We start from the raw sequence: 54421 nt of genomic DNA on the forward strand, positions 1-54421 counted from the left end.
ATGCTCACCTGGGAGGTGGTCGCGCGCTATTTCTTCACCCGGCCCACGATCTGGGCGGCGGAGCTGAGCCAGCTCTGCCTGATCTGGGGGGTGCTGCTGTCGATGGCCTGGGCGCTGGAGGCGCGCCGGCACATCGCCGTGGACGCGCTGGTCGCCAACATCCCCGCCGCCGCGCGCCGCTGGACGGAGGCCGTCGCGATGCTCTGCGTCGCCGCCTTCTCGGGCGTCACCACCTGGTACGGCTGGGAGATCTTCTGGGACAGTTTCGTGCGCGGGCGGACCACCGGCTCGATGCTGGACCTGCCGACCTGGGTGGCCGAGCTCTCGGTCCCGCTGGGCTTCGCGATGCTGTTCCTCCAGGCGCTGGCCGAGATCGCGAAGGCCTTCCGCACCGACTGGGCGACCCATGCCGAGGGGCTGCACGAATGACCGTGATCCTGATCCTGGCGGCGCTGTTCGCGCTGCTGCTGATCCGCGTGCCGGTGGCCTTCGCGCTGGGGGGCATGGGGCTGGCGCTGCTGCTGATCGGCGGGTTCTCGCCGCTGATGGCGCCGCAGGCGGCGCTGTCGACGCTCGACGGATTCATCCTGCTGGCGGTGCCGCTGTTCCTCTTGATGTCCAACGTGCTGCTGAAGGGGGGCGTGGGCGCCGACCTCTTCGGCGCGGTCCACGCCTGGGTGGGCCACTGGCCCGGCGGGCTGGCGGTGGCGACGATCCTCAGCTGCGGGATCTTCGCGGCGATCTCCGGATCGTCCGTGGCGACCGCGGCCACCATCGGCACGGTGGCCATTCCGGAGATGATCTCGCGCGGCTACGACCGCCGTTTTGTCTACGGGCTGCTGGCGGCGGGGGGCACGCTGGGGATCCTGATCCCGCCCTCGATCCCGATGATCGTCTACGGCTTCATCACCGAGGAATCGGTCATCGCCCTGTTCCTCGCCGGCGTGGGCCCGGGGATCCTGCTGGTCGTGCTCTTCATCGTCTACGCGATGCTCCACGCCCGCTTCTTCGGCGGCCAGCGCCCCGAGCCCGCCGCCACCTGGGAGGAGCGCCGCCGCGCCACGCTGCGGGCCGCGCCCTCGCTCGCGCTCTCGGCCCTGATCATCGGCGGCATCTACTCGGGCGCCTTCACGCCCACCGAGGCCGCGGCCATCGGCTTCGCCGCCGCCCTGCTGATCACCGCCGGCATCCTGCGCTCGCTGACCTGGAAAGGCCTGCGCGAGGCGATCTTCGAGTCCATGGCCACCACCACCGCCATCCTGCTGATCATCGCCGGCGCCAAGATCTTCGGAAAGGCGATCACCCTCTACCGGGTGCCGCAGGACATTTCGGCCTTCATCTCCGAGACGATCCACACCCCGCTCGCCTACATCGTCGTGGTCGCCGCGATCCTCCTGCTGATGGGGCTGGTGTTCGAGGCCCTCTCGATGGTCCTGATCATGACGCCGGTGCTGCTTCCTGCGGCGCTCTCGATGGGCTTCGATCCGATCTGGTTCGGGGTGTTCATGGTGATCATGGTGGAATGCGCCCTGATCACGCCGCCCGTCGGCCTGAACCTCTACGTGATCCAGGCGGTGGCGCGCACGTCGCTCGCCGAGGTCTCGCGCGGGGTGATCCCGTTCCTGGTGATCATGTTGCTGACGGTCGCGATCCTCTACATGGTCCCCGACCTCGCCATCTACATCCCGTTCAAGCTCTAGAGGCCGCCATGACCCCTCCCGACCGACTGCGCGCCCTGCTGGACCAGGAGCGCCTCCTGGTCATGCCCTGCTGCTTCGATCCGCTGTCCGCCAAGCTGATCGAGCAGGCGGGGTTCCCGCTGACCTTCATGTCGGGCTTCGCCGCCTCGGCGGCCCGGATCGGCGAGCCCGACCTCGGCCTGATGAGCTACGCCGAGGTCGCCGACCAGGCCCGCGCCATCGCCGACGCGGTCTCGATCCCGCTGATCGGGGACGGCGACACCGGCTACGGCAACGCGATGAACGTGCGCCGCACGGTGCGCGGCTTCGCGCGGGCCGGCTGCGCGGCGGTGATGATCGAGGACCAGAAGGCCCCCAAGCGCTGCGGCCACACGCCCGGCAAGGAGGTGGTGGACCGCGAGGAGGCCTTCGACCGCATCCGCGCCGCCGCCGATGCCCGCGCGTCCGACGACATCCTGATCCTCGCCCGCACCGACGCGCGCCACGAGCACGGGCTGGCCGAGGCCATCGACCGCGCCCACCGCTTCCACGAGCTCGGGGCCGACATCCTCTTCGTCGAGGCCCCGAAGACCGCGTCCGAGATGCGCACGATCTGCGCCGAGCTCCCCGGCCCGAAGATGGCCAACATCGTCGAGGGCGGAGAGACCCCGGCCCTCTCCCACGCGGAACTCCAGGACATCGGCTTCTCGATCGCCGCCTATCCCCTGACCCTGCTGGCCGCCGCCATGCAGGCGATGACGCGGGCGCTGGGCCAGCTCGCCTGCGACGCTCCGCGCGACGGGCTGATGGATTTCGCGGAGCTGCGCCGCCGCATCGGCTTCGACGCCTATTACGAGGAGTCGGAGACGTACCGCTCCTCCGCCCGCGCCCGCTGAGGGCCGGTCAGGGACAGTCGGCGGAGGCCAGCGCCTCCGCCGCCGGATCCGTCCAGCGCACCAGCAGCCGGCGGGGCAGGGCCTGCGCTTTCGGCCCGCGGGCGCGGTAGCCGGGGGTCAGGATCTCCAGCTCGCGGTAGGCCTCGCGCCGGTCCGTCGGCAGCGGATAGCGCGGATCGGCGCCGTTCGAGGCGAACACCCCGGGGTTGGAGAAATCCGAGGACACCAGCCGCCACACCGCCTCCGCCGTCGCCCAGACCACCTCGGCCGAGGTCTCGGCCCCGGCGCGCCGGCAGATCCGCGTCTCCGGCCCCAGCGCCTCGCGCAGCCCCGCGAGCAGGGCCTCGGCGTCGCCCGGCGCGATCTCCCGCCGGCGCTTTTCGAACAGCACCTGCCGCAGGCCGTCCCGGTCGAGCTGGAAGATCGCCCGGAACCGCATCCCCGCCAGCTCCACGTCCGGCGCCACGAGCGCGCCCTGCAGGCCGCCGCCGAACTCCAGCCCGGTCTCGACCGCCTCCGGCATGATCTCGCGCAGCGCGGGGGCGTCCATTCCCCAGCGCGCCTCCGCCCAGTCCGCCGACGCCGCTCCGGGCGCCCAGATCATCGCTGCCAACGCAAGCCACCGCATCCCCCGCAGATGGCCCGCGCCCCCGCCCGCCGCAAGCGCCATGGCGCCCCGCCGGCCCCGGGCCGGGAGCGCCTGTTCTCCGGAGCCGTCCGTCGCGGATGCCGATCAGAGCGACTCGCCCGTGGGGGTCAAGGATCGCGAAGCGACCCGCGCTTGCGCGGGCTTGTCCTTGACCCCCACGGGCGAGTCGCTCAGGCATCAGACGCGATGGACGGCTCCGGAGAACAGGCGCGGCCTTGTTCTTGGGTGAGTTCCCGAGCCCCCCTTCCGGCCCCCAGCGGCCGCCCGCGCGCAGCGCGCCCGCCGAGCGAGCCCCGCCCCGGGCGCAGCCGTCCCCGATTCCGTGAGGCCGCACTGGCGCGACCCCGCCCCTCGCCCTTATGTAGACGGCAGAGGCCCTCCGCCCCGCGCGGGCCCCCCTCCGCCCCCGAACCCCCGGGAGGACGCCATGTCCGTCGCAGATCACGACCGCATCCCCGAAATCGCCCTCGACTGGATCGCCCAGGGCAAGCGCGCCGCCATCGCCACCGTGGTGCAGACCTGGGGCTCGGCGCCCCGCCCGGCCGGCTCCCAGCTCGCGATCTCCGCCGACGGCGAGATCATGGGCTCCGTCTCCGGCGGCTGCGTCGAGGGCGCGGTGATGGTCGAGGCGATGGACGCGCTCGAGGACGGGACCTGCCGGATGCTGGAATTCGGCGTCTCCGACGACGAGGCCTTCGCCGTCGGCCTCGCCTGCGGCGGCACCATCCGGGTGATGGTCGAGCCGATCGGCGTCGGCCAGGGCCCCTCGGTCGCCGAGCTCGAGGCGCTGGCGCAGGCCCGCGCCGCCCGCCGCGCCGTCGCCTGGGCGGTGAAGCCCGAAAGCTGGGAGCGCGCTCTGCCCGACGGGACCGGCGAGGGCCCGCTGCAGGCCGAGGCCGCGAGCCGCCTGCGCACCGACCGCTCGGGCATGTCCGAGGACGGCTGGTTCCTGGGCGTGCACAACCCGCCCCTGCGCCTGGTCGTGGTGGGGGCCGTGCATATCGCCCAGGCGCTGATGCCGATGGCGAAGGTCGCGGGCTACGACGCCACGCTGGTCGACCCGCGCGACGCCTTCGGCTCCCAGGCGCGGTTCCCGGGCGAGACGATCCTGCATGACTGGCCCGACGAGGCGCTGGAGAAGATCGGGCTCGACGCGCGCACCGCCGTGATCACCCTGACCCACGATCCCAAGCTGGACGACCCGGCGATCGCCCGGGCGATCCGCTCGCCGATCTTCTACCTGGGCTGCCTGGGGTCGAAGAAGACCCACGCCAAGCGCGTGGCGCGGCTGGAGGCGGAGGGATTCTCGGCGGACGAAATCGCCCGCATCGACAGCCCGCTCGGGGCCGACATCGGCTCGGCCACCCCGGCCGAGATCGCGATCTCGGCGCTCGCCCAGATGACCGAGCGGCTGCGCCGCCCCGACACCCGCCCCGGCGCCAGGGTCCCCGCCGCCGCGCGGGACGCGGCCTGAGGCGGTCCGTGATCCGGCCGCGGGAGATCCGGGCATGAGGTTCGGCCCCCTCCCGCTGGCGGAGGCCGAGGGCGCCGTGCTCGCCCATTCCCTGACCGCCGCCGGCCGGCGGCTGAAGAAGGGCTGCGCGCTGACGGCCGGGGACCTCGCGGCCCTGCGCGAGGCCGGGTTCGCGACCGTCACCGCCGCCCGGCTCGGGCCCGAGGACCTTTCCGAGGACCAGGCGGCCGCGACGCTCGCCGCGGCCCTCGCGCCCGATCCGCTGGCGCTGGGCGTCAGCCGGGGCGCACCGTTCACGGGGCGGGCGAACCTGCACGCGCTCTCGACCGGGGTGCTGCGCGTCGACCGGGCGCGGATCGACGCGGCCAACGCGGTGGACGAGGCGATCACCGTCTCGACGCTGGCCGACTGGTCCCGGGTCTCGCCGCGCACCATGGTGGCGACGGTGAAGATCATCCCCTACGCCGCCCCGCGCGAGGCGGTGGCGCGCGCCGCCGCGATCCTGTCCGGCGGGGGCCTGTCGGGTGGGGGCCCGGCCCTGCGCAGCCATCCCGTGCGCCTGCGCCGGGCGAGCCTGGCGCTGACCCACGTGCCGGGCATGAAGCCCCGCCTGCTCGACAAGGGGGCCGAGGCGCTGGCCGCGCGTCTCGCCGCGCTGGGCATGTCGGTGGCCGACGAGGCGCGCACCCCTCACGAGATCGAGGCGCTGGCCGCGGCCCTGCGCGCGGCGCGCGGCGAGATGATCCTGGTGCTCGGCGGCTCGGCCCCCTCCGACCGGCGCGACGTGGCGCCGGCGGCGGTGGAGGCGGCGGGCGGCCGGCTGATCCGCTTCGGGATGCCGGTGGACCCGGGCAACCTGATGTTCCTGGGCGATCTCGACGGCCGCCCGGTGCTGGGGATGCCCGGCTCCAGCCGCTCGCCCGCGCTCTCGGGCACCGACTGGGTGCTGGAGCGGCTGGCCTGCGGGCTGGAGGTCACGGCGGCCGACATCGCCGGCATGGGCGTGGGGGGCCTGCTGAAGGAGATCCCGTCGCGCCCGCAGCCCCGCGCCGGCGGGGCGGGGGCCGCGGAAAAACCCTTCGTCACGGCGCTGCTGCTGGCGGCGGGCGCGTCCTCGCGCATGCAGGGGCGCGACAAGCTGCTGGAGGAGGTGGGGGGCGAGCCGGTGCTGCGCCGCTCCGCCCGGGCGCTGGTCGCGAGCGGCGCCGACGAGGTGATCGCCGTGCTGCGCCCCGGCGACGAGGCCCGGCGCGCGGCGCTCTCGGGCCTCGCGGTGACGCTGGTCGAGAACCCCGAGGCGGCCGAGGGCATGGCCGCCTCGATCCGCCGGGGCCTGTCGGCGGCGGACCCCGAGGCGGACGCGGTTCTGCTGGCGCTCGCCGACATGCCCGAGGTCGCCTCCGCCCATGCCGACGCCCTGATCGAGGCCTTCGACCCGGCCCGCGGCGCGGCGATCTGCCGGGCGGCGGACGCGGAAGGGCGGCCGGGCCACCCGGTGCTGTTCGGACGGCGGTTCTTCGAGAGCCTGTCGCGGCTGACCGGCGACGAGGGGGCGCGGGACATCCTGCGGACCAACGCGGACTTCGTGCGGCTGGTGAAGACCGAGGGGCGCGGGGCGCGGCTCGACCTCGACACGCCCGAGGCCTGGGCGGCCTGGCGGGCGGAGCAGACCGGGTAGGGCGCGCTCCGCAGGCGCTCTGCGGGCGGGCCTGGCTCCGTCGCGAAGGCGGGCGCGCGGGCGCCCGGAGGTCCGGGCGCGGCAGCCTCCGGCGGGCTCCCGACTCACCAAAGAACAGGCCCCGCGCCTGATCTTCGGACCCGTCTCTCGCCGATGGATGCCTGAGCGACTCGCCCGAAGGGGTCAAGGACAAGCCGTGCAAGCGCGGTCGCTGCGCGATCCTTGACCCCTTCGCACGAGTCGCTCTTTCCGGCATCCGCGAGAGACGGCTCCGAAGAACAGGCGCTTTGCGGGGGCCGGCGGGCGTCGCGCCGGGGCGCCGGGGGCGGGCGTCGCCGCGGGGCGGGTCAGGTGGGGGGCGGGTCAGGCGGGCTTGATGTCGAGGACGGGGGTGCCGTCGACGCAGTCGAGGCCGCGCACGATCAGGGTCGCGCCCTCGATGCGCACCAGCGCGACCTCGGAGGCGGCGATCGGGTTGGGGCGCATCGGGGAGCGCAGGGCGAAGGTTCCGCGGACCGGACCCTCGCCCCGGCGGCGCTGGGTGGCGAGGTCGCGGCGCGCGCGGTGCATCCAGTAGAGGATCAGGAGGCGCGGCTTCTCCGCCACGCCCTCGAGCAGGGGCGCCCAGCGGGGGTCCAGCTCGATCCGGCACTCGGGGCCCGTCTCGCGGTCGCCGCCCTTAGGGCAGTCGGAGGGCTCGGCCCAGGGGGTGCGGATGCGGCCGAGGAAGAAGACGCCGGCGTCGGGCGTCTCGGGCGGGGCGACCGTGGTCTCGCCGGGGCGGAGGGCGCCGAAGGGGAGGGGGGCGGCCGGGTCGGTCATCGGGCGGGCTCCTGGTGGGCGGCGTGCGCCTCTCCTCCCACGTCCTCGGGGGCGATGGCCACCGTCTTGACGATGGCGTGGACCGGCAGGCCGGGGGCGAGGGCCAGCGCCTCGGCCGAGCGGCGGGTGACGCGGGCCAGCACCGTGCCGGCGCGCGTGCGCACCGAGACGATGGTCCCGGGGCCCTGGCCGTCGTGGATCGCCTCGACCGTGCCGGGGAGGATGTTGAGGGCGGAGATGGCGCGCGGCGGCTCCAGCGAGAGCATCACTTCGGAGGCCGCCATGCGCACGCGGACGGTGGCGCCGACCGGCTGGAGGACCTTCGGCAGGAACAGGCGGTCGCCGGCGGCGTCCAGTTCGCTCAGGCCGTCGGCGTGGTGGGCGGCGACGCGCGCCTCGAGCACCGCGCCCACCCCGCGCACGCCGGTGGGGGCGACGGAGGGATCGCCCAGCACCTCCGCCGCCGGGCCCTGGCGGATCACGCGGCCCGCCTGCAGGGCGACGACGGTGGTGGCGAGCCGCGCCACCTCGGCGGCGGAGTGGGAGACGTAGAGGACCGGGGCCGCGGCCTCGTCGCGCAGCCGCTCGAAATAGGGGAGGATCTCGGCCTTGCGGGCCTCGTCGAGGGCCGCCAGGGGCTCGTCGGCGAGGATCAGGCGGGGGGAGGCCAGAAGGGCCCGGCCGATGGCGACGCGCTGTTTTTCGCCGCCCGAGAGGGCGCCGGGGCGACGCTCCAGCAGGGGGCCGAGGCCGAGCATCTCGACCACCCTGTCGATCTCGGCGCGCGGGACCTTGCGGGGCGCGAACCAGCGGCCGTAGAGCAGGTTGCGGCGCACGGAGAGATGCGGGAACAGCCGCCCCTCCTGGAAGACGTAGCCCAGCCGGCGGCGATGGGGGGGCAGGTTCACCCCGGCGGCGGCGTCGAACAGGGCGCGCCCGTCGACCTCGATGCGCCCGGCGTCGGGGGCGAAGAGGCCGGCCACCGCGTTCACGATCGTGCTCTTGCCCGAGCCGGAGCGGCCGAAGAGGACGGTGATCCCCGGCGGCGCCTCGAACGCGGCGTCGAGCGCGAAGGCGCCGAAGCGGTGGCGGATCGCGACCGAGAGCATCAGGCGCCCCGCACCCGGGCCGCGACCCGCACCGCCACCAGCTCGGACACCAGCAGCGCGCCCATGGCGACCGCCACCGAGACGCCGGCGAGCGCCAGGGCCTGGGACTCGCCGCCCGGGGTCTGCAGGAAGGCGTAGATGGCGCTGGGCAGGGTGCGCGTCTCGCCGGGGATGTTGGAGACGAAGGTGATCGTGGCGCCGAACTCGCCCATCGCCTTGGCGAAGGCCAGCACCGCGCCCGCCACGATTCCGGGCAGGATCAGCGGCAGGGTGACGGTGGCGAAGACCCAGGGGCGCGAGGCGCCCAGCGTGCCCGCGGCCTGCTCCAGCTTCGGATCGACCGCATCGATCGACAGGCGGATGGCGCGGACCATCAGCGGAAAGGCCATGACGGCGGCGGCCAGCGCCGCGCCCGTCCAGCGGAAGGCGAGGACGACGCCGACCTCGGCCAGCAGGCTCCCCACCGGACCGCGGGTTCCGAACACCATCAGCAGCAGCCAGCCGGTCACCACCGGCGGCAGCACGAGGGGCAGGTGCACCAGCCCGTTCAGCAGCCCCCGCCCCGGAAACCGCCAGCGGGCCAGCGCGTGGGCCGCGAGCAGGGCGAAGGGCAGCGAGCCCGCCGTCGCCCAGGCCGAGACCTTCAGCGACAGCGACAGCGCCTCCAGCGCCTCGGGGCCGGGGAGCCAGCTCACCGCCCGCTCAGCCGTCCGCGCCGGGGGCGCGGGGGGCGGGGATCACCGCGAACCCCTGCCGTTCGAAGGCGGCGCGGGCGCGGGGGCCCTGCAGGAAGGCCAGGAAGCCGGCGGCGGTCTCTCCGGCGCCGGTCAGCAGCGCGGCGGGGTAGACGATGGGCGGATGCGAGTCCTCGGGGAAGGTCGCGACCACCGAGACGTCGGGCTCCGCGGCCGCGTCGGTGGCGTAGACGACGCCCAGCGGCGCCTCGCCGGCCGCGACCAGCGCCAGGGCGGCGCGCACGTTGTCGGTCTGGGCGACGCGGGGCGCGACCGCCTCCCACAGGCCCAGGCTCTCCAGCGCGGCCTTGCCGTAGATGCCGGCGGGCACCGCCTCGACCAGGGCCATGGCGAGGCGGTCCTCGCCGAGGATGCCGGCGAGGTCGAGTCCGGGAGCGAGCGCGAGGGGGGCCGCGTCCGGCCCGTGGGCGACCAGCACCAGGGCGTTGCGCAACAGGTCCACGCGGGCGCCCGCGGCGAGCAGGCCGTCGGCCTCCAGCCGGTCCATCCACTCGGAGTTGGCCGAGACGAACACCTCCGCCGGCGCGCCCTGCTGGATCTGGCGGGCCAGCGCCGAGGAGCCGGCGAGCGAGATCCTCGCCTCGTCCCCCGTCTCCTCCGCGAAGGCCGCCGCGATCTCGTCCATGGCGTTCTTCAGGCTGGCGGCGGCGAAGACGGTGACCTCGCCTGCCCGCGCGGCGGGGGCGAGGGCGGCGGCCAGCGCCAGCCCGGCGCCGAAGGCGAGCGCGGCGAAAGGGGGGCGGAGAGACGGCATGGCGGGATCCGGATCGGGGGCGATATGGTTCACGGGGAATATCGAGCCCGCAGCGCGCGGGCGCAAGCGTTATGTTCCTTCGGGAATATCCCTCATCAGAGCCTGCAGCCGCCCGACGTGGGGGGCGCCGGCGCGCTCGGCCTCGGCCTCCAGGGCGCGGTATTCGGCCAGCACCGCCCGGCCGGCCTCGGTCACCGCCGCCCCGCCGCCCCGGGCCCCCCCGCGGGAGCGGAGCACCAGCGGCTCTCGGAACATGGCGTTCAGCGTTTCGACGAGCTGCCAGGCGCGCTTGTAGCTCATGCCCATCTCGCGCCCCGCGGCGGCGATCGAACCGGTGGCGGCGATGCGCTCCAGCAGCTCGGCCTTGCCGGGGCCGATCATCTCCTCGGGGCCGAACACGATGCGGATGCGATAGCGGGGCGGCTCTGACATGGGGCGGAGGATGGACCGGCGGGGCAGGGGGGACAAGGCGCTCCGCCCTCGCCGCCGCGCTCTTGCTCTCGGGCGCGCCAGCGGCGATGGATGGGCCCCAGACGCCGCCCGCGCCCGCGGGACGGCGCGCCAGGACGCCGGCCCGCGACCCCCGCGAGGCCCGGAACCCACCGGAGGAGCCCCCCATGCCCGACCTGCCCGACACCATGCGCGTCGTGGAGATCTCCGAGTTCGGCGGACCCGAGGTCCTCAAGCCCGGAACCCGTCCCGTGCCCACGCCCGGCGCCGGCGAGATCCTGATCAAGGTCGCCGCCTCGGGCGTGAACCGCCCCGACGCGCTGCAGCGGATGGGCAACTACCCGGTGCCGCCGGGCGCCTCGGACCTGCCGGGGCTGGAGGCCGCGGGCACGGTCGCGGCGGTGGGCGAGGGCGTCGGCCGCTGGAAGGTCGGCGACAAGGTCTGCGCGCTGCTGCCGGGCGGCGGCTACGCCGAATACGCCGTGACCCCCGCCGACCACGCCCTGCCGGTCCCCGAGGGCCTGTCGATGGAGGCCGCGGCCTGCCTGCCCGAGACGGTGTTCACCGTCTGGATCAACGCCTTCCGCCGGGTGGGCCTGAAGGGGGGCGAGACCTTCCTGGTGCACGGCGGCAGCTCGGGCATCGGCTCGACCGCGATCCAGCTCGCCGCCGCCCGCGGGGTGCGCGTGTTCACCACCGTCGGCAACGCGGAGAAGGCCGAGTTCTGCCGCGGGCTGGGCGCGGAGGCCGCGATCAACTACCGCGAGCAGGACTTCGTCGAGGAGGTCAAGGCGCTGACCGACGGCCGCGGCGTGGACGTGATCCTGGACATGGTGGGCGGCGACTACATCAACCGGGACATCAAGGCGCTGGCCGACGACGGCCGGCTGAGCTTCATCGCCTTCCTGGGCGGGCCCAAGGCCGAGGTGAACTTCGCCCAGGTGATGATCCGCCGCCTGACGATCACCGGCTCGACGCTGCGCCCCCGCTCGATCGCCTTCAAGGCCGAGACGGCGCGCGAGATCGAGGCCGAGGTCTGGCCGCTGGTCGAGGCCGGCCGCCTCGCCCCGGTGATCCACGCCCGCTTCCCGCTGGAGGAGGCCGCGAAGGCCCACGCGCTGATGGAGAGCTCGGCCCACATGGGCAAGATCGTCCTGACGCTCTGAGGCGGACGGCGCGGCGGGACCTCCGCAAGGGGGCCCCGCCGCGGGGTCGTCCCGGCCGGGGCCGTCGCGCGGCGTTCAGCTTTCGGGCGGGTGCAGCGCCTCGATGGCGTCGCGGAGCAGGTCCGAGGGTTCGTGGAGGTCCATCGCATCGGCCTCGCGCTGGGCCCAGATCAGAACGCGGATCAGGGCCAACCTTCGGCGGGCGCGTTCTTCGTCGGTTTCGCCGAGGGCGGCGTCAGGCTGGCGGGGCGTGCGGCTCAAACGGGATCCCGTGGCGTCTGCGGAACCGGACCGGCGGTTGAAACGCGATCCGGACCCTCGATGTGCAACCGATCAACGGCCCGGCGACGTAACGTCACGCCATCGAAGCCCCATTAGAGTTTCCACATCGTTGGTTGAATCGCAACCCACTGTGAACAGCCTGAAGCTGCGACAGGCGCGGCCGATGCGCGGGGCGCGCCCGGTTCCGCCCACGCGCCGCATCGCGGGGGACGATGCGGGGGGCCTTTCCTCCGCGTCCCAAAGCGACTATATCACGGCCGCCTCCCTATCAGAACAGGGTCGGCCGCCGGGAAACCGGATGCGGCCGGGTTCTTCGGAACCGAGGATGACGTCTTGCCGGGAGAGGACCCGAGACCGATGAGCGATTCGCTGCCGCTGATGCCGAAAGCCACCGCCGTCTGGCTGGTGGACAACACGACCCTGACCTTCACCCAGATCGCCTCTTTCTGCGGCCTGCACGAGCTCGAGGTCAACGGCATCGCCGACGGCGAGGTCGCCCAGGGCATGAAGGGCTTCGATCCGGTCGCCAACAACCAGCTCGAGCAGTCGGAGATCGACCGCTGCGAGAAGGACCCGACCCTGCGCCTGCGCCTGAAGCGCACCCAGGCGATGGAGGGCGAGGCCCGCCGCAAGGGCCCCCGCTACACGCCGCTCTCCAAGCGCCAGGAGCGTCCGGCCGCCATCGCCTGGCTGGTGCGCTACCACCCGGAGCTGTCGGACGGCCAGATCTCGAAGCTGGTAGGCACCACCAAGCCGACGATCCTGTCGATCCGCAACCGCACCCACTGGAACGCCCAGAACATCCAGCCGGTCGACCCGGTCGCCGTCGGCCTGTGCTCGCAGTCCGAGCTCGACGAGGCCGTGCGCCGCGCCGCCGAGCGCAAGCGCCGCGAGCGCGAGGAAGTCATGTCCCACGAGGAGCGGATGTCCCTGCTCTCGACGGACGAGAGCCTCGCCGCCCGGCCCGAGCCGCGGATGCCCTCCAACATCTCCGGCCTCGAGAACTTCTCGCTGGTCGACTCGCGCGACGACGAGGACGACCGCCGCGTCGACCCGCGCGAGACGCTGGACCCCGACGCGCTGTTCAACCTGCCCGGCGGGTCGGACGACGACGAGGACGAGGACGACCAGCCCCGCTGATCGCCCCTCCGCCTTCCGCGGACCCGAACGCCCGGCCCCACGGCCGGGCGTTTCGCGTTTGGGGGTCCGCCTCAGCCCTCGCGACCAGGGGCCGGCTCCAGGAAGGTCGACGCTCCGCTGCTGACCCAGCCGAGCAGCAGGTCGCGGCCGCAGGGCAGGGAATGGGCCATCAGGCGGCCCGGCGCCGGATCGGGGAGGCCGAGCCAGGCGCAGAACGCCTCGAAATCTTCGAGCCGCCGATGGCGCGGCGAGAAGGACTGCACCAGCATCGCCGCCGCGTCGGCGCCGCGCCGCTGCGCCTCCAGGATCGCGGCGGCGCTGCGGTGCAGTAGCTGGTATCGCAGCGCAAGCGGCGGGGCGGCGGCGCCGAGCAGAGCGAGGATCGCCGCCAGCCGCGCGCCGCGGCCAGGAGAGCGGTCGGGCGTCCAGGCGGCGAGCGTCGGGCCGAAGGATTCCTCCACCTTCGCCTCGACGGCCGTCGCGATGCGGCGCGGGCCGATGTCGATCATGGCGAACACGTCGCACTGGCTGGCGCCGCCGCGGCCGGGGAGGGGAACCTTGAACTCGGGTTCGGCCGTCGCCAACCGCGCCTCGGGCCCCAGCAAAGCCGCGACCTCCGGCGGCAGGCCCGACGGAGCGCTCTGCGCCGCCTCCCAGCTGCGCGCCGCCGCCATCGCCGAAAAGCCGGGCCGCCACTGGGTCTTGGGGTTGGCGAGCAGGGCCTTCCAGCACTCCGGTCCTTGGCTCGGCCGGCGCGCGCCGTCGCGGGTGATGAAGATGCGGGTCATCGCTCCAGTCTGGACCGGGGAGCGGCCTCTGACAATTCAGGTTCCGGGGGCCGCTCTCGCAAAGAGAAAGGGCCGCGCCCGGAAGGCGCGGCCCTTTGCGGGTCTCGGCGGAACAGCGCCGCTCAGTGCAGCTTGGCGCCCACGGTGGCGATGCCCTCGTCGGTGAGCCTGGCGCGGGCCTCGGCGGACATCGAGTCCTTGAGGACCTCGGAGGTCGCGGCGACGGCGACGCGGACCGCCTCGTTGCGCACGGCGCGCACGGCGTTGTCCTCGGCGGCGCCGATCTGCTCCTCGGCGGACTTCAGGCGGCGGGCGATCGAGACCTCGAGGTCCTTCTTCGCCTGCTTGGCGGCCTCTTCGGCCTCGGTGCGGGCGTGGGCGACGATGTCGGCGACCTGGCCCTCGACCTCCTTCTGCTTGCGCTCGTAGGAGGCCAGCAGCGACTGGGCTTCCTCGCGCAGGCGGCGGGCCTCGTCGAGCTCCTCCTTGATGCGCACCGCGCGCTTGTCCAGCGCGGCGGCGAGCTTCTTGTGCACGCCGGCGTACCACAGCACGCCGATGAACAGGACGAAGGCGACGAAGACGACGAAGTTGGAGTTATGCCACATGGGTTCAGCCCTCCACGCGCTTGGAGACGGCGGCGGTCAGCGCCGACGGGTCGGCGGCGCCCGGCGCCACGGCCTCGGCCAGCGCCACGGCGACCTCGCGGGCCACTTCCTGCACGGCGGCGGAAGCCTCGGCGCGGATCTCGGCGATGCGGGTCTCGGACTCGGCGGTCTTGGCGGCGATCTCGGCGTCGGCCTTCTCGATCGCGGCGTCGATCTCCTTCTGGATCTCGGCCTTGGTCGCGTCGGCGATGGCCTGCGCCTCGGCGCGGGCGTCGCTCAGCGCCTTCTGCCAGGCGGCCTCGGCCTCCTCGGCGCGGCGCTTGTAGTCGGCGGCGCGGTCCAGGTCGTCCTCGACCGCGTCGTGACGCTCCTCGATGATGCCGCCGATGCGGGGCAGCACCACGCGGTTGAACATCAGGTACATGACGACCAGCGCCACCAGCAGCCAGAAGACCTGCGAGGGGAAGGCGTCGAAATTGACCTGGGGAAGACCGCCCGCGGCTTCTTCGGTGGCGTGAACGCCAGCACGAAGCTCCTCGGCGGCTTCGTGGACCGTCTCGGTCGCGGCCTGGGCGGCGCTGAAGAACAGGGCCATGCTCGTCTCCTGGGCTCGGCGGCCGGCCCGGGGGAGGCGCGGGAGAGCGCGGTCCGGGGGCGCGAGGCGGCGAAAATCTCGGTCAGGCGGGGCGGTGCGATCCCGGTTCGAGAGGAACCTGCGCGGGCCCGGCGCCAGTCAGGGGAGCGGGGCGCCCGCGAGGGCGCCCCGTCCGATCTCGTTCGTTCCGGGGATCAGACCGCGAACAGCAGCAGCAGCGCCACCAGGAACGAGAAGATGCCCAGCGCCTCGGCGAAGGCCATGCCGACGAACAGCATCGCCTGCTGCTCGCCCGCGGCCGCCGGGTTGCGCAGCGCGCCGGCGAGGTAGTTGCCGGCCACGTTGCCGACGCCGAGACCGGCGCCGCCGAGGCCGATCGTGGCCAGGCCCGCGCCGATGTACTGACCCATGCTTGCGATATCGCCTTCCATGTTCCTGGCTCCTTCGTGGGTTGGAAGTCGTGAATGGTCGACCGGGGGCGACGACCGCCGCCCGGCCGGTCGGATCTCAGTGCAGGTGCAGCGCGTCCTTGAGGTACACGCAGGTGAGGATCGTGAAGATATACGCCTGCACGCAGGCCACGAGCAGCTCCAGGGCGAAGATGCCGGTCATGGCCGCGATGGGAACGACGCCGAGGATGCCCAGCGCCGGGACGAAGGCCGCGAAGACCTTCAGCACCGCGTGGCCCGCCATCATGTTGCCCGCAAGACGGACGGAATGGCTGAGGGGCCGCACGAAGTAGGAGATCAGCTCGATCAGGAACAGCACGCAGCGCAGCGCCACGGTGGGCGCGCTGCTGACCCAGAACAGCGAGATGAAGTGGAGGCCGTGGCGCATGAAGCCGATCACGGTGACCGAGATGAACACGATCAGCGCCAGCACGCCGGTGACGGCGATGTGGGCGGTCGGCGTGAACGAGGCCGGGATCAGGCCGGCGACGTTCGCGATCAGGATGAACATGAAGACGGTGAAGATGTAGGGGAAGAACTTCGCCCCGTCCTCGCCGAGGATGTCCGCCACCATCTTGCGCACGAACATGTAGAGGCTCTCGGCCACCGACTGCATGCGGCCGGGCACCAGCGTCGCGTTGCGGGTGGGCAGCGCCAGCAGCAGGAAGGCGAACAGCACGCCGACCGCCAGCCAGAGCGTCTGGTTGGTGACGGTGAACAGGCCCAGGCTCTCGTCGCCGAACAGCGGCTTGACGATGAACTGGTCCATGGGATGGGCGTTGATGCCGCCCGAGCTCGCGCCGTGTTCCGCTCCGCCTGCCACGTTCAGCGTCCCTCGTCCTGTGGCGCGCGCGCGCCGTCAGCTTCGTCTGCGCCCTGGCCGCCCTGCGCGGCCCGGGCCTGGTTCTTCGACTGCAGCTCCTTGGCGGACTGCAGCATGACCTTGACCCCCGAGGCGAACCCCGCGAGGACGAAAACGACCATGAACAGGGGGCCCGTGCCGAACAGCTCGTCGAGCCCCCATCCGATCGCCAGTCCCACCGCGATGCCCGCGGTCAGGTCGATGACCATGCGCCACGCGAACTCGGCCCCATGCCACCGTGCGTGGGTCTCACGACGAGGCCGCGTCTCGGCCGTGCGCCGATCGCGGATCGCCTTGAGTCTCGCATCGATGTCCGAGAGGCTGGCCCCCTTCGGGTCGTGATCCGTCACGTCCGTCCCCAGTCGTGGCTGTTCGGCGGCATCGCCGCGCCTCGCCGTCGTCCGGGTCCGGTGGATCCGGTCAAACCCTCAGCGGCCCCTCCTGCCGGTCCGTCGCGGCCCCTTGGCCAGTCGGGCGGACACTAGAAAGGGGGGGGTGGAGTGTCAAGCTGGGTGAATCGACCCCCGGATGGGGTCAGGTATTTGCAATTCATGAAGAAATTCGCTGATGCGACCGCACGGCGCAGCGCCCCGGCGCCCCCGGCGTCGCCCCCGGCCCGCCCGCCGCGGGATTCGCGCCCGCGCGCGCGCCGCGCGGGGAGGGCGGGCCCCGCCCCTGCCCCCGCCCCTGCCGACGCCGCGCCGGCGCCCACCTGCGGCCCGCCGACCCGCCCCGGAGGGGCTTCGCGACGCGGAGGCGGGCGGCGGGAGAGCGCCGCCTGCGTCGCCGCGGGAGGCGAGGGGCGCCTGCGCCCGGAGGGCGGCTGCGGGCGGCGAGGTCGGGGCGCCGGGCGCACACTATATAGACGCGCCCGCCGCGGCGTTGCGTGCGGGCGCGATCCGGACGCTCAGGAGACGCCCGGCGGCTCCTGGACCGGGAGCGGGGCGCGGCGGCCGCAGAGGCGGATGCGCGGCGCGACGGCGGGGGAGAGCGGCGCGGCCGCGTCGGGCGCGCGCTCGCACGGTGGCGGGACCGAGGCGGCCTCGAAGGCGGCGGGGGCCACGTGGCCGGCCCCTCCCAGGGCGGCGCGCAGGGCGCCGCGGCGGCTGACGAAGGCGTGGAACATGGTCGTTCCTCCGGCGCATTGGCGGTCGGGCCGGGCGGCGACCGTCGCCTCCCTCAGCCTGTCACGCACGAAGCCCCCCGGCTCCGTCGCACCCTGCGCGGCGAAGCGGGCGATTCCGCGGCCGGGCGGCGGCGGGGGGGCGGCGCGGGGGCGCGCGCGCCGCGCGGCGACGAACGCGGTTGCCCGCCGCGCCCGCCGGCAATAGACCGCCGCCATGAGCGGACGGCTGAACATCAAGGGCGACGACCGGCTGGCGGCCTCCGCCGGGGCGGCGGCGGTGGCGGTGGCGCTGCTGCTGGCGCTGGTCAAGCTGTGGGCGCTGCGCGAGACCGGCTCGCTGGGGGTCGCGGCGAGCCTGGCCGATTCCGCCATCGACGCGGTCGCCTCGCTGGCGGGGCTCGCCGCCGTCCTCTACGCCTCCAAGCCCGCCGACGAGGAGCACGCCTTCGGCCACGGCTCGGCCGAGGACCTGGCCTCGCTGGGTCAGGCGGGGCTGGTGGCGGTCTCGGGGCTGCTGATCGGCTGGCAGGCGATCTCCCGGCTCCTTGCCGACGCGCCCTCGCCGCTGGCGCGCGAGGAGCTGGGGATGGGGGTGATGGCGGTTTCCATCGTCCTGACCCTGGCGCTGGTCTGGTGGCAGCTGCGCGTCGCGCGGCGCACCGGCAGCCCGGTCGTGGCGGCGGACTCGCTGCACTACATGTCCGACCTGCTACCCAACCTGGGCGCCCTGGCGGCGCTGGCGGCCTCGGCCTGGCTGGGGCTGTCGGATCTCGATTCGCTGGTGGGGCTGGCGGCGGCGGGGCTGCTGCTGGCCGGCGCCTTCCGGGTGGCGAAGCGGGGCTGGCGGGCGCTGATGGACCACGGCGCCGACAAGGAGACCCTGCGCCGGCTGAAGGAGATCGCGGACGGGCACCCGGGGCTCGCGGGCTACCACGACCTCAAGACCCGCACCGCCGGCCGGCGCCTGTTCGTGCAGATCCACGTCGAGCTGCCGGGCGAGCTGCCGCTGCGCGAGGCCCACGACATCGGCGCAAGCCTGCGCCACCGCATCCTGGACGCCTTCCCGGAGGCGGAAGTCATCGTGCACAAGGACCCCGTCTGACGAGGGCGGCGCGAGCCTGAGGGCCCGGGGGGCGCAGGCGCCCTGCGGGCGGGCTTGGCTGCGGGGCGCGGGTGGGGACGTCGCTCGGGTTGGGGGCGGTGGAGCCTCCGGCGGGCTCCGGACTCACCCAAGAACAAGACGCCCGCGCCTGTCCTCCGGACCCGTCCATCGCGTCTGATGCCTGAGCGACTCGCCCGGCCCCGTCAAGGACGAGCCCGCGCAAGCGCGGGTCGCTTCGCGATCCTTGACGGGGCCGGCCGAGTCGCTCTGATCGGCATCCGCGATGGACGGCTCCGGAGAACAGGCGCTCCCGGGGGGCTGGGGGCGCGGGCGCCCGGGGGCGGGCGGCGCGCCCGGAGGGGCTGGACGGGGCCGGGGCGCGGCCGTAACGGGGAGGGCTCTGGGATCGACGGGGGAGGACGGGTCGGATGTCGCGTTTCGCCATCGCCGCGGGGCATGTCGCCACCGCCGAAGCCGGGGCCGTGGCCCTGCGCGCCGGAGGCACGGCCGTGGACGCGGTCGTCGCCGCCGCCCTCGCCGCCTGCGCGGCCGAGCCGCTGCTCGCCGGCCTCTTCGGCGGCGGGTTCCTCGCGGTGCGCGAGGCCTCGGGCCGGTCGCGAATGCTGGACTTCTTCGTGCAGACCCCCCGGCGGCGGCTCCCCGAGCCGGAGCGGGACCTGCGCGCGATCGAGGCCGATTTCGGCGACGCCCGGCAGAGCTTCCACATCGGCGCGGGCGCCATCGCCACCCCCGGCCTGGTCCCCGGCCTCGCCGAGGCGCACGCCCGCTTCGGCCGCATCCCGATGCGCGAGCTCGCCCGGCCCGCGCTCGAGGCCGCCGGCCGCGGGCTGCCCTTCTCGGCCTTCCAGGCGCGCGTCCTGCAGGTGATCGCCCCGATCTGCCGCGCCACCCCCGCCGCCCGCGCCCTGTTCTGCCCCGACGGCGAGACGCTGGCCGTCGCCGGCGAGACGCTGGCCAACCCCGCGCTCGCCGACGCCATCGACGCCTTCGCCCAGGAGGGGCCGCGCCTGTTCCAGGAGGGCGAGATCGCCCGGGCGCTCGCGGGGATCGCCGCCGAGGGCGGGCATCTCACGATCGAGGACCTCGCCGCCTACCGCCCCGCCTGGCGCGAGCCGCTGCAGGCCGAGCGGGGGGCGGCGCGCCTGTCGCTGAACCCCGGCCCGGCGCTGGGCGGCACGCTGGTGGCCCTGGCGCTGCGGCTGGCGCCCGCCGACGCCTCGGCGCTCGACTGGGCCCATGCGCTCGCGACGGTCGCGAAGGCCCGCGCCGAGGCCGAGGCGCAGGCCGGGGGCGACGTCCTCGCCCGGCTCGGCGAAGCCACGGCGGAGGGGCTGCGCGCCCTCGCCGCCCGGCCGCGGTCCGAGCGCGGGACGACCCATGTCTCGGCGGTGGACGCTTCGGGCATGGCGGCGGCGCTGACGCTCTCGAACGGCGAGGGCTGCGGGCTGGTCGTGCCGGGCACGGGGACCATGGCCAACAACATGCTGGGCGAGGCCGACCTGCTGCCCCGGGGGCTGGACGGCTGGCGGACGGACGTGCGGCTCGCCTCGATGATGGCGCCCACGGCGATGGCCTGGCCGGACGGGAGCGTGGCGGCGCTGGGCTCGGGCGGCTCCAACCGGATCCGCTCGGCCATGGCGCAGGCGATCGCGCGGCTCGCCGACCGGGGCGAGGCGCTGGACCGCGCGATCGAGGCGCCGCGCCTGCATGTCGAGCACGCGCCCCCCGCGGGCGATCCCGACGCGCCCCCCGGCCCCTCGATCGACTTCGAGGACCGCTTCCCGGGCGCCGAGCGCGAGGCGCTGACGCGCGCCTTCCCCGCCGCGCGTCCCTGGGCGCAGGAGAGCCTGTTCTTCGGCGGCGTGCACGCGGTGCGCCGCTCGCGGAGCGGCGTGGTCGAGGCGGCGGCCGACCCGCGACGCGACGGGGCGGCGCTGACCGCCTGACGCGCGCCGCGGCCTTCACGCGGAATTAACCACGGGCGGCGAGGCTCGGCGCTTCCGAATCCTGGCCGCGCGGAGGTCGCGACCGAGCATGTCTTCGCCGTCCAGCCCGCCGGCGCCGCGCCGCGCCGGGCGCGAGGTCTCGCCGCTCGCGCCGCGCCCCGGCCCGCGACGTCCGCCGTCGGAGCGGCTGGGCGCCCTGCTGGTGCGCGACGGCGCAGCCTCGGAGCTCTCGATCGCCGTGGCCCTGCGCCGCCAGCGCCGCTCCGGCGCGCCGCTGGGGGAGATCCTGCTGGCCCATGGCCTCGTCTCGCCCGAGGCGGTGGCCCGGGCGGTGGCCCGGCAGATGGGGATCGAGGTCGCGGATCTCGCGGCGCATCCGCCGGATCCGGCGCTGCTGGCCGCAACGCCCCTTCAGGCGATGGCGACCTGGCGGGCGGCGCCCTGGCGGCGCGACGAAGGCGATCCGCGGCGGGTGACGCTGGCCACCCCCGACCCGGCCCGGCTGCTGCGCGATCCGGAGGCGGTGCGCCGGGCTTTCGATCTGCCGCGCGACACGCGCCTGCGGGCGGCGGTCTGCACGGGCGCGGGGCTCGACGCCGCGCTGATGGCCGTGCCGGGGGAGCGGCGGGCGGCGCGCGCCGCGGGACGGGCGCCGCGCAGCCTCTCGGCGCAGGGGCTCTCGGGGCCGCGGGCGCGGATCGCGCTGGCGGCGGCGCTGCTGGCGATCCCGGCGGCGGCCGTCGTCGAGCCGGGGGCGGTGCTGGCGCTGGTGTTCCTCGCCGCGCTGGCATTCAACGCGGCCAACATGGCGGTGCGCGTGGCGGCCCTGTTCATGGCGCCCGAGCGGCCCGCGCCCGCCGCGCCGCCGCCGCCGGAGCCGACCGCGGCGACGCCCTGCGTGACCCTGCTGATCGCCCTCTACAAGGAGCCGCAGGCCGCCCCCGGCCTGATCGCCGCCCTGCGCCGGCTGGACTACCCGGCCGAGCGGCTGGAGGCGATCCTGGCGGTGGAGCACGACGACCCCGAGACCGTCGCCGCCATCCACGCCGCCGACCCGCCGCCCTGGCTGCGGGTGATCGCCGCCCCGCCCGGCGGGCCGCGCACCAAGCCGCGCGCGCTGAACCATGCGCTCGACTTCGCCCGCGGGACCATCGTGGGCGTCTACGATGCCGAGGACCGCCCCGACCCCGACCAGATCCGCAAGGCGGTGGAGGGGTTCGCCCGCTCGCCGCCCCGGGTCGCCTGCCTGCAGGCGCGGCTGAGGATCTCCAACGGGCGGGAGGGCTGGCTCAGCCGCTGCTTCGCCATGGAATACGCCGCCTGGTTCCACCTGGTGCTGCCGGCGCTGGTGCGGATGGGGGCGCCGGTCCCGCTGGCGGGGACCTCGCTGTTCATCCGCCGCCGGGTGCTGGAGCGGGTGGGCGGCTGGGACGCCTGGAACGTGACCGAGGACGCGGACCTGGGCGTGCGCCTGGCCCGCGCGGGCTACCTGACGCGGATGTTCGATTCCGACACCGGAGAGGAGGCCGTCACCCGCCCCGGCGCCTGGCTGCGCCAGCGCTCGCGCTGGCAGAAGGGCTACCTGCAGACCTGGCAGATCCACATGCGCGACCCCTGGCGGCTGTGGCGGGAGCTCGGCTGGCGGGGCTTCCTGGGGATGCAGGTGCATTTCGTGGGCGCGGGGGCCGCGTTCCTGTCGCAGCCGCTGTTCTGGACCGCGCTCTTCGCCTGGCCGCTGCTGGCGGGGGGCTCGCCGCTGCTGGACCGGCCGGGCTGGACGGTGCTGCTGCTGCTGGGCTTCATGCACGCGGGGCAGGGGGTGCTGCTGGCCTCGGTGCTGGTGGGGCTCAGGCGGGCGGGCTGGCGGATCAGCCTCGCGCAGGCGCTGGTCCTGCCGTTCTACTGGCCGCTGGCGACGCTGGCGGCGTTCAAGGCGCTGAAGGAATCGGTCACCGCCCCGGCCTACTGGGACAAGACCGGCCACGGCGCGGGCCCGGCGGTGGAGGGGGCGGCGACCATCCGCCGATCGGGGCGCGCCGCGGGGGCGGGGGGGTGAGGGGCGCTCACCACTCCCAGCCGCCGCCCTCCATCCAGCGCTGGCGGCGCTTCTCGCCGATCAGGCAGTCGATCCGCGGGGCCCGGGCCTGGCCGCCGAGGCCGAGCTGCGCGGGGATCGCGGCGGGCCGCGCGGGCGCGCGGATGGCGGGGACCGGGACGGAGTGGGGCGCGGCGATCTCCAGGATCAGCTTGCGCCGGATCGTCTCGGGGAATTTCGCCTGCTCCCACAGGGGGAGCACGAAGCTGAGGGGGCCGCCGATCACGCAGTCCTCGTAATAGATGTCGAGCTCGCGCAGGCTGAAGGGGCCGTCGTTGGCCTTCATCATCAGCGGCAGGCCGTTGATGACGACGCCCGCCGCCACAGCCTCGTCGCGCGCGGCGGTCACCGGGCGGCCCGCGTTGTTGGGCCCGTCGCCGGAGATGTCGACGACCCGGCGCAGCCCCTCGAAGCCGTTGCCCTCGAAGGCGGCGAGCGCGAAGTCGATGGCGCCCGAGATCGAGGTCCCCACCGCCGCCGAGATCCGCCCCTCCGCCAGCCCGTCGGCGAAGGCATGGGCCGAGGCGGGGCCGTCGAGCAGCCGCCAGCCGCTGTCGATCCCGCGTCGCCCGGGGCCCGCCCATTCGAAGTAGCGCACGGCGATGCGCCCCAGCAGCCCGCCCTCGATGGCGCGGATCACCTCGCCGTCGCGCAGGGCGGCGACGTAGCCGTCGCGCTGGATGCGCAGCTCCTCGAGGTCCATCGAGCGGGAGATGTCGACGGCCAGCACCAGCTCGACGTCGACCTCGGCGATGGTCCCCTGCGCCTGGGCCCCGCGCGGCGCGAGCGCGGCGAGGGCGAGGAGGAGCAGGACGGGGGCGAGGCGCGCGGGGCTGAATCTCATTCGGAACGATAGGCGCCGTCTTCCCGCGCGGGCAACGCCGCAGGACGCGCCGCCCCCTCACGCCCGCGCGAGCGGGGCGGTCAGGGCCGGTGCAGGGCGTAGACCTGGCCGCCCGCGGGCAGGTCGAGACGGACGTAGCGCAGGCCCACCCGCTCCAGCGTGCGGATCAGGGCGGCGTCGCCGGGAGCGGCCAGCGCCTCGATCCGGGCGGGGGCGTCGTCGGGATCGGGCGGGCGCGAGAGCGGGCGGCGGGTGACCGGGCTGCGCGGGACCGCGGGCCGGGCGAAGGCGGCGATCAGCACGGCGGCGGCGGCCTCGGCGCCCAGGCCCTCGCCGCGCTGGGCGGGGGCGAGCAGCAGGGCGAGGCGGGGCGCGTCGGGGGACGCGCCGGGCGCGAGGCCGGCGACGCCTGCCAGCCCCGTGCGCCCGCGACGCTCGATCGCCAGGGCCGCGGGCTCTCCGGCGGCGAGGCGGGCGCGCTGCTCGGCCGCCCAGACCTCGCCGAAGCCGGTGGGGCGGGGGCCGCCGGCGCGGGCCATGGCCAGCGGGTCGGAGAAGATCGCGTCCAGCGCCGGCGCGTCCGCGGCCGCCGGCGCGCGCAGGCGCAGGCGCGGGGTGTCGAGCGGCAGGTCGAAGGCGAGGGTCATCGGCAGGGGGCGGCGGTCCAGGAGGGCAGGGAGGGCGGAGCGGCGCAGGTCGCGGTCGGCGCGGCCTTCGACAGGCAGATAGGCGCGCGCAGGGCGTCTGACGACCCCGGCGGGGCAGGGCGTGCCGGCGATCGGGGCCGTTCCAGGGGCGGCTGCGGCGGGATTCGGCGCAGGGCGCGGGCCGGAGATGGGCGTCGGAAGGACCAATGGGGGCCAACGTCGCGAGAGGCCCCGGGGCAGGCCCGGGGCGCCCCCCGCGGGCCGGTCGGGTGGTCCGACCGGGGAAGGGGGGCGCGATCTCTGCGGCGGCGGAGGCGGAAAGGCCCCGGGGCGACCCGTCGGGAGGCCCTGGGCAGGTCCATCGGAGGAGCCGCGCGCGCCCTGCGGGCGCGCGGCGGCGGGGTGAGGCGGCAAGCCCGCGGGGTCAGATGCCGCCTAGGCTGAGGTACTTGATCTCGAGGAAGTCCTCGATCCCGTACTTCGAGCCCTCGCGGCCCAGGCCCGACTGCTTGACGCCGCCGAAGGGCGCCACCGCGGTCGAGGGCAGGCCGTCGTTGACGCCGACGATGCCGTATTCCAGCGCCTCGGCCACGCGGAAGCAGCGGCCGATGTCGCGGGAATAGAAGTAGGAGGCGAGGCCGAACTCGGTGTCGTTGGCCATGGCGATGGCCTCCTCCTCGGTCTCGAAGGCGAAGAGGGGGGCGACGGGGCCGAAGGTCTCTTCCTTCGCGACCTTCATCTCCTGGGTGACGCCGGTCAGCACGGTGGGCGTGTAGAAGGAGCCGCCGAGCGCGTGGGGGAAGCCGCCGAACTCGATCTCGGCCCCCTTGGAGACGGCGTCCTGGACGTGCTCCTCGACCTTCTTCATGCCGGCGGCGTCGATCATCGGGCCCACGGCGACGCCCTCGGCGAAGCCGTCGCCGACCTTCAGGTCATGGACCTTCATCGCCAGCTTCTCGGCGAACTTCGCGTAGACGCCCTTCTGCACGTAGATGCGGTTGGCGCAGATGCAGGTCTGGCCGGCGTTGCGGAACTTGGAGCCCATCGCCCCCTCGACCGCGGCGTCCAGGTCGGCGTCGTCGAAGACGATGAAGGGCGCGTTGCCGCCGAGCTCGAGGCTCAGCTTCTTGATGTCGCCGGCGCACTGCTCCATCAGGATCCGGCCCACTTCGGTGGAACCCGTGAAGGTCAGCTTGCGCACCTTGGGATTGGTGCAGAGCTCCTTGCCGATGGGCGAGGCCGACGAGGACGTGATCACGTTGAACACGCCCGCCGGGAAGCCCGCCCGCTCGGCCAGCACGGCGATGGCGGTGCACGACAGCGGCGTCTGCTTGGCGGGGCGCGCGACCACCGTGCAGCCCGAGGCCAGCGCCGGCCCGATCTTGCGGGTGATCATCGCGTTCGGGAAGTTCCAGGGCGTGATCGAGGCCACCACGCCGACGGGCTGCTTGAGCACCACGATCCGCTTGCCGGGGGCGGCGGCGGGGATGGTGTCGCCGTAGATGCGCTTGCCCTCTTCGGCGAACCACTTGAGGAACGAGGCGCCGTAGAGGATCTCCCCCTTCGCCTCGGTCACGGGCTTGCCCTGCTCGGCGGTCAGGATGGCGGCGAGGTCGTCGGCGTTCTCCACCATCAGGTCATGGAGCTTCTCGACCAGCGCGGCGCGCTCGGAGGCGAGCATCTTCGCCCATTTCTTCTGGGCGTCGTAGGCGGCGTCGATCGCTTCGGTGGTCATCGCGACCGAGCAGTCGGCGACCTCCTGGATCGGCTTCAGCGTCGAGGGGTTCGTCACCGGGAAGGTGGCGCCGCCGTCGCCGTCCCGCCAGCGCCCGCCGATGTAGGCGCGACCGGTCAGCAGCGACGGGTCCTTGAGCTTTACGGGGAAAGTCATCGCGACGTTCATTGGGGCATCCTCGCTTGGGTCTCGGCGACCCTAATCCAAGGGACCCGGCGGCGGCAACGGCGGCCCGGGCGGCCGCGTTGCGCGCTATGTGGTCCCGAAACGTTGAGCGAAGCTTAACATGGCGCCCGCGATCGCGCTCGCCAGCCCCGGGGCGACGGCCGGCCGCGCCGCTCAGGCGGCGCCGGGCGTCTCGAGGCACCATCCCGGCAGCGCGTCGCGGTTGCGCCAGGTGCGCAGGACGAAGGTGGTCTTGTAGGCCTGCACGAAGGGCAGGGCGCCCAGAACCTCCATGGCGAAGTCGTGGTAGGCCTCGATCGAGCGCTCCTGGATCAGCAGCAGGAAGTCGAAGTCCCCGGTCACCACGTGGCACTGCTGGACCTGGGCGTGGCGCAGGATCGCCTGCACGAAGGCGTCGGAGTTGCGCGCGGTGGGCGAGGTCAGGGTGACGGTGACCATCGCCGTCACCGGCCGGCGGAAGCGGCGGCGGTCGAGAATCGCCACCGCCCCCGCGATCAGCCCTTCCGACCACAGGCGGGCGGTGCGCTTGGCGCAGGCGGACATCGACAGGCCCACGTCCTCGGCGAGCTCGGCGTTGGTGCGGCGCGCGTCCTCCTGCAGGGCCAGCAGCAGGCGGCGGTCGATTCCGTCGAGCATGGTTCTCTCCCGTTTCCTCGCGATCCGTCGAGTTTCTCGCGGTTCTGATCTGTGCGCGAGAGAATTTCCCGCTGTTGCGCGAAATTCGACGCCTTTTCGCCGGCGCGCTCCCGCATCCTGCGCCAGATCGGAACCCGCCCAGATCGGAACCCGCAAGGAGAGGCCCCATGACCCCCGACTTCATGACCCGCGCCCGCAGCCGCCTGGTCCGCTACGGCCCCGACTTCTTCGAGGGCGAGATCGCCTCGGCGCAGGGGACGCGGGTGTTCACGGCCGACGGGACCCCGATCCTGGACTTCACCTCGGGCCAGATGTCGGCGGTGCTGGGCCATTCGCACCCCGAGATCACCGAGACGATCCGCGACTACGCGGGGCGGCTCGCGCATCTCTACTCCGGCATGCTGAGCGAGCCGGTGGTGGCGCTGGCCGAGGCGCTGACCGACTCGCTGCCCGAGGGGCTGGACCGGGTGCTGCTGCTGTCGACGGGGGGCGAGAGCAACGAGGCCGCGATCCGCATGGCCAAGTGCTTCACCGGCGGGTGGGAGGTGGTCTCCTTCGCCCAGTCCTGGCACGGGATGACCGGGGGCGCGGCGGCGGCCACCTTCTCGGCCGGGCGCAAGGGCTACGGGCCGGGCATGCCCGGCGCCTTCGCGATCCCCGCGCCCTCGGCCTACCGCCCCCGCTTCGGGGAGGACGGGCCGGGCTGGCGCGAGCTGCTGGCCGCCGACTTCCGCCTGATCGACGCCCAGTCGAACGGCGGCCTCGCCGCCTTCATCGCCGAGCCGATCCTGTCGACCGGCGGCATCCTCGACCTGCCGGAGGGCTACCTGCGCGCCCTGAAGGAGGAATGCGAGGCCCGAGGGATGCTGCTCATTCTGGACGAGGCGCAGACCGGCCTCGGGCGCACCGGGCTGATGTACGCCTTCGAGCGGGACGGGGTGACGCCGGACATCCTCACCCTCTCCAAGACGCTGGGGGCGGGGCTGCCGCTGGCCGCCACGATCACCTCGGCCGAGATCGAGCAGGTCTGCGCCGAGCGGGGGTTCCTGTTCTACACCACCCATGTCTCCGATCCGCTGCCGGCGGCGGTGGGGCTGAAGGTGATGGAGATCGTGACCCGCGATCGCCTCGCCGAGCGCGCCGGCCAGATGGGCGAGGTGCTGCGCGGGCGGCTGCGCGACCTCGGCCAGAAGCACGCGCGCATCGGCGACGTGCGCGGGCGCGGGCTGCTGTGCGGGCTGGAGGTGGTGGAGGACCGCGCCTCCAAGACCCCGGCCAACGCCTACGGCAAGGCGGTGATGAAGCGCTGCATGGAGCTGGGCCTGTCGGTGAACATCGCGGCGCTGGAGGGCATGACCTCGATCTTCCGCATCGCCCCGCCGCTGACCGTGTCGGAGGCCGAGATCGACGAGGCCGTCTCCCTCATGGACCGCGCGCTGGCCGAGTGCTGAGCGGCCGGTCCCCGGCGCGCGCGCCCCGGCCCTGACCCGGGGCCCCGCGCGGCCCGCGGGGGCGCGCGGCCGGGCGCCGGGCGCCCCCGCCCGCCCGGGGGGCTCGGCTGACCCCCGGTCAGATCTCCTGCCCCCGCTTGCTGCACCTGCGTTGACAGGGCGGGCGGCGGGGCGCAACTAAGGGGACGACCGGGCCGGGGAGGGGCCGAGCGGCCCGCCCTCACGGCTCTCGCGCGATCCGGAGGAGTTGCATGAAGAAGGTGTATGGTTCCGCCGCGGAGGCGCTCGACGGCCTCCTGTTCGACGGAATGACCATCGCGGCCGGGGGCTTCGGCCTGTCCGGCATCCCCGAGAACCTGATCGCCGCGATCCGCGACGCGGGCACGAAGGACCTGACCATCGCCTCCAACAACTGCGGCGTGGACGACTTCGGCCTGGGCGTGCTGCTGCAGACCAAGCAGGTGAAGAAGATGATCTCGTCCTATGTGGGCGAGAACGCCGAGTTCATGCGCCAGTATCTCTCGGGCGAGCTCGAGCTCGAGTTCAACCCGCAGGGCACGCTGGCCGAGCGGATGCGCGCCGGCGGCTGCGGCATCCCCGGCTTCTACACCAAGACCGGCGTCGGCACCCAGATCGCCGAGGGCAAGGAGCACAAGGACTTCGACGGCCAGACCTACATCCTCGAGCGCGCCATCGTCGCCGACCTCGCCATCGTCAAGGCGTGGAAGGCGGACACCACCGGCAACCTCGTGTTCCGCAAGACCGCCCGGAACTTCAATCCCGACGCCGCCATGTGCGGCAAGGTCTGCGTCTGCGAGGTCGAGGAGATCGTGCAGCCCGGCGAGCTCGACGGCGACGCGATCCACCTGCCGGGCGTCTTCGTCCATCGCCTGATCCAGGGCGCGTTCGAGAAGCGCATCGAGAAGCGCACCGTGCGCGCGGCATGAAGACCCCCGGGGCTCTCGGGCGCTCCCCGCGCGGAGGCGGCCGCCGCGCCGCCGCCCGCGGCGCGCGCGCCGGAAAGCCCGGCCGCAAGGGCCGGGGCGAGGGCGGGCGCGCCGCCCCGCCCGCGCGCCGTCCCGGCTTCTTCGACGCCTACCCCCGCTTCGCCGAGGAGGGGACGGTGGCCGCCGACCTCGCGCGGCTGAACTACCGCCACGAGCTGCTGATCGCGGCCAACGCGTCCCTGCTGAAGGACGCGCGGGTGCTCGACCTGGCCTGCAACGACGGGCGCTTCGGGCTCGCCGCGCTTGAAGGCGCGGGCGCGGCCCATGTGCTCGGCGTCGAGGCGCGCGACGAGGCGATCGCCCGCGGGCGGCGGGCCTTCGCCGACTACGGGATCGACCCCGCGCGCTACGAGTTCCGGCAGGGCGACGTGTTCGAGGCGCTGGCGCGGATGACGCCGGGCGCCTTCGACACTGCGCTGGTGCTGGGCTTTCTCTATCACACGCCGCGTCAGTACGAGCTGTTCGCCCATCTCGACCGGCTGGGCGTGCGCAACGTGATCGTGGACAGCCAGGTGATCCGCGCCGGCGGGCGCGGCGCCCGGGCCCGCCGCCGGCGCATGAACGAGGGCGAGCCGCGGGTCTTCGTCGAGATGCGCTGGGAAGGCGCGGCCAAGGACGGCGCCATCGCCGATCCCCGCGGCCGCGGCGAGGCGCTGTCGACGATCCCCTCGGCCGGGGCGCTGGAGATGTGGCTGCAGGAGTTCGGCTGGACCGTCGCCCGCACGCCGCTGCCCCCTCCCGCGCCCAACACCGGCGTCTACCGGCGCGGCCTGCGGGTCGCGATGACCGGGACGCGATGACCGACCCCGGGCCGGCGCCCCGCCGCGCCGCCCGACCCGATGGACCCGATTTGGACCGGGGGCGCGCCCGCCGCGCGGCCGCCCGATAGGAGGAGAGCGCAGACGATGCCCTGGGATCGTGACCAGATGGCCGCCCGAGCCGCGCAGGAGCTCGAGGACGGGATGTACGTGAACCTCGGGATCGGGATTCCGACCCTGGTGGCCAACTTCGTCCCCGAAGGCGTGGACGTGACCCTGCAGTCGGAGAACGGGATGCTCGGCATCGGGCCGTTCCCGACCGAGAACGAGGTCGACCCCGACCTGATCAACGCCGGCAAGCAGACGGTGACCGAGCTGCCGCACACCGCCTATTTCGGCTCCTCGACCAGCTTCGCGATGATCCGCGGCGGCAAGATCGCGCTGGCGATCCTGGGCGCGATGGAGGTGGCCGAGAACGGCGACCTGGCCAACTGGATGATCCCGGGCAAGCTGGTGAAGGGCATGGGCGGCGCCATGGACCTGGTGGCGGGCGTGGGCCGGGTGATCGTGATCATGGATCACGCCAACAAGGCGGGCGAATCGAAGCTGCTCAAGCAGTGCACCCTGCCGCTGACCGGGGCGGGCGTGGTCGACCGGATCATCACCAACCTGGGCGTCTTCGACGTGGTCGAGGGCGGCCTGAAGGTGGTCGAGCTCGCCGAGGGCGTCGACATGGACGAGGTCCGCGCCAAGACCGAGGCGACGCTCGTCGCCTGACCGTTCGGCCGGCCCCGCGCCGCGCCGTCTCGAAGGGCCTCCGCCGCGCGGGGGCCCTTTTCGCGTGCGCGCGCCGCGGGGGCGGTCAGCGGGGGGCCGCGATCCAGCCGGGGCGGGCGGCGCGCGCCGCCGTCGCCGCGACCGTCGGGCGGTGCAGGGCGGGGGAGGGGGCGCAGGGGGCGCGGAAGCTCTCGGGCGGGCTCAGGCACAGCTCCTGGAGGGCCGCGGCGGCGGCGAGCACCCGGGGCACGTAGGCCCGCGTCTCGGCCCAGTCGGGCACGCCGCGCCGCGCCTCCACCGCCGCCGCGCCGGCGTTGTAGGCGGCGAGCGCGGCCAGCGGATCCTCGTCGAACCGCCGCAGCAGGGCGGCGAGGTGGCGGGCCGCGCCGGGCACGGCCTGGGCCGGCGCGAAGGCGTCCGAAACCCCCAGCTCGGCCGCCGTGGCGGGCATCAGCTGCATCAGTCCCAGGGCGCCTTTCGGGCTGGTCGCGCGCGAATCACCGCCGGATTCCGCGATCGCCACCGCCAGCAGCAGGCTCAGCGACAGGCCCGATCCCCGGGCCGCAGCCAGCATCGCGGAACCGTGAGCGTCCATGATCCGGCGCGCCGTCTCGCGGTCGCGCTCGGCGGCGCGGCCGGTCGCCCGCCCCCAGTCCGCCGCGGCCGCGAGCGCAGGCGCGAGGGGCCGCGCGCGGGTCACCTGGGGCCGCGCCTCCGGCCGCGACCAGAAGCCCTGCGCGGCGCCCGGCCGGAGGGCGACAACTGACTGATTTTGAAACACGATCCGCTTGCGGGCGCCGGCGGGCGGAGGCGTCACGCTGCGGAAGGTGAAGTCCCCGCCCGCGGCCGTCGCGCCCCCGGTCTGCGCCGCCGCGCCCGCCGCCGCCGACAGCGCCAGCAGCGCCGCCGCCGCGAGCCGCACGAGCGCGTGGGACGGACTTCCGCCGCACGGCGCCGCGACCTCAGGTCGCCCGGCCCCGGGGACCTGCGAGGGGCCCGGGTTCATGTGGCTGAAAGCTGCGGGATGGTGTAACATCGGCTCAGTGGAATGAAGCGGTGCGTAACGTTGCTCGAGTACAAGCATATCTACCGCCTCGTGGCACGCGAGGATGGTGCGGTGACGGCGGATTTCGTGATCCTGTCGGCCTCCGTCATCATGATCGCGATCAGCTTCGGGACCGCGTTCTCCGACGGAATGCAGTCCCTGCTCGATGCCGTGACCCAGTTGATCAACGACGGCGCGGTCGCCGTCGACAGCGGCTGGTGACGCCCCGTCCCGCGACTCGGTCTGATCCCCGCCCCCGCGACCCGCTCTGCGCATGCCTGCGTCGCCGACCCGCGCGCCGTCGCCATGCGGAGCAGATGCCGCCAGGTGGAAAACAAGACCGGAGTCGAGGAACCGCCCCCGCGTTCACGGATGGTCAACCTAAACATGCCCGCATTTCTTGACGCAGGGCCCTACGAATCAGGTTGATTTCCACGGAAGGGACGTTCATGTATATGAGCACCGCAGCGGAGGGTATCCAACGCCGCGAACCAGACCGCCCCTGTCGGGGCGCAGAGAGTGCCCCGGTCCGGGGTTTAGTAAGTGTTCGCCCGTGTGGGCGATGAGGGGTCCCTTCCAGGCGCTGGCCGGATCCCGTGTTGCAGAAGGAAGCCTGAGATGAACATCTTCACCAAAGCTCGCCGCGTGATCTCCGACGACTCCGGCGCCGTGACCGTCGACTGGGTCGTGCTGACCGCCGCCGTCGTGATCCTCTCGATCGGCGCGATCACCACCCTCTCCGGCGGCGTCGGCGGCCTGATCGACTCGATCGACGCCGAGCTGAGCCAGGGCGGCGGCGTGGTCGCCGACCAGGAGTGGTCGTCGGGCACCCCCTCCACCTGATCTCGGCCTGAGCCGCACGGCTTCCGCGGCCTGACCCGCGTCGCGTCGACCGCGACGCGGGAGCCAGGCGGAAGCGACGGCCGGGAGACGATCGGCTAAGCCGCCCCCGGTCACCGGACCGTGGGCGGTTTCGTCCGTTCACGCGATCCATTCAGCAGATCCAGACCGCAGCGAGGCCGCCGCCATGAGATCGCTCGCCGTATTCATCTTCGTCGTCGGGCTCGCGCTCGCCGGAGGGGCCGCCTGGTACGTGTTCACCAAGGTTCAGGCCGCCGAGGCGCGATCCGGCGCCGCCGTCGCCATGGTGCCCGTCGCGGTGGCCAGCAAGGACCTCAAGTTCGGCCAGCCGCTGTCGCGAGAGGACGTGCGCGTCGTGCAGTGGCCCGCCGACGCCGTCCCCGAGAACGCCTTCACCTCCCCCGTCGACCTGTTCGGCGAGGGCCCGGACGCCAAGCCCCGCACCGTGCTGCGGCGCATGGAGCCCAACGAGCTGATCCTGAAGACCAAGATCACCGGCTTCGGCCAGCGCGCCACGGTCGCCACCCTGATCGAGCCGGGGATGCGCGCCTACACCCTGCCGGTCGACGCGGCCTCGGCCGTGGGCGGTTTCCTGCTGCCGGGCAGCCGGGTCGACATCATCCTGACCACCAAGGACCGCAGCGGCCCCACCGCCCGCGTGCTGATCCAGAACATCGAGATCGTGGCCGTCGACCAGGACACCGACCCCGACCGGATCGAGGCCAAGATCGCGCGCACCGTCACCGTGCAGGGCACGCCGGAGCAGGTGCAGGCGCTGACGCTGGCCTCCTCGGTCGGCAGCCTGTCGCTGTCGCTGCGCGGCTTCGGCGCCGATTCGATGGCCGACGCCGGCGTGCTCGACCGCAACGCCCTGCTGGGCGTGGTCGAGGAGGAGGCGCCCGAGCCCGCCCCGGTCGAGGCCGCCCCCCCGCCCGAGCCCGAGGTGAAGGTCATCGTGCGCCGCGGCAGCCAGGTCGAGGTCAAGACCATGCAGTGAGCGCCGCGCCGCCGGCCCCCGGGCCAGCGGCCGCCGCCCACGCCGCCCGTTCCGCGCCGCGTCCCGCAAGGGGCGCGGCGCGCGCCGTTTGCGGGCCGCCGTTTCCAGGCGCTCGCCCCGACCGCGCCTGCGGCGGCGATTGCGGGGGCAGCGTCGCCAATTGGCCACAGTTTGCGACTCCCCCCGAGGAAATCGCGGCGCCGCCGGCGTGAACCATCTTGAACCGTGAATTTGAAAAGGGCTTTATTCCCGAGGTTTGCGGCAGACTCTTAAAGCGGGGTGTCGACAGTGGGAGGAGCAAAGGCATGATCCGGCGGCGCCACGCATCGCGTCTGCGCGTCCTCGCGCAAGGCGCCGGCGCGCTGCTCGTCGCGGGCCTCGTCGCCTGTCCGGCCACGCTCGCGCCGCTCGCGGCCCGCGCCCAGGGCGCCCCGGTGGTGCGGGTGCTGGAGGGCGCGGCCTCCCCCGACCTCAGCGTCGCCGTGAACCGCGCCATCGTCATCGAGTCCGCCGAGGCTTTCGCCGAGGTCTCGGTCGCCAACCCCGCCATCGCCGACGTCGCCGCGCTGTCCAACCGCTCGGTCTACATCCTGGGCAAGATGGCCGGGCGCACCACGCTGACCCTGCTGGGTCCGAACGGGCGGCTGATCACCAACGTCTCGGTCTCGGTCGGCCCCGACCTCGCCGAGTTCAAGGAGCGCCTGTCGGACATCCTCCCGCGTGAGAACATCCAGGTGCGCTCCGCCGCCGACGGCATCGTGATGTCGGGCAACGTGTCCTCGACCGTGCGCATGGCCCGGGCGCTGGAGCTGGCGGAGCGCTATGCGCCGGGCCGCGTCTCCAACATGCTGACGGTGGGCGGCTCCCAGCAGGTGCTGCTGCGGGTGCGCTTCGCCGAGGTGCAGCGCCAGGCCGCCAAGGAGCTGGGCTTCAACTGGGCCTTCGGCGTCCGCTCGGGCAACTGGGCGATCGGGGGCGAGCACGCGGACTTCCTGATCAACGACAACGCCGGCGCCTTCCAGGTCGACGACGATCCCGACACCGGCTACGTCCCCGGCGGCCAGCCCGAGGGCATCCTGGGCATCAGCCTCGGCGCGGGCGGGGTCTTCGCCTCGCTGACCGTCGACGCGCTCGAGAACAAGGGCTATGCGCGCACGCTGGCCGAGCCGAACCTGGTGGCGCTGTCGGGCGACACCGCGAGCTTCCTCGCCGGCGGCGAATACCCGATCCCCGTCTACGGCGGCGACGACGGCAACATCGCCGTCGAATACCGCCCCTTCGGCGTCTCCCTGGGCTTCACCCCAACGGTGGTCGACGGCGACCTGATCAACCTCGAGCTGGAGGCCGAGAGCTCGGCCATCGACGCCTCGATCGTGATCGAGAACCAGGGCATCCAGTTCAACGGCTTCTCCACCCGCCGGGCGCGCACCACGGTCGAGCTGAAGGACGGCGACAGCTTCGCCATCGCGGGCCTGCTGCAGGACGACTTCCGCGACAACGCCGCCCAGATCCCCTGGGTGGGCGACGTGCCGATCCTGGGCGCGCTGTTCCGCTCCTCGGGCTTCCAGCGCCGGCAGACCGAGCTGGTGATCATGGTCACCGCCTACCTCGTCGACCCGGTGAAGGAGGACGTGGTCCAGCTTCCCGGCGACCGCCTGCGGGTCCCCTCCGAGCGGGAGCTGTTCCTGCTGGGCAAGCTCGAGGCGGTGCGCGACCCGGTCGCCCGCTCGGTCGGCGCGCGCAACTTCGAGGGGGAGTTCGGCTATGTCCTCGAATGACCGCGCCCGCAGGGCGGGGGCGGCGGGGGCCGCGCTGGCCGCGGCGCTGGGCCTCGCGGCCTGCGCCGAGCCTGCGGGCCGCCTGCCCAACCCCGACCAGCACGGCTATGCCAACCGCGAGAACATCCTGGCGATGCGCGGCGTCGTGGACCCCGAGCGCCTGCGCCTGCTGGCGGCGGAGTTCGCGGCGCAGACGCAGCCGGTGGTCACCTTCGCCTTCGACAGCGACGCGCTGGAGCCGGGCGCCCTCGTCGCCCTGCAGGGCCAGGCCGAGTGGCTCCTGCGCAACCCCTCGGCGCTGGTCGCGATCTACGGCCACGCCGACCTGGTGGGGGCCGATTCCTACAACGAGCGCATCGGCCTGCGCCGCGCCGCCGCCGTCGCGCGGACCCTGGTCGAACTGGGCGTGGGCGAGCAGCGCCTGCTGCTGGTCGCCACCCGAGGCGAGCGCGAGCCGGTGGTGCCCACCGCGGACCGCGAGCGGCTGAACCGCCGCGCGCAGACCGTGGTCGAGGGCTACGGCCTGGGCTGGAACGCCCGCGCCTTCGACGGCAAGCGGGCCGCGCTGATCTACTCCGACTACACCACCCGCGAGACCGAGGCGGTGATCTCCCTTCCCACCGGCGGCTGATGGGTCGCCGCCCCGGGGCGTTCGCCCCGTTCCCGGTCCGCCGGTCGCGGACCTGTTCTTCCCCCCGCGGACGGCGCGCCGCGGCCCGGGGTCGGCTTGCGGACCGCGTCCATGTCCGTTAGCGCGTCAGGAGGCGGCGCTGCGCCGCGGGCTGGAAGGGGCGCGACGGGATGATCCTGAAACGCGGCGGTCAGGCGGCCGACATGATGGTCGTGGCGGAGAACCTCGACGCCTTCGACGGGCTGCGGCGCGAGCTGGAGGCCGAGTTTCCCGACGGCGGCTGGACGGCGGTCACCCTCAGGGGTCTGCGCAAGGCGCTGGACGCGCAGCCGCCGGCCTACGTCCTGCTCGCGGTCGACGCCACCGACATGGGCCGCATCGACGAGCTGGTGCAGCTGATCGCGCTGGGGCGGGGGCGCGGGTCCTCGATGGTGCTGCTGGTCCAGGACCTGCCGCCGATGGCGATGCACCGGATGATGCGCGCGGGCGCCGAGGACTTCCTGCCCGTGCCGCTGCCCGCCGGCGCGCTGGCCGAGAGCCTGGCGGCGCTCGGCGACGGCCGCGGCGACGGCGACAGCCGCGAGGCGCGCAACGGCCTGATCTATCCCGTCTACGGGGTCGCGGGCGGCGTCGGCGCCACCACCTTCGCCGTCAACCTCGCCTGGGAGATCGCCCACGAGGCGCGCAAGACCGGGCTGAAGATCGCGATCCTCGACCTCGACTTCCAGTACGGCTCGGTCGCGACCTACCTCGACATGCCGCGGCGGGATTCGGTGTTCGAGCTGCTGACCGGCATCGACCGCGCCGACCCCAACGGCTTCGCCGCCGCGCTCGAGGATCGGGGCAAGCGGATCTCGGTGCTGACGGCGCCGGCGGACGCGCTGCCGCTCAACATCGTCTCGCCCCCCGACGTCGAGAAGCTGCTGGGCTTCGCGCGCGACAGCTTCGACGTGGTGATCCTGGACCTGCCCACCACGCTGACCGAATGGACCGAGACCGCGCTCTCCGCCGCCCAGCGCTTCTGGGCGGTGATGGAGATCGACATGCGCTCGGCCCAGAACATGCTGAGATTCCTGCGCGCCCTGCAGGCCGAGGATCTGCCCTTCGACAAGGTCGACTACGTGATGAACCGGGTCCCCGGATTCGGAGACTTCGGTGCAAGAGGCCGGGTCAAGAAAATGGCGGAAACGCTTGGAATCGAGTATGGAGTGTTGTTGCCGGACGGGGGCAAGGCCGTGATCCAGGCCTGCGACCACGGCTCCCCGCTGGCCGAGTTCGCCTCGGGCAACGCCCTGCGGAAGGAAATCCGCAAGACCGCCCGCGCGGTGCTCGAGGAAGTCCAGGCCTCGCGCGCGGCGCCCGCCTGATCCGCGGCCCCGCGCGCAGGCGCGCGTAAGGAGACCGGCGCATGTTCAAGCGCTACCAGAAGGAGGCCGAAACCAGGGTCGTCGAGATGACGGCCTCGGCCCAGGCCGCCGCCCAGCGCGCCGCCGCCGCCGAAGCCGCCGCCGCGGCCGAGGCGCTGGCCGCCGAGAACCGTGAGATCAAGCGTCGCCAGCGCCTGATGCAGGTGAAGGTCGACCTGCATCGCCGGCTGCTCGACACCCTGAACCTCTCGATCATCGACAAGGTCCCCGAGGCGGAGCTGCGCCGCGAGGTCGCCGCCATCGCCCGCGAGGGCCTGCGCGACATGGGCATGGTGCTCAACGCCGCCGAGGCGGAGCTGCTGACCCAGGAGCTGATCGACGAGGTCACCGGCCTGGGCCCGCTGGAGCCGCTGCTGAAGGACGAGACCGTCTCGGACATCCTGGTCAACGGCGCCCGCCAGGTCTTCGTCGAGCGCAAGGGCAAGCTCGTGCTCTCGGGCGTGGAGTTCAAGGACGACAAGCACCTGCTCCGCGTGATCGACAAGATCGTCTCCGCGGTCGGGCGGCGCGTCGACGAGAGCCAGCCCTGGGTCGACGCGCGCCTTGCCGACGGCAGCCGCGTGAACGCCGTGGTGCCGCCCTGCGCCGTGGACGGCCCGCTGCTGTCGATCCGCAAGTTCTCCAAGTCGCCGCTCTCCATCGACCGGCTGATCGCCTACGGCGCCTTCACCGAGGAGATGGCGGCCTATCTGCAGGCGGTGGTGGCGACCCGGCTGAACGTGATCGTCTCGGGCTCCACCGGCTCGGGCAAGACCACGACGCTGAACGCGCTCAGCTCCTTCATCGCCAACAACGAGCGCATCGCCACCATCGAGGACACCGCCGAGCTCCAGCTCCAGCAGCAGCACATCGCGCGGATGGAGAGCCGGCCCGCCAACGTCGAGGGCAAGGGCGAGGTCTCCCAGCGGATCCTGCTCAAGAACGCCCTGCGAATGCGGCCCGACCGGATCATCGTCGGCGAGACCCGCGGCGACGAGGTGCTCGACATGCTGCAGGCGATGAACACCGGCCACGACGGCTCGATGACCACGGTGCACGCCAACAGCCCCCGCGACGCGGTGGGCCGCATCGAGAACATGATGCTGATGTCGGGCATCGACATCCCGCTGAAGGCCACCCGCTCGCAGATCGCCTCGGCGGTGCATGTCATCGTGCAGGTCTCGCGCCTCTCGGACGGCTCGCGCCGGATGACCCATATCGCCGAGATCACCGGCATGGAGGGCGAGGTCGTCGCCATGCACGACGTGTTCCGCTTCAAGCGCACCGGGCTCGACGCCGACGGCACCGTGCTGGGGCATTTCGAGGCGACGGGCATCCGCTCCCACTACGCGGAGCGCTTCGCCACCTGGGGCTACGATCTCCCCGCCGAGATCTACGCCCCCAACCGCAAGCTGGGCTGAGCCATGGGCGTCGCGCCGCTGGTCTTCGGACTGATCTTCGTGGGCGTGTTCCTCGCGGTCGAGGGGCTCTACCTGCTGGCCTTCGGCCGCTCCGCGCGGCGCAATGCGAAGGTCAACCGCCGGCTGATGATGCTGGAGAAGGGGGACGATCCGCTCGAGGTGCTCTCGCAGCTCCGCAAGGAGCGCGAGCGCCACGTCAACGCCTCCGGCACGCCGCTGCTGGCGGGGATCTTCGAGAAGGCCGCCCACGCCAACATCCCCTGGTCGCCGCGCACGATCATGCTGATCACCGGGCTTGCGGCCTGCGTGATCTTCGTGGCGCTGACGGTGTTCACCAGCCTCGGGCCGCTGATCTCGGCGCCGGTGGGGCTGGCGATGGCCTTCGGCGTGATGTTCTTCTGGGTCAACGGCCGCGCCAAGAAGCGGCTGGCGAAGTTCGAGGAGCAGCTCCCCGACGCGATCGAGCTGATGGTGCGCGCGCTGCGCATCGGGCACCCGTTCTCCTCGGCCGTGTCGATCGTGGCGCAGGAGATGCCCGACCCCATCGGTACCGAGTTCGGGATCATCGCCGACGAGGCGATCTACGGCCTCGACGTGAACGAGAGCCTCGACCGGATGGCCGAGCGCATCGCCGTGCCCGACCTGCGCTTCCTTGCCATGGCCGTGGCGATCCAGAGCCAGTCGGGCGGCAACCTCGCCGAGATCCTCGCCGGCCTCGCCGCCGTGGTCCGTTCGCGCTTCAAGCTGTTCCGCCGGGTGAACGCGATCACGGCCGAGAGCCGCTGGTCGGGCTGGTTCCTCTCGGCCTTCCCGGTGATCGCGCTGGTGGCGGTGCAGCTGATCCGGCCGGACTATTACGACGGGGTGACCGACAGCCCCCTGTTCGTGCCCGCGACCATCGCGGTGGGCGTCATGCTTGCGATCAACATCGTGTTCATGCGCATGATGGTGAACATCAAGGTCTGACCGCGGACCGCCGCCCTGCGTCCGGGACGCACGGGCCGGCGGGCCGGACGGGGGCGAACGAGGGCGCGGGACGAACCGCGCCGGGACCGGCGCGGCGCGACGCGCCGCGCAAGAGCGGGACGAGCAGCAGGTGAACCGGATCTTCGAAGCGCTGACGACAGCCTTCGGCCCCATGGGACCCGTCTGGGTCATGGGCGGCTTCGGGCTGATCCTGATCGTCGCCGCCGCGCCGATGCTGCTGTTCCGCCGCTCCGACCCGCTCCACAAGCTCGAGCGGGAGCGCGAGGCGATGCGCCTCGCCGCCGCCAGCCGCACCACCGGCGCCGGGGCCCGCCGGCGCAACGAGGTGGCGGGACTGCGCGCCGACGCCGGCAAGCCCAGCCGGCTCGCCACCCTCGCCCCCCTGTTCCAGCCCAAGGACCAGGAGAAGATCCAGGGCGCGCGCGAGAAGCTGATGCAGGCGGGCTACCGCTCGCGCACCGCGGTGCAGGCGTTCTTCGTCGCCCGGGTGCTGGGCGCGGTGCTGATCGGGGTGGGCGCGCTGGCCTTCGCGCTGCTGCGCGGGACCGAGGTGGACGTGCTGTCCTATTCGGTGATCGGGGGCGTGGCGGCGGGCTACGCGCTGCCCTCCTACTGGGTCACCCGCCGCCGGGCCGCGCGCCAGGACGAGATCGGCAACGGCTTTCCCGACGCGCTCGACATGATGCTGGTCTGCGTCGAGGCGGGCCAGTCGCTCGACCAGGCGCTGCTGCGCGTCTCCCAGGAGATGCAGCACGCCCATCCCGCGCTGGCCGAGGAGTTCGAGATCGTCTCGGTCGAGATGCGTGCGGGCAAGGAGCGCTCCCAGGTGCTGCGCGACTTCGGCACCCGGGCCGGCGTCTCGGACATCTCCAGCTTCGTGACGGTGCTGATCCAGAGCTCGCAGTTCGGCACCTCGATCGCCGAGGCGCTGCGGGTCTACGCGTCCGAGATGCGCGACAAGCGGGTGATGCGGGCCGAGGAGAAGGCCAACAAGCTGCCGACCAAGCTGACGCTGGGCACGATGTTCTTCACGGTGCCGCCGCTGATGATCATCCTGATCGGACCGTCGCTCGCCGACATCGCCAAGTTCCTCTCCGGCGGCAAGTGACCCGGCCCCCGCGCCCCTCCGCGCCCCAGGCGCCGCGCCGCGACGCCGGCGCCCGTTCGGCGCAGGCGCTGGCCGCGCTGGCATTGGCCGCCCTCGCCGCCGGCTGCGGGGAGAACGGGTCCGCCGCCGCCCCCGCCGCCTCGGCCCCCGCCGCCTCGGCCTTCCCCGAGGCGCCGCGGCCCGCGCCGGCCCCGGGCGTCACCGACTGGACCTCGCGCATGGGGATGGTCGGGCCACGGCCGGGCGGCGCGGCCGCGCCTTCGCCGGTCGCGGCCGCGCCGCCGTCCCCCGCGGCCGCGCCTCCGCCCCTCGCCGCCGCGGCCGAGCCGGCGCGGGCGCGCGGCCCGACCACGCCCGAGGCGCAGGCGACCGCCGCCGCCCTCTTCGCCCCGGCCGCGCCGCCGCCCGCGGGCCGCGGCCCGGCCGCCCCCGCCGCGGCCCCCGCGCCCGCGGCCGCCGCGCCCGCCCCGGACGCCCAGGCCGATGCGCCGGCGCCCGAGGCGGAGGCGCCCGGCTTCTTCGCGCGCCTGTTCGGCGACGACGACGACGCGGAGGCCGAGGCGGCGCCGGACCTCGGCAAGCCGCTGCCGGCGCCCGCCACCCAGGTCGCCGTGGCGCTGGAGGGCGTGGCGCGGGCCGAGGCCAACGCCGCCGCCGCCCGCGGCCCCGGGCCCGCCGCGCGCCGGGGCTGGGCGCTGCTCGAGGCCGGGCGGGCCGAACCCGCCGCCCGCGCCTTCCGCCAGGCCCTGATCGAGGAGGGGCCGACGCTGGAGGCGATGCTCGGCCTCGGCGCCGCCTACCGCGAGCTCGGCCGCCGCGGGCCCGCGCTCGAGGTGCTGACCCGCACCGCCGAGACCTGGCCCGACAGCCCGGCCGCGCGCAACAACCTGGGCGCCGCGCTCTACGACGCGGGCCGGCTCGACGCGGCCGAGGGCCAGTTCCGCGCCGCCGTCGACCTGCTGGCCCGCCGGGGGCTGCCGCCGCCCTCGGAACTCTCGCGCAACCTCGCCATGGTGGCCCGCGCCCGCGGGACGCCCCTCGCCCCGATTCCGGACCCGCCGCCCGCGGCCGCGCCCGCCGCCGCAGCCGCGCCCGCAGCCGTCGCCGACGACGACGTCCCGGCGCCGGCGGCCGTGCCGGCCGCCCCGGCGGTCCGCCCCCCCGTTCCCCGACCGGAGACCGCAGCGTGACCCCCAACCTTCGCCGCCTCGCCCTCGCGACCGTGCTCCTGGGCTCGCCGCTGCTCGCGGCCTGCGCGGGCGACCTGCCGCGCACCGCGGTCGACGGCGACGCCGAGCGGGCGGACAACCGCAACCCGCTCGACGAGGCCTCGATCAACGAGATCATGCTCACCGTGGCCGGCGCCGACGAGGCGGTGGCCTATTTCCGCGACGCCCTGACCTCGGACCCCGAGAGCCCCAGCCTGCGCCGCGGCCTTGCGCGCAGCCTCGCCCGCGCCGGGCGCTACGCCGAGGCGCGCACCGTGTTCCGCGACCTGGTCGAGGCCGGGCAGGCGATGCCGCGCGACCACGTCGAATACGCGCTGACGCTGGCGCGGCTCGACATGTGGCCCGAGGCGGAGGCCGAGGCGCAGAAGGCGCCGGCCGACTACCAGTCCGACCGGCGCACGCTGCTCGAGGCGCTGATGGCCGACCACCGCCAGGACTGGGCGGCCGCCGACCTCGCCTGGGAGCGGGCCCGCGCCCTGTCCCCGCAGCCGGCGGCGGTGCTCAACAACTGGGGCGTCTCGAAGATGGCGCGGGGCGCGTTCGGCGAGGCCGAGCGGATGTTCGAGCAGGCGCTGGTCTACGACCCCTCGCTGTTCTCGGCCAAGAACAACCTGGCCATCGCCAACGGCCTGCAGCGCCGCTACCGCCTGCCGGTGGTGACGCTGACCGACGAGGAGAAGTCGGTGCTGCTGCACAACCTCGCCGTCATCGCCCTGCGCCAGGGCGACCGGGAGATGGCCGAGTCGCTGCTCCAGCAGTCGCTGGACGCCCATCCCGCCTACTATCAGCCGGCCGCGGAGAAGCTCGCGGCATTGCGCGGGTCCTGAAACGAGTTAACGTTGCGTAATCATGCGCGTCGGGGCTGTGGGGGCTCGCGGGCGCGCGCGTAGCAGCCTTCGCCCGCGTGGGCGGGGCGAGGAAGAGGGGGACGATGGGACTTCTGGAACTGACGCCGCTCGAGGCGGCCTGGGCCACGCTCCTGTGCACGGCGCCGCTGCTGGTGGCGGCCGCGGTCTGGGACCTGCGGCGGATGCGGATCCCCAACTGGCTGAACGGCGGGCTGGCGCTGGTCTTCCTGGCGCTGGGGCTGGCGACCCTGCCCCTGGAGGAGATCGCCTGGCGCTTCGCGGGCGGGCTGCTGGTGCTGGTGGTGGGCTTCGCCTTCTTCTCGTTCGGCCGCATGGGGGGCGGGGACGTGAAGATGCTGGCGGCCTGCGCGCTCTACGTGCCGCTGCATCATGCGGGCATGGTGCTGCAGCTGCTGGCGCTGGGCCTGGCGCTGGGCCTCGCCGCGATCCACCTCGCCCGCGCCGCCATCGGCGAGCGCGAGACCGACTGGCGCGCCCTGCGCAAGGGCGCGCGCTTTCCCATGGGCCTGTCCATCGCGGGGGCGATGCTGGCCTATTTCGCCTTCATCGCGGCGCTGAGCTTCTAGGACGGAGCCGCGGCGCGACGCGCCCGCCCGGGGCCGCCGTCCGGCCCGCCGCGGCGGACCGGCCGGCGCGCCCGGGGCGGGCGTCCTGCGGCCGGCCCGCTCCGCTCAGGCCGCGTCCGGCGCCGCGTCCTCGGCCGCGGCGAGAAGCGAGGCGTTGCCCCCGGCCGCGGTGGTGTCCACGCACAGGTGCCGCTCGAGCGCCGCGTGGCCCGCGTCGGGGGCGCCCGTGACCAGCGGCAGGATCGGGCCCCGGCGCGCCGCCAGGGCCCGCGCCAGCGCGCGCCCGGTCTGCGCGTCGCCCCACCACAGGGCGCCGGAAAAGCCCTCCAGCGTGCTCAGCGCCTCGGCCTGCACGGGCTCGGGGACCTCGACCGCGACGCCGCCCAGCGCCCGGACCGCGCGGGCCTGGGCCTGCGCCGCCCCGGTCCCCGGCCCGAGGCAGAGGAGCGGCGCCCGCGCGAACCGCGCAAGCCGGTTCGATTCGCCCGTGGGGCCTGGGAGGGACTGCGCCTCCAGCACCTGCCCCACGCCGGTCGCCTTCGCCAGCCGCGCCGAAAGGGCGACGGCGTCGAGGGCTGCGCCCCCGGCAGGCTCGGCCGAGGCCTCGGCCGGCGCGGGGGGCAGGGCGCGGAACCGGGCGAGGTAACGCGGGCCGCCGGCCTTGGGCCCGGTCCCCGACAGCCCTTCGCCCCCGAAGGGCTGCGAGCCGACGATGGCGCCGATCTGGTTGCGGTTGACGTAGAGGTTGCCCGCGCGCACCCGCTCGGCCACGTGCTGCACCCGCCCGTCGATGCGGGTGTGCAGGCCGAAGGTCAGCCCGTAGCCGCGGGCGTTGATCGCCTCGATCACGGCGTCGAGCTCGTCGCCCTCGAAGGTCGCGACATGCAGGACGGGGCCGAAGACCTCCCGCTCGATATCCGCGATCCCGTCCACCCGGATCAGGGTGGGGGCGAGGAAATGCCCGCTCGCCGCAGCCTCGGTCGGCAGGCGGGTCTCGTGCAGCAGGCGGCCCTCGGCGCGGGCGGTCTCGACATGGGCGGCGATGCCCTCGCGCGCCTGCGCGTCGATCAGGGGGCCCACGTCGGTGGAGATCGGCCAGGGGTCGCCGATGGTCAGCTCGTCCATCGCGCCCTTGAGCATCGAGACCAGCCGCCCCTCCGCCTCCTTCTGCACGTAGAGGCAGCGCAGCGCCGAGCAGCGCTGGCCGGCGGAGCGGAAGGCGGAGTTCACGGCGTCGCGCACCGCCTGTTCGGTCAGCGCGGTGGTGTCGACGATCATCGCGTTCAGCCCGCCGGTCTCGGCGATCAGGGGGGCGCCGGGGGCGAGATGCTCGGCCATCGCCCGGCGGATCGCCTGGGCGGTCTCGGTGGCGCCGGTGAAGGCGACGCCGTCGACGCGGGGGGCCGAGGTCAGGGCCGCGCCCACGCTCTCGCCGTCGCCGGGCAGGAACTGCAGCGCCTCGGGGGGCACGCCGGCGCGGCGCATCAGCTGGACGGCGAGATGGGCGATCAGCGGGGTCTGCTCTGCGGGCTTCGCGAGGACCGCGTTGCCTGCCGCCAGGGCTGCCGAAACCTGGCCGGTGAAGATCGCCAGCGGGAAATTCCACGGGCTGATGCAGGCGAAGACGCCGCGCGGGGCGCCGGGCAGGGCCTCCTCGGCCCGGTCGGCGTAGTAACGCAGGAAGTCGACGGCCTCGCGGATCTCGCCAATGGCGTCGGGGAGGGTCTTGCCGGCCTCGCGCGCGAGGATGGCGAGGATCGGCCCGCGGTCGGCCTCGTAGAGGTCGGCGGCGCGGCGCAGGACGGCGGCGCGCTCTTCTGCAGAGGCGTCCCAGGGGCGGGCGGCGGAGAGCGCGGCCTCGACGTCCTCGGGGGCCGCGTCGATCACCTCGCCGACCGCGGCGCCGGTGGCGGGCGAGATCACCGGGACGGCCGGGCGGCCCGTGGCGTCCCCCGCCAGCATCGGCGCCGCGACGGGCAGGGCGCCGGCGAGGGCCGCCGCCCGCTCCGCCTCGATCTCGACGAGGTCGGGGGCGTCGGTCAGGTCGGCGCCGGCGCTGTTGCGGCGCGGGTCGAAGATATGGGGGCCGGTGGGCAGGCGCGGGTTCGGGACGGGCTTCGCGGCGAGGGCCGCGAAGGGGCAGGCGGCGACGGCCTCGGGGGTGACCGACGCGTCCATGATCCGGTTGACGAAGGAGGAGTTGGCCCCGTTCTCCAGCAGCCGGCGCACCAGGTAGGCGAGCAGGTCGCGGTGGGCGCCGACGGGGGCGTAGATCCGGCAGCCGGTCTTCGCCTCGGCCTTCACGCGGTCATGCAGGGCCTCGCCCATGCCGTGCAGGCGCTGGAACTCGAAAGCGTCGCGAGGGAGGTCGCCGGCCATCTCCAGGACGGCGGCGAGCGTGTGGGCGTTATGGGTGGCGAACTGCGGGAAGATGCGGTCGGTCATCCCCAGCAGCCGCCGGGCGATGCCGAGGTAGCTGACGTCCGAGGCCGCCTTGCGGGTGAAGACCGGGAAATCGGGCAAGCCCTCGACCTGGGCGTGCTTGATCTCGCCGTCCCAGTAGGCGCCTTTCACCAGCCGGAGCGTGATGCGGCGGTCGAGGCGGGCGGCGAGCGCGTGCAGCCACTCCACCACCGGAAGCGCCCGGCGGCCGTAGGCCTGCACGACGACGCCGAACCCCTCCCAGCCGGCGAGGGCGGGGTCCGAGAGCACCGCCTCGATCACCTTCAGCGACAGGGCGAGGCGGTCCTGCTCCTCGGCGTCGATGGCGAGGCTGATGTTGGCCGCCGCCGCCTGGCGGACGAGGGACGAGAGGGCGGGGACCAGCTCGGCCATCACGCGGGCCTCCTGCGCCGCCTCGTAGCGGGGGTGCAGGGCGGAGAGTTTCACGGAAATGCCGGGGTTGCGGCGCACGTCGGCATGCGTCGCCCGCGCGCCGATGGCGGCGATGGCGTCGGCGTAGCTGCGGGCGTAGCGGGCGGCGTCGGCGGCGGTCATCGCCGCCTCGCCCAGCATGTCGTAGGAATAGGCGTAGCCCTTGGCCTCCATGCCGCGGCCGCGGTCCATGGCGGCGGAGATGGTCTCGCCCAGCACGAACTGGCGGCCGAGCTCGCGCATCGCAGCGGCGACGGCGGTGCGGATCACCGGCTCGCCCAGCCGCTTCACCGCGCCCCGCAGGCGCCCCGCGATGCCGGGCGAGCGGTCGTCGAGCACGCGGCCCGTCAGCAGCAGCGCCCAGGTGGAGGCGTTGACCAGGCTCGAGGCCGAGCGGCCGAGATGCTTGCCCCAGTCGGAGGGGGCGATCTTGTCCTCGATCAGCGCGTCGATGGTCTCGGCGTCGGGGACCCGCAGCAGCGCCTCGGCGAGGCACATCAGGGCGACGCCTTCCTCGGTCGACAGGCCGTATTCGGCGAGCATCGACTCGGTCAGGCCCGGGCGGTCGCCCTCGCGCACCGCGCGCACCCAGCCGGCGGCGCGGGCCACGGCGGCGGCGCGGGCCTGGAGGGAGAGGTCGGCGGCGGCCTCGAGCTCGGCCAGCAGGGGCGCCTCGGGGCGGCGCTTGGCGCCCTCGATCAGGCTCCAGGCGTCGGGGTGGGGGTCGAGGGGTCCGGTCATGTCGCTTCCGCCTCCGTGGGGTTCGGCCTAGTGTATCGTCGTCGCTCCAGCCGTTTCGGCTTCATTTCCGCATTGCATGGTCGATCGGACTGAAATCATGCCCTCTGACGATCCGTATGAACTTCCGACCCTCGACCGCTTCGACCGCGCGATTCTGCGCGAGCTCTCGGCGCAGGGGCGGCTGTCGATGACCGAGCTCGCCGCGCGGGTCGGCCTGTCGAAAACCCCGGTCGCGGCGCGGGTGCGCCGGCTTGAGGAGGCGGGGGTGATCGCGGGCTACCGCGCCGTCCTCTCGCCGATCCGCCTCGGCCTCGCGCATGTCGCCTTCGTCGAGGTGCGCCTGGCCGACACCCGCGAGGCGGCGCTGCGCGCCTTCAACACCGCCGTCCGGGCGATCCCCGAGGTGGAAGAGTGCCACATGATCGCGGGCGGGTTCGACTATCTCCTCAAGGTGCGCACGCGCGACATCGCGGGCTATCGCGCGGTGCTGGCCGAAAGCATCTCGGCGCTGCCGCACGTGGCCTCCTCCTCGACATATGTCGCGATGGAGGCGGTCAAGGACGACGCCCCGGCCGAAGGGATCTGAGGGGCGGGCGGGCGGCCCTCGGACCCCTGCCGCGTGGCCGTCTTGACGGGTCCCGCGGCCCGGCGCAGGGTCCGGCGCATGAACCAGTCCACGCCTTCGGCGATCGTGGTGGGGGCGGGGGTCGTGGGCCTCTGCACCGCCTGGTCGCTCGCCCGTCGCGGGGCCGCCGTCACGGTGGTCGAGCGCGGGTCCGTCCCCGATCCCCGCGCCGCCTCCTGCGATCATCACCGCATGATCCGGCTCAGCTACGCCGATCCCGGCTACTGCGCCCGGATGACCGAGGCCTATGCCGCCTGGGAGGCGCTGTGGGCGGACCTGCCCGGGCCCCTGACCCGCTACTACCACGAGCGCGGCGTGCTGACCCTGAGCCGCGAGCCCGGCGACTGGGGCGACCGCGCCCGCGCCGCGATGGAGGCCGCGGGCCAGCCCTACGAGCGGCTGGAGCCGGGCGAGCTGGCCGCGCGCTTCCCCCATCTCGAACCCTCGAACGAGGGCTACGGCTTCGTGTCGCGCGGCGGCTGCCTGATGGCGAACCACATCCTCACGGACCTCGCCGAGCGGCTGCGGGGGCAGGGGGCCGCGATCCTCGAGCAGTCGCCCGTGACCGCCATCGACGCGGAGGCGGGCGAGGTCGCGCTCGCCGACGGGCGGCGGCTGACGGCGGACGTGGTGGTGCTGGCCGGCGGCGTGGGCGCCCAGGCGCTGGCGCCGGACCTGCTGCCCGAGCTCTGGGCGCGGCGCACGGTGATCCTCTACGCCGACCCGCCCGCGGACCTGGCCGAGGCCTGGGCCTCCGCCCCCTGCTGGACGGACCTCGGCGGGGAGGAGGACCTGTGGGGCCTGCCGCCGGTGGACGGGCTGCCCCTGAAGCTCGGCTGCGCGATCATGGGGCGCGACCGGCCGGACCCCGAGGACCGCACGATGCGCCCCGAGGAGATCGAGCGGATGCTCGACGTCTACCGCGGCCGGTTCCGCGGCATCGACCGCTTCCAGGTGCGCTGGGGCCAGGCCAACCACTTCACCTGCGCCCCCGGCGACCGCTTCGTGCTGAAGCGGCGGGAGCGGCTGTGGGTGGTCTCGGCCGACTCCGGCCACGGCTTCAAGTTCGGGGCGCTGAGCGGCGAGGACGTGGCCGCCGCGGCGTTGGGCGAGGCGCCCGAGGCCGAGGTCGCCCGCCGCATGGCCGCCCTGCCGGCCTGATCCCGCGCCCGCGCGCCCGGGTCCGCCCGCGCGCCGCCCCCCGGCCCGCCTCCCGCCCGCCCACCCCGGCGCGCCGGGGGGCGGCGCGCGGGCTTGCGTCGGTCGATCGTTGACTCCGTCCACGACTCCCATGATCTTGTCACGGAAATGGGGAGGGACGTCATGACCGACGCGATCGCCGGGACCTGTGCGCCGGACCGCCGCCGCGACCGCGACGCGGTGCGCCGCTTCAACCGCTTCGCCACCGCCTATGCCGGCGCGCTGAACGAGCGGCTGAACGGCTCCGAGTTCTCGCTGGCCGAGGCGCGGGTGCTGTGGGAGCTGCGCCATGCCCAGGCCGCCCCCACCGCCGCCGCGCTGGCCCGGGCGCTGGGGCTGGACCCGGCCTATCTCTCGCGCCTGCTCGCCCGGCTGACCCGGCGCGGGCTGGTCGAGACCGCGCCGGGCGCGGACCGGCGCACCCGCTCGCTGGCGCTCTCGCCCGCGGGGCTGGCGGTCTCGGCGGATCTGGAGGCGGGCTCGGACCGGCTGGCGGACGCCACCCTCGACCGGCTCTCGCCCGAGGACCGCGGCCGGCTGCGCCGGGCGCTGGCGGAGGCGGAGGCGCTGCTCTCCGCCGCCCCTGCGCCCTCGCCCGAGCCGGTGGTGCTGCGCGGCCTGCGCCCGGGCGACATGGGCTGGATCGTGCACCGCCACGGCGCCCTCTACGCCGCCGAATACGGCTGGACCGAGGGCTTCGAGGCCGCCGTCGCCCGCATCGGCGCCGAGTATCTCGAGACCGCCGCCCCCGACACCCACCGCGCCTGGATCGCGGAGCGGGAGGGCGCGATCCTCGGCTCGGTCTTCCTGGTCCCGGGGGGGGCGGGGGCGGGGAAGCTTCGGATGCTCTACCTCGAGCCCGCCGCGCGGGGGATGCGCCTGGGCCGCACCCTGGTGCGCGAGGTGATCCGCGAGGCGCGGGCGCGGGGGCTCGTGCGCCTCGACCTGTGGACCCACGCCTGTCTGAGCGCCGCGCGGGGGATCTACGCCTCGGAAGGGTTCCGGCTCGTCGCCTCGCAGCCCGGCCCCGGCTTCGGCGCGGGGCCGACGGAGGAGGAGACCTGGTCGCTGGACCTGACCGCCTGAGCCGGGCGGAGCGTCCGCCCGACACTGGCGGCCCCCGCCGAAACATGGCATCCCGCATGGCGACCCTGATCCGGAGGACGCCCATGCCCCACATCGTGATCTGCCGCGACAAGCCCGGCGCGCTGGAGCTTCGGCTCGCCACGCGCGAGGCGCATCTCGCCTACATCGCCGACACCGGCGCCGCTGCCTTCGGCGGCCCGATGCTGGGCGAGGACGGCAAGCCCTGCGGCTCGGTCCTGATGCTGACCACCGACGACCGCGCCGAGGCCGAGGCCTGGGCCGCCGCCGATCCCTACGCGCAGGCGGGCCTGTTCGAGACGGTCGAGATCAAGGGCTTCGTGCACGTGGTGGGCAAGTGATGCGCTACTGGCTGTTCAAGTCCGAGCCCAACACCTGGGGATGGGACGACCAGGTGGCGAAGGGCGATGCGGGCGAGCCCTGGGACGGCGTGCGCAACTACCAGGCCCGCAACAACATGCGCGAGATGTCGGTGGGGGACCTCGGCTTCTTCTACCACTCGGTGAACGAGAAGCGGGTGATGGGCGTCGTGGAGGTCATCGCCCCCGCCGCCCCCGATCCCAAGACCGACGATCCCCGCTGGGAATGCGTGACCATCAAGGCGGTGGCCCCGTTCCCCCGCCCGGTGACGCTCGCCGAATGCAAGGACGAGCCGCGGCTCGCCGAGATGTTCCTGGTCAAGAACACCCGCCTCTCCGTCCAGCCGGTGACGGCGGAGGAGTGGAAGGTGGTCTGCGCGATGGGCGGCTACGAGGGCCCGGGCGCCTGACGCCTCGCCCTGCCGGCCGAAGACGAACGCCCGGACCGTCGGTCCGGGCGTTCTGCATTTCGGCGGGGCCTGCCGGCTTCAGCTGAACTTCTTGTCCTGCGGGAAGCCGCGCGGGGCCATGCGGCCGGTTCCGGCGCGCGGGCCGGTCCATTCCTCGAGCTCGGGGTCGAGGACGGTGCGGGTACGCCCGCCGCCCATGGTCCACTGCAGGCCCTCGGCGCGGGTGAAGGTGCGCGCGTCCGAGAGGCCGCCGTCCTTGTACTTCTGCAGCCGCACGCCCTTGCCGCGGGCCATCTCCGGCAGCTCGGCCAGCGGGAACAGCAGCAGCTTGCGGTTGTCGCCGACCACCGCGACCGTGTCGCCCGCGACGGGCGCGCAGACCAGCGCCTTGTGCGGGGCCTTGGCGTTCAGCGCCTGCTTGCCGGCGCGGGTCTGGGCCACGGCCTCGTCCTCGACCAGCACGAAGCCGTCGCCGGCGGTCGAGGCCAGCAGACGTCGCGCGCCGGGCTTGTGGGGGAAGAGGGCGATCATCTCGTCCTCGTTGGGAAGGTCCACCATCAGGCGCACCGGCTCGCCGGTGCCGCGCCCGCCGGGCAGCTTGTCGGCCGCCAGCGTGAAGAAGCGGCCCGAGGAGGAGAACAGCAGGATCTTGTCCGTCGTCTCCGCGTGGAACACGAAGCGGGGCCCGTCGCCGTCCTTGTACTTCACCTCGGCGTCCAGCGCCTGGTGGCCCTTCATCGCCCGGATCCAGCCCATGGCGGAGCAGATCACGGTGATCGGCTCGCGCTCGATCATCGCCTCGGCGGCCAGCACGTCGACCTGCGGCGCGTCGGCGAAGGCGGTGCGGCGGGCGCCGAGCGGATAGGGCTCGTAGCTCGCTTTCAGCGCATCCAGCGCCTCGGGGGTGAAGGCGCCCTTGAAGGCCTTGGGCGCCCCGTATTCGTCGCGGACCTTGCGCAGCTGGTCGGAGATCTGGGACCACTGGGCGTCCTCGGAGCCGAGCAGCTCCAGCAGGCCCTGGCGCTCCGCGTCCAGCGCGTCGCGCTCGTCGCGGATCTCCATCTCTTCCAGCCGGCGCAGGGAGCGCAGGCGCATGTTGAGGATGGCTTCGGCCTGCACCTCGGTCAGGTAGACGCCGGCCGCGGAGCCTTCAGGGTTCCAGGTCCAGTCGGCCTCGCGGATGAACCCCCACTTGGACCAGTCCTCGGCCATCAGCGCGGCCTTGGGCTCGTCCTCGTTGCGGATGATCTCGATCACGCGGTCGAGGTTGAGGAAAGCCACGATGTAGCCGCCCAGCACCTCCAGCCGGCGCTCGATCCGCGAGAGGCGGTGGTTGGAGCGGCGGATCAGCACCTCGCGCCGGTGGTCGAGGAAGGCCCGCAGCACCTCGCGCAGGTCGCAGACTTTTGGAACCTTGCCGTCGATCAGCACGTTCATGTTCAGAGGGAACCGGGTCTCCAGGTCCGTCTGCTTGAACAGCGTCTCCATCAGCACCGCGGGATCGACGTTGCGCGAGCGGGGCTCGAGCACCACGCGCACGTCCTCGGCGCTCTCGTCGCGCACGTCGGCGAGGATCGGGATCTTGCGGGCGTTGATCAGGTCGGCGAGGCGCTCGATCAGGCGGGATTTCTGGACCTGGTAGGGGATCTCGTCGACGACGATCCGCCAGGTCCCGCGGCCCAGGTCCTCCACATGCCAGCGCGCGCGCAGGCGGAAGCCGCCGCGTCCCGTGCGATAGGCGTCGAGGATCGAGGCGCGGCTTTCGACCACCACGCCGCCCGTGGGGAAATCCGGCCCGGGCATCTTCTCGAGCAGGGTCTCGATCTCGGCGTTGGGGTGCTTGATCAGGTGCAGCGCGGCGGACGCCACCTCGCCCGCGTTATGCGGCGGGATCGAGGTCGCCATGCCCACCGCGATGCCCGAGGCGCCGTTGGCCAGCAGGTTGGGGAAGGCGCCGGGCAGGACGACCGGCTCTTCTTCCTCGCCGTCGTAGGTCTGGCGGAGGTCGACGGCGTCCTCGTCCAGCCCCTCCATCATCAGGACGGCGACGGAGGTCAGGCGGGATTCCGTGTAGCGCATCGCGGCGGCGCTATCGCCGTCGACGTTGCCGAAGTTCCCTTGCCCGTCCACCATCGGGTAGCGGACGGCGAAAGTCTGGGCGAGGCGGACCAGCGCGTCGTAGACCGCGGTGTCGCCGTGCGGGTGGTATTTGCCGATCACGTCGCCGACGACGCGGGCGGATTTCTTGTAGCCCTGGTTGGGGTCCATCCTGAGCAGGCGCATGGCCCACAGGATGCGGCGGTGGACGGGCTTCATCCCGTCGCGCGCATCCGGCAGCGCGCGGTGCATGATGGTCGAGAGCGCATACTGAAGGTAGCGCTCGCCCAGGGCGCGGCGCAGCGGCTCGGCGCTGATTGCGCCGCCGCCGTCTCCGCCCCCGATGTCGTCGATGTCGATGTCGTCGGCCATATATGTTGTGTAGCTTGCCGGCGGCTGGCGCGTCCAGCGGACAGATGCGCGCGAGCCGGCCGAAGGGGCGTCGGGACCCGGGGCCTAAGCGCTCGCGCGGCCCGAGGCAACCCGCGGCGCGGCGGCGCCGGGTCCCGGGGGGCGCCGGATCAGCCCGCGGCGGGGGCGTCGGCGGCGCGCTCGGCCGCGTCCAGCCCGCGGCGCATCAGCAGCCACTCGCGCCCCCAGGGGCGCCAGCCGAAGCCCTCGGCCTGCGGGGCGCTGGCGACCACCTCGAAGCCCAGCCGTTCATAGAGGCGCAGCGCCTCCGTGTTGCCGTCGTTGACGATCAGCGAGACGGCCGAGAGCCCCTCGGCCGAGGCGATGCGCACCGCCCCCGCCAGCAGCCGCCGCCCGTGCCCGTTCCCGCGACCGCGCAGGCTGGGCAGGACGGCGAGGTTGCGCACGTACCAGCAGTCGAGCGCCCGGTTCTGCAGCCCCTGGATCGCCGCGCGGATCGGCGGCAGCCCGTCGAGGGGCAGGGCCTCGCGCATCGGCTGGCCGGTCATCGAGGCGACGGCGCCCTGGCCCTCGTCGACCACCAGCGCGCCCGAGGCGATCTCGCCCAGCATCGCCGCAGCGCCCAGCGTCCACGCCTCGCCGCCCGGGCCGGCCTTGGCGGCCCACATGTGCCAGGGGATCCCGCAGCCCGCCTCGTTGGACAGCACCGCGAGGGTCATCGCGTCGGAGGGGCGGGCGAAGCGCAGCGGGGGCGCGAGGTCGAGGTCGAAGATCGGCACGGGCGGCAGGGTCCTGGATGGCGCGGCGGCGACGGGGCGCGGCCGCGCGCGCCGGCGCCCCCAATGCGGAGCGCCGGCCCCGAGGGGCCGGCGCTCGCCAAGCTCAGTATCCGCATCGCGACGGAAAATCCCGCCGCGACAGGCGCTTCCGCCCGGATCAGATCGTCGCGGCCAGCGCCACGGCGGTGTCGGACATGCGGTTGGAGAAGCCCCACTCGTTGTCGTACCAGGTCAGGATGCGGACCATGGTCCCGTCCATCACCTTGGTCTGGTCCATGTGGAACACCGACGAGTGCGGGTCGTGGTTGAAGTCGGACGAGACCAGCGGCTCGAGCGTGTAGCCCAGCACGCCCTTCAGCTCGCCCTCCGCCGCGGCCTTGATCGCGGCGTTGATCTCCTCGGCCGAGGTCGACTTCTTGGCGATGAAGGTCAGGTCCACCACCGAGACGTTGGGCGTCGGCACGCGGATCGCCAC

General features: G+C 74.0%; 54 protein-coding genes (2 of these 54 running past the window's edge). 31 read left to right on the top strand and 23 right to left on the bottom strand.

Annotated elements, in window-relative coordinates; translation table 11 throughout:
* The 3 genes in view from BM064_RS22820 to BM064_RS22830 are tightly spaced (at most 8 nt apart) and all read left to right on the top strand, a layout consistent with a single transcriptional unit that may run on beyond the window.
* Positions 1 to 429, top strand: the 3' portion of a protein-coding gene (locus tag BM064_RS22820; protein WP_092864505.1) for a TRAP transporter small permease. The gene continues 84 nt to the left of window position 1, outside the view; 429 of the gene's 513 nt are visible here — the last part of the coding sequence; its start codon lies beyond the left edge, outside the window; it ends in the stop codon at positions 427 to 429.
* Entirely contained in the window at positions 426 to 1700 is a 1275-nt protein-coding gene (locus tag BM064_RS22825; protein ID WP_092864508.1) for a TRAP transporter large permease, read from the top strand. The genes BM064_RS22820 and BM064_RS22825 overlap by 4 nt, the downstream gene beginning before the upstream one ends.
* 8 nt (positions 1701 to 1708) lie before the next feature.
* Positions 1709 to 2575 carry an isocitrate lyase/PEP mutase family protein gene (locus BM064_RS22830; RefSeq protein WP_092864511.1) on the top strand — a complete coding sequence of 289 codons (867 nt, stop codon included), beginning with the start codon at positions 1709 to 1711 and terminating at the stop codon, positions 2573 to 2575.
* A 7-nt stretch (positions 2576 to 2582) separates the two neighbouring features.
* Here the strand turns inward: BM064_RS22830 and BM064_RS22835 are convergent, their stop codons facing one another.
* Positions 2583 to 3125: a hypothetical protein gene (locus BM064_RS22835; protein WP_092864514.1), complete on the bottom strand. Its 543-nt coding sequence runs from the start codon at positions 3123 to 3125 to the stop codon at positions 2583 to 2585.
* A gap of 526 nt (positions 3126 to 3651) precedes the next feature.
* On the opposite strand from BM064_RS22835, the gene BM064_RS22840 reads away from it, so the two are divergent.
* Together BM064_RS22840 and BM064_RS28455 are read left to right on the top strand one after the other, a co-directional pair.
* Positions 3652 to 4698 (top strand): XdhC family protein, encoded by a 1047-nt coding sequence (locus tag BM064_RS22840; RefSeq protein WP_092864517.1) that lies wholly within the window; start codon positions 3652 to 3654, stop codon positions 4696 to 4698.
* A gap of 34 nt (positions 4699 to 4732) precedes the next feature.
* Positions 4733 to 6376: an NTP transferase domain-containing protein gene (locus tag BM064_RS28455; RefSeq protein ID WP_092864520.1), complete on the top strand. Its 1644-nt coding sequence runs from the start codon at positions 4733 to 4735 to the stop codon at positions 6374 to 6376.
* Between the two features lie 363 nt (positions 6377 to 6739).
* On the opposite strand, the gene BM064_RS22850 is transcribed toward BM064_RS28455, so the two are convergent.
* The 5 genes from BM064_RS22850 to BM064_RS22870 all read right to left on the bottom strand — a co-directional run bounded on the left by BM064_RS22850 (position 6740) and on the right by BM064_RS22870 (position 10248).
* Entirely contained in the window at positions 6740 to 7198 is a 459-nt protein-coding gene (locus tag BM064_RS22850; RefSeq protein WP_092864523.1) for an SAM-dependent methyltransferase, read from the bottom strand.
* Entirely contained in the window at positions 7195 to 8307 is a 1113-nt protein-coding gene (modC, locus tag BM064_RS22855; RefSeq protein ID WP_092864526.1) for a molybdenum ABC transporter ATP-binding protein, read from the bottom strand. The genes BM064_RS22850 and modC overlap by 4 nt, the downstream gene beginning before the upstream one ends.
* Positions 8307 to 9002, bottom strand: a complete 696-nt coding sequence (gene modB, locus BM064_RS22860; protein WP_092864529.1) for a molybdate ABC transporter permease subunit — start codon at positions 9000 to 9002, stop codon at positions 8307 to 8309. Before modB ends, modC begins: the two co-directional genes overlap by 1 nt.
* 7 nt (positions 9003 to 9009) lie before the next feature.
* Positions 9010 to 9816, bottom strand: coding sequence for a molybdate ABC transporter substrate-binding protein (gene modA / locus BM064_RS22865; RefSeq protein WP_092864532.1), 807 nt, complete (start codon positions 9814 to 9816; stop codon positions 9010 to 9012).
* Between the two features lie 69 nt (positions 9817 to 9885).
* Entirely contained in the window at positions 9886 to 10248 is a 363-nt protein-coding gene (locus BM064_RS22870; protein ID WP_092864722.1) for a winged helix-turn-helix domain-containing protein, read from the bottom strand.
* A 185-nt stretch (positions 10249 to 10433) separates the two neighbouring features.
* Here BM064_RS22870 and BM064_RS22875 point away from each other — a divergent pair, with 185 nt between their 5' ends.
* Positions 10434 to 11432 carry an NAD(P)H-quinone oxidoreductase gene (locus tag BM064_RS22875; protein WP_092864535.1) on the top strand — a complete coding sequence of 333 codons (999 nt, stop codon included), beginning with the start codon at positions 10434 to 10436 and terminating at the stop codon, positions 11430 to 11432.
* Positions 11433 to 11507: 75 nt separating this feature from the next.
* Here the strand turns inward: BM064_RS22875 and BM064_RS27850 are convergent, their stop codons facing one another.
* Positions 11508 to 11693 carry a hypothetical protein gene (locus BM064_RS27850; protein ID WP_143103429.1) on the bottom strand — a complete coding sequence of 62 codons (186 nt, stop codon included), beginning with the start codon at positions 11691 to 11693 and terminating at the stop codon, positions 11508 to 11510.
* A gap of 378 nt (positions 11694 to 12071) precedes the next feature.
* Here BM064_RS27850 and BM064_RS22880 point away from each other — a divergent pair, with 378 nt between their 5' ends.
* A complete protein-coding gene (locus BM064_RS22880; RefSeq protein WP_092864538.1) occupies positions 12072 to 12854 on the top strand; it encodes a DUF1013 domain-containing protein in 783 nt (260 codons plus the stop codon).
* Between the two features lie 71 nt (positions 12855 to 12925).
* Here BM064_RS22880 and BM064_RS22885 read toward each other — a convergent pair whose 3' ends face one another.
* From BM064_RS22885 to BM064_RS22915, 7 genes are all read right to left on the bottom strand, one after another.
* Positions 12926 to 13642, bottom strand: a complete 717-nt coding sequence (locus tag BM064_RS22885) for a DUF6946 family protein (protein WP_092864541.1) — start codon at positions 13640 to 13642, stop codon at positions 12926 to 12928.
* 122 nt (positions 13643 to 13764) lie between these two features.
* Positions 13765 to 14250, bottom strand: a complete 486-nt coding sequence (locus BM064_RS22890) for a F0F1 ATP synthase subunit B family protein (protein WP_092864544.1) — start codon at positions 14248 to 14250, stop codon at positions 13765 to 13767.
* Between the two features lie 4 nt (positions 14251 to 14254).
* Entirely contained in the window at positions 14255 to 14845 is a 591-nt protein-coding gene (locus BM064_RS22895; protein WP_092864547.1) for a F0F1 ATP synthase subunit B', read from the bottom strand.
* 194 nt (positions 14846 to 15039) lie between these two features.
* On the bottom strand, positions 15040 to 15276 hold the full coding sequence (locus BM064_RS22900) for a F0F1 ATP synthase subunit C (RefSeq protein ID WP_092864550.1): 237 nt from the start codon (positions 15274 to 15276) through the stop codon (positions 15040 to 15042).
* 76 nt (positions 15277 to 15352) lie between these two features.
* On the bottom strand, positions 15353 to 16063 hold the full coding sequence (locus BM064_RS22905; RefSeq protein WP_092864725.1) for a F0F1 ATP synthase subunit A: 711 nt from the start codon (positions 16061 to 16063) through the stop codon (positions 15353 to 15355).
* Positions 16064 to 16119: 56 nt separating this feature from the next.
* On the bottom strand, positions 16120 to 16506 hold the full coding sequence (locus BM064_RS27655; RefSeq protein WP_177236376.1) for an AtpZ/AtpI family protein: 387 nt from the start codon (positions 16504 to 16506) through the stop codon (positions 16120 to 16122).
* 557 nt (positions 16507 to 17063) lie between these two features.
* Entirely contained in the window at positions 17064 to 17282 is a 219-nt protein-coding gene (locus BM064_RS22915) for a hypothetical protein (protein WP_092864556.1), read from the bottom strand.
* Between the two features lie 214 nt (positions 17283 to 17496).
* On the opposite strand from BM064_RS22915, the gene BM064_RS22920 reads away from it, so the two are divergent.
* From BM064_RS22920 to BM064_RS22930, 3 genes are all read left to right on the top strand, one after another.
* Positions 17497 to 18384 carry a cation diffusion facilitator family transporter gene (locus BM064_RS22920; protein WP_092864559.1) on the top strand — a complete coding sequence of 296 codons (888 nt, stop codon included), beginning with the start codon at positions 17497 to 17499 and terminating at the stop codon, positions 18382 to 18384.
* A 428-nt stretch (positions 18385 to 18812) separates the two neighbouring features.
* Positions 18813 to 20351, top strand: coding sequence for a gamma-glutamyltransferase (locus BM064_RS22925; protein ID WP_092864562.1), 1539 nt, complete (start codon positions 18813 to 18815; stop codon positions 20349 to 20351).
* An 88-nt stretch (positions 20352 to 20439) separates the two neighbouring features.
* Positions 20440 to 22407 carry a glycosyltransferase family 2 protein gene (locus BM064_RS22930; protein WP_092864565.1) on the top strand — a complete coding sequence of 656 codons (1968 nt, stop codon included), beginning with the start codon at positions 20440 to 20442 and terminating at the stop codon, positions 22405 to 22407.
* 7 nt (positions 22408 to 22414) lie between these two features.
* Here BM064_RS22930 and BM064_RS22935 read toward each other — a convergent pair whose 3' ends face one another.
* The 4 genes from BM064_RS22935 to BM064_RS22950 form a co-directional block, all read right to left on the bottom strand.
* Positions 22415 to 23290 (bottom strand): DUF1194 domain-containing protein, encoded by an 876-nt coding sequence (locus tag BM064_RS22935; protein ID WP_092864568.1) that lies wholly within the window; start codon positions 23288 to 23290, stop codon positions 22415 to 22417.
* Between the two features lie 80 nt (positions 23291 to 23370).
* The gene (locus tag BM064_RS22940) at positions 23371 to 23937 is read right to left on the bottom strand and encodes a GNAT family N-acetyltransferase (RefSeq protein WP_092864571.1); all 567 of its coding nucleotides are present in this window, start codon (positions 23935 to 23937) and stop codon (positions 23371 to 23373) included.
* Between the two features lie 424 nt (positions 23938 to 24361).
* Positions 24362 to 25840, bottom strand: a complete 1479-nt coding sequence (locus BM064_RS22945) for an NAD-dependent succinate-semialdehyde dehydrogenase (protein ID WP_092864575.1) — start codon at positions 25838 to 25840, stop codon at positions 24362 to 24364.
* Between the two features lie 171 nt (positions 25841 to 26011).
* Positions 26012 to 26494, bottom strand: coding sequence for an Lrp/AsnC family transcriptional regulator (locus BM064_RS22950; RefSeq protein ID WP_092864578.1), 483 nt, complete (start codon positions 26492 to 26494; stop codon positions 26012 to 26014).
* A 167-nt stretch (positions 26495 to 26661) separates the two neighbouring features.
* On the opposite strand from BM064_RS22950, the gene BM064_RS22955 reads away from it, so the two are divergent.
* The 4 genes from BM064_RS22955 to BM064_RS22970 all read left to right on the top strand — a co-directional run bounded on the left by BM064_RS22955 (position 26662) and on the right by BM064_RS22970 (position 30487).
* Positions 26662 to 27945 (top strand): aspartate aminotransferase family protein, encoded by a 1284-nt coding sequence (locus BM064_RS22955; protein WP_143103430.1) that lies wholly within the window; start codon positions 26662 to 26664, stop codon positions 27943 to 27945.
* 251 nt (positions 27946 to 28196) lie between these two features.
* A complete protein-coding gene (locus BM064_RS22960) occupies positions 28197 to 28892 on the top strand; it encodes a CoA transferase subunit A (protein WP_092864582.1) in 696 nt (231 codons plus the stop codon).
* Between the two features lie 176 nt (positions 28893 to 29068).
* A complete protein-coding gene (locus BM064_RS22965; RefSeq protein ID WP_143103431.1) occupies positions 29069 to 29752 on the top strand; it encodes a class I SAM-dependent methyltransferase in 684 nt (227 codons plus the stop codon).
* A 105-nt stretch (positions 29753 to 29857) separates the two neighbouring features.
* The gene (locus BM064_RS22970; protein ID WP_092864588.1) at positions 29858 to 30487 is read left to right on the top strand and encodes a CoA transferase subunit B; all 630 of its coding nucleotides are present in this window, start codon (positions 29858 to 29860) and stop codon (positions 30485 to 30487) included.
* Between the two features lie 85 nt (positions 30488 to 30572).
* Here BM064_RS22970 and BM064_RS22975 read toward each other — a convergent pair whose 3' ends face one another.
* On the bottom strand, positions 30573 to 31409 hold the full coding sequence (locus BM064_RS22975; RefSeq protein ID WP_245779257.1) for a lytic transglycosylase domain-containing protein: 837 nt from the start codon (positions 31407 to 31409) through the stop codon (positions 30573 to 30575).
* 126 nt (positions 31410 to 31535) lie between these two features.
* Between BM064_RS22975 and BM064_RS22980 the strand changes: the two genes are divergently transcribed.
* From BM064_RS22980 to BM064_RS23035, 12 genes are all read left to right on the top strand, one after another.
* A complete protein-coding gene (locus BM064_RS22980; RefSeq protein ID WP_092864595.1) occupies positions 31536 to 31754 on the top strand; it encodes a hypothetical protein in 219 nt (72 codons plus the stop codon).
* 396 nt (positions 31755 to 32150) lie between these two features.
* Positions 32151 to 32375 carry a hypothetical protein gene (locus BM064_RS22985; protein WP_092864598.1) on the top strand — a complete coding sequence of 75 codons (225 nt, stop codon included), beginning with the start codon at positions 32151 to 32153 and terminating at the stop codon, positions 32373 to 32375.
* Between the two features lie 184 nt (positions 32376 to 32559).
* Positions 32560 to 33390 carry a Flp pilus assembly protein CpaB gene (gene cpaB, locus BM064_RS22990; protein ID WP_092864602.1) on the top strand — a complete coding sequence of 277 codons (831 nt, stop codon included), beginning with the start codon at positions 32560 to 32562 and terminating at the stop codon, positions 33388 to 33390.
* Positions 33391 to 33695: 305 nt separating this feature from the next.
* Entirely contained in the window at positions 33696 to 35168 is a 1473-nt protein-coding gene (locus BM064_RS22995) for a type II and III secretion system protein family protein (RefSeq protein WP_092864605.1), read from the top strand.
* Positions 35155 to 35799, top strand: coding sequence for an OmpA family protein (locus BM064_RS23000; protein WP_092864608.1), 645 nt, complete (start codon positions 35155 to 35157; stop codon positions 35797 to 35799). Before BM064_RS22995 ends, BM064_RS23000 begins: the two co-directional genes overlap by 14 nt.
* Positions 35800 to 35969: 170 nt before the next feature.
* Entirely contained in the window at positions 35970 to 37166 is a 1197-nt protein-coding gene (locus BM064_RS23005; protein ID WP_092864611.1) for a CpaE/TadZ family protein, read from the top strand.
* A 41-nt stretch (positions 37167 to 37207) separates the two neighbouring features.
* Positions 37208 to 38626: a TadA family conjugal transfer-associated ATPase gene (locus tag BM064_RS23010; protein ID WP_092864614.1), complete on the top strand. Its 1419-nt coding sequence runs from the start codon at positions 37208 to 37210 to the stop codon at positions 38624 to 38626.
* Positions 38627 to 38629: 3 nt separating this feature from the next.
* Entirely contained in the window at positions 38630 to 39592 is a 963-nt protein-coding gene (locus tag BM064_RS23015; RefSeq protein ID WP_092864617.1) for a type II secretion system F family protein, read from the top strand.
* A gap of 130 nt (positions 39593 to 39722) precedes the next feature.
* Complete coding sequence (locus BM064_RS23020; RefSeq protein WP_425426191.1) at positions 39723 to 40721, top strand: type II secretion system F family protein; 999 nt, start codon at positions 39723 to 39725, stop codon at positions 40719 to 40721.
* Complete coding sequence (locus BM064_RS23025) at positions 40718 to 41911, top strand: tetratricopeptide repeat protein (RefSeq protein ID WP_092864621.1); 1194 nt, start codon at positions 40718 to 40720, stop codon at positions 41909 to 41911. The genes BM064_RS23020 and BM064_RS23025 overlap by 4 nt, the downstream gene beginning before the upstream one ends.
* Complete coding sequence (locus BM064_RS23030) at positions 41908 to 42777, top strand: tetratricopeptide repeat protein (protein ID WP_092864624.1); 870 nt, start codon at positions 41908 to 41910, stop codon at positions 42775 to 42777. Before BM064_RS23025 ends, BM064_RS23030 begins: the two co-directional genes overlap by 4 nt.
* Before the next feature lie 104 nt (positions 42778 to 42881).
* Complete coding sequence (locus BM064_RS23035) at positions 42882 to 43385, top strand: A24 family peptidase (RefSeq protein WP_092864627.1); 504 nt, start codon at positions 42882 to 42884, stop codon at positions 43383 to 43385.
* Between the two features lie 105 nt (positions 43386 to 43490).
* Here the strand turns inward: BM064_RS23035 and putA are convergent, their stop codons facing one another.
* Positions 43491 to 47000 (bottom strand): bifunctional proline dehydrogenase/L-glutamate gamma-semialdehyde dehydrogenase PutA, encoded by a 3510-nt coding sequence (gene putA, locus BM064_RS23040; RefSeq protein ID WP_092864630.1) that lies wholly within the window; start codon positions 46998 to 47000, stop codon positions 43491 to 43493.
* Positions 47001 to 47097: 97 nt separating this feature from the next.
* Here putA and BM064_RS23045 point away from each other — a divergent pair, with 97 nt between their 5' ends.
* From BM064_RS23045 to BM064_RS23065, 5 genes are all read left to right on the top strand, one after another.
* Positions 47098 to 47586 (top strand): Lrp/AsnC family transcriptional regulator, encoded by a 489-nt coding sequence (locus BM064_RS23045; protein ID WP_092864633.1) that lies wholly within the window; start codon positions 47098 to 47100, stop codon positions 47584 to 47586.
* A 78-nt stretch (positions 47587 to 47664) separates the two neighbouring features.
* Positions 47665 to 48786 (top strand): NAD(P)/FAD-dependent oxidoreductase, encoded by a 1122-nt coding sequence (locus tag BM064_RS23050; RefSeq protein ID WP_092864636.1) that lies wholly within the window; start codon positions 47665 to 47667, stop codon positions 48784 to 48786.
* 162 nt (positions 48787 to 48948) lie between these two features.
* Entirely contained in the window at positions 48949 to 49911 is a 963-nt protein-coding gene (locus BM064_RS23055; RefSeq protein ID WP_177236377.1) for a bifunctional helix-turn-helix transcriptional regulator/GNAT family N-acetyltransferase, read from the top strand.
* Between the two features lie 83 nt (positions 49912 to 49994).
* Positions 49995 to 50270, top strand: a complete 276-nt coding sequence (locus tag BM064_RS23060; protein WP_092864642.1) for a YciI family protein — start codon at positions 49995 to 49997, stop codon at positions 50268 to 50270.
* On the top strand, positions 50270 to 50698 hold the full coding sequence (locus tag BM064_RS23065; RefSeq protein ID WP_092864646.1) for an EVE domain-containing protein: 429 nt from the start codon (positions 50270 to 50272) through the stop codon (positions 50696 to 50698). The genes BM064_RS23060 and BM064_RS23065 overlap by 1 nt, the downstream gene beginning before the upstream one ends.
* Positions 50699 to 50776: 78 nt before the next feature.
* Here the strand turns inward: BM064_RS23065 and BM064_RS23070 are convergent, their stop codons facing one another.
* The 3 genes from BM064_RS23070 to gap form a co-directional block, all read right to left on the bottom strand.
* A complete protein-coding gene (locus BM064_RS23070) occupies positions 50777 to 53167 on the bottom strand; it encodes a DNA topoisomerase IV subunit A (protein ID WP_092864649.1) in 2391 nt (796 codons plus the stop codon).
* A 149-nt stretch (positions 53168 to 53316) separates the two neighbouring features.
* A complete protein-coding gene (locus BM064_RS23075) occupies positions 53317 to 53946 on the bottom strand; it encodes a GNAT family N-acetyltransferase (RefSeq protein ID WP_092864653.1) in 630 nt (209 codons plus the stop codon).
* Between the two features lie 157 nt (positions 53947 to 54103).
* Positions 54104 to 54421, bottom strand: partial view of a type I glyceraldehyde-3-phosphate dehydrogenase gene (gene gap, locus BM064_RS23080; protein WP_092864657.1) — the end only. The gene runs 684 nt beyond the window's last position; the window shows 318 of its 1002 coding nt (coding positions 685-1002); its start codon lies off the right edge, out of view — the gene reads right to left on this strand; its stop codon occupies positions 54104 to 54106.

The organism is Albimonas pacifica (assembly GCF_900113695.1).
Classification (GTDB): domain Bacteria; phylum Pseudomonadota; class Alphaproteobacteria; order Rhodobacterales; family Rhodobacteraceae; genus Albimonas; species Albimonas pacifica.

Bases quoted from the DNA above. Each gene is read 5' to 3' on its own strand.
- BM064_RS22945 (WP_092864575.1), bottom strand. From the start codon at position 25,840: ATGAACGTCGCGATGACTTTCCCCGTAAAGCTCAAGGACCCGTCGCTG.
- modC (WP_092864526.1), bottom strand. From the start codon at position 8,307: ATGCTCTCGGTCGCGATCCGCCACCGCTTCGGCGCCTTCGCGCTCGAC.
- BM064_RS22920 (WP_092864559.1), top strand. From the start codon at position 17,497: ATGAGCGGACGGCTGAACATCAAGGGCGACGACCGGCTGGCGGCCTCC.
- BM064_RS23005 (WP_092864611.1), top strand. From the start codon at position 35,970: ATGATCCTGAAACGCGGCGGTCAGGCGGCCGACATGATGGTCGTGGCG.
- putA (WP_092864630.1), bottom strand. From the start codon at position 47,000: ATGACCGGACCCCTCGACCCCCACCCCGACGCCTGGAGCCTGATCGAG.
- BM064_RS23070 (WP_092864649.1), bottom strand. From the start codon at position 53,167: ATGGCCGACGACATCGACATCGACGACATCGGGGGCGGAGACGGCGGC.
- BM064_RS22925 (WP_092864562.1), top strand. From the start codon at position 18,813: ATGTCGCGTTTCGCCATCGCCGCGGGGCATGTCGCCACCGCCGAAGCC.
- BM064_RS23065 (WP_092864646.1), top strand. From the start codon at position 50,270: ATGCGCTACTGGCTGTTCAAGTCCGAGCCCAACACCTGGGGATGGGAC.
- BM064_RS22915 (WP_092864556.1), bottom strand. From the start codon at position 17,282: ATGTTCCACGCCTTCGTCAGCCGCCGCGGCGCCCTGCGCGCCGCCCTG.
- BM064_RS22885 (WP_092864541.1), bottom strand. From the start codon at position 13,642: ATGACCCGCATCTTCATCACCCGCGACGGCGCGCGCCGGCCGAGCCAA.
- BM064_RS22995 (WP_092864605.1), top strand. From the start codon at position 33,696: ATGATCCGGCGGCGCCACGCATCGCGTCTGCGCGTCCTCGCGCAAGGC.
- BM064_RS22880 (WP_092864538.1), top strand. From the start codon at position 12,072: ATGAGCGATTCGCTGCCGCTGATGCCGAAAGCCACCGCCGTCTGGCTG.
- BM064_RS23010 (WP_092864614.1), top strand. From the start codon at position 37,208: ATGTTCAAGCGCTACCAGAAGGAGGCCGAAACCAGGGTCGTCGAGATG.
- modA (WP_092864532.1), bottom strand. From the start codon at position 9,816: ATGCCGTCTCTCCGCCCCCCTTTCGCCGCGCTCGCCTTCGGCGCCGGG.
- BM064_RS22870 (WP_092864722.1), bottom strand. From the start codon at position 10,248: ATGTCAGAGCCGCCCCGCTATCGCATCCGCATCGTGTTCGGCCCCGAG.
- BM064_RS22985 (WP_092864598.1), top strand. From the start codon at position 32,151: ATGAACATCTTCACCAAAGCTCGCCGCGTGATCTCCGACGACTCCGGC.
- BM064_RS28455 (WP_092864520.1), top strand. From the start codon at position 4,733: ATGAGGTTCGGCCCCCTCCCGCTGGCGGAGGCCGAGGGCGCCGTGCTC.
- BM064_RS22900 (WP_092864550.1), bottom strand. From the start codon at position 15,276: ATGGAAGGCGATATCGCAAGCATGGGTCAGTACATCGGCGCGGGCCTG.
- BM064_RS22955 (WP_143103430.1), top strand. From the start codon at position 26,662: ATGACCCCCGACTTCATGACCCGCGCCCGCAGCCGCCTGGTCCGCTAC.
- BM064_RS22940 (WP_092864571.1), bottom strand. From the start codon at position 23,937: ATGACCCTCGCCTTCGACCTGCCGCTCGACACCCCGCGCCTGCGCCTG.
- BM064_RS22950 (WP_092864578.1), bottom strand. From the start codon at position 26,494: ATGCTCGACGGAATCGACCGCCGCCTGCTGCTGGCCCTGCAGGAGGAC.
- BM064_RS22840 (WP_092864517.1), top strand. From the start codon at position 3,652: ATGTCCGTCGCAGATCACGACCGCATCCCCGAAATCGCCCTCGACTGG.
- BM064_RS22825 (WP_092864508.1), top strand. From the start codon at position 426: ATGACCGTGATCCTGATCCTGGCGGCGCTGTTCGCGCTGCTGCTGATC.
- BM064_RS23060 (WP_092864642.1), top strand. From the start codon at position 49,995: ATGCCCCACATCGTGATCTGCCGCGACAAGCCCGGCGCGCTGGAGCTT.
- BM064_RS22980 (WP_092864595.1), top strand. From the start codon at position 31,536: ATGAAGCGGTGCGTAACGTTGCTCGAGTACAAGCATATCTACCGCCTC.
- BM064_RS22890 (WP_092864544.1), bottom strand. From the start codon at position 14,250: ATGTGGCATAACTCCAACTTCGTCGTCTTCGTCGCCTTCGTCCTGTTC.
- BM064_RS22935 (WP_092864568.1), bottom strand. From the start codon at position 23,290: ATGAGATTCAGCCCCGCGCGCCTCGCCCCCGTCCTGCTCCTCCTCGCC.
- BM064_RS22875 (WP_092864535.1), top strand. From the start codon at position 10,434: ATGCCCGACCTGCCCGACACCATGCGCGTCGTGGAGATCTCCGAGTTC.
- BM064_RS23015 (WP_092864617.1), top strand. From the start codon at position 38,630: ATGGGCGTCGCGCCGCTGGTCTTCGGACTGATCTTCGTGGGCGTGTTC.
- BM064_RS23050 (WP_092864636.1), top strand. From the start codon at position 47,665: ATGAACCAGTCCACGCCTTCGGCGATCGTGGTGGGGGCGGGGGTCGTG.
- BM064_RS22905 (WP_092864725.1), bottom strand. From the start codon at position 16,063: ATGGACCAGTTCATCGTCAAGCCGCTGTTCGGCGACGAGAGCCTGGGC.
- BM064_RS22850 (WP_092864523.1), bottom strand. From the start codon at position 7,198: ATGACCGACCCGGCCGCCCCCCTCCCCTTCGGCGCCCTCCGCCCCGGC.
- BM064_RS23000 (WP_092864608.1), top strand. From the start codon at position 35,155: ATGTCCTCGAATGACCGCGCCCGCAGGGCGGGGGCGGCGGGGGCCGCG.
- BM064_RS22970 (WP_092864588.1), top strand. From the start codon at position 29,858: ATGCCCTGGGATCGTGACCAGATGGCCGCCCGAGCCGCGCAGGAGCTC.
- BM064_RS23035 (WP_092864627.1), top strand. From the start codon at position 42,882: ATGGGACTTCTGGAACTGACGCCGCTCGAGGCGGCCTGGGCCACGCTC.
- BM064_RS22830 (WP_092864511.1), top strand. From the start codon at position 1,709: ATGACCCCTCCCGACCGACTGCGCGCCCTGCTGGACCAGGAGCGCCTC.
- BM064_RS23055 (WP_177236377.1), top strand. From the start codon at position 48,949: ATGACCGACGCGATCGCCGGGACCTGTGCGCCGGACCGCCGCCGCGAC.
- cpaB (WP_092864602.1), top strand. From the start codon at position 32,560: ATGAGATCGCTCGCCGTATTCATCTTCGTCGTCGGGCTCGCGCTCGCC.
- BM064_RS22835 (WP_092864514.1), bottom strand. From the start codon at position 3,125: ATGGACGCCCCCGCGCTGCGCGAGATCATGCCGGAGGCGGTCGAGACC.
- BM064_RS22895 (WP_092864547.1), bottom strand. From the start codon at position 14,845: ATGGCCCTGTTCTTCAGCGCCGCCCAGGCCGCGACCGAGACGGTCCAC.
- BM064_RS22930 (WP_092864565.1), top strand. From the start codon at position 20,440: ATGTCTTCGCCGTCCAGCCCGCCGGCGCCGCGCCGCGCCGGGCGCGAG.
- BM064_RS23045 (WP_092864633.1), top strand. From the start codon at position 47,098: ATGCCCTCTGACGATCCGTATGAACTTCCGACCCTCGACCGCTTCGAC.
- BM064_RS22960 (WP_092864582.1), top strand. From the start codon at position 28,197: ATGAAGAAGGTGTATGGTTCCGCCGCGGAGGCGCTCGACGGCCTCCTG.